This window comes from Xanthomonas protegens, assembly GCF_038442435.1.
GTDB classification, from domain to species: domain Bacteria; phylum Pseudomonadota; class Gammaproteobacteria; order Xanthomonadales; family Xanthomonadaceae; genus Xanthomonas_A; species Xanthomonas_A sontii.
The window spans coordinates 1-55,149 of the sequence record NZ_JAQJCQ010000016.1 but is presented as its reverse complement, the minus strand read 5'-3'; the positions used below and the strand labels follow the sequence as shown (position 1 = coordinate 55,149).

The 55,149-nt window shown below is 67.0% G+C and carries 54 protein-coding genes (1 of these 54 only partly in view); 36 read left to right on the top strand and 18 right to left on the bottom strand.

The features are described 5' to 3' along the window. A protein-coding gene (gene cls, locus PIQ37_RS17060; protein ID WP_267082408.1) for a cardiolipin synthase crosses the window boundary here: on the bottom strand, positions 1–1,396 show its 5' portion. It extends 77 nt beyond the left edge of the window; the window shows 1,396 of its 1,473 coding nt (coding positions 1–1,396); it begins with the start codon at positions 1,394–1,396; its stop codon lies beyond the left edge, outside the window. Positions 1,397–1,799: 403 nt separating this feature from the next. Between cls and PIQ37_RS17055 the strand changes: the two genes are divergently transcribed. After that, a complete protein-coding gene (locus PIQ37_RS17055) occupies positions 1,800–2,885 on the top strand; it encodes a PA0069 family radical SAM protein (protein WP_342074374.1) in 1,086 nt (361 codons plus the stop codon). Between the two features lie 157 nt (positions 2,886–3,042). Here PIQ37_RS17055 and PIQ37_RS17050 read toward each other — a convergent pair whose 3' ends face one another. The 7 genes from PIQ37_RS17050 to PIQ37_RS17020 form a co-directional block, all read right to left on the bottom strand. Then, positions 3,043–3,750, bottom strand: coding sequence for a 2OG-Fe(II) oxygenase (locus PIQ37_RS17050; protein ID WP_017911286.1), 708 nt, complete (start codon positions 3,748–3,750; stop codon positions 3,043–3,045). Between the two features lie 84 nt (positions 3,751–3,834). Then, positions 3,835–4,446, bottom strand: a complete 612-nt coding sequence (locus tag PIQ37_RS17045; RefSeq protein WP_152236791.1) for a flavodoxin family protein — start codon at positions 4,444–4,446, stop codon at positions 3,835–3,837. 195 nt (positions 4,447–4,641) lie between these two features. Beyond that, positions 4,642–4,914: a hypothetical protein gene (locus PIQ37_RS17040; RefSeq protein WP_150410045.1), complete on the bottom strand. Its 273-nt coding sequence runs from the start codon at positions 4,912–4,914 to the stop codon at positions 4,642–4,644. 193 nt (positions 4,915–5,107) lie between these two features. Next, positions 5,108–5,620, bottom strand: coding sequence for a hypothetical protein (locus PIQ37_RS17035; protein ID WP_342074373.1), 513 nt, complete (start codon positions 5,618–5,620; stop codon positions 5,108–5,110). 81 nt (positions 5,621–5,701) lie between these two features. Continuing rightward, a complete protein-coding gene (locus PIQ37_RS17030; protein ID WP_017910080.1) occupies positions 5,702–6,025 on the bottom strand; it encodes a hypothetical protein in 324 nt (107 codons plus the stop codon). Between the two features lie 253 nt (positions 6,026–6,278). Further along, entirely contained in the window at positions 6,279–7,295 is a 1,017-nt protein-coding gene (locus tag PIQ37_RS17025) for a class 1 fructose-bisphosphatase (protein WP_160963685.1), read from the bottom strand. Positions 7,296–7,465: 170 nt separating this feature from the next. Then, the gene (locus tag PIQ37_RS17020; RefSeq protein WP_342074372.1) at positions 7,466–8,668 is read right to left on the bottom strand and encodes an amino acid aminotransferase; all 1,203 of its coding nucleotides are present in this window, start codon (positions 8,666–8,668) and stop codon (positions 7,466–7,468) included. 130 nt (positions 8,669–8,798) lie between these two features. Here PIQ37_RS17020 and PIQ37_RS17015 point away from each other — a divergent pair, with 130 nt between their 5' ends. Beyond that, entirely contained in the window at positions 8,799–10,925 is a 2,127-nt protein-coding gene (locus PIQ37_RS17015; RefSeq protein ID WP_342074371.1) for a TonB-dependent receptor family protein, read from the top strand. A 441-nt stretch (positions 10,926–11,366) separates the two neighbouring features. Beyond that, the gene (locus tag PIQ37_RS17010) at positions 11,367–11,786 is read left to right on the top strand and encodes a hypothetical protein (protein WP_342074370.1); all 420 of its coding nucleotides are present in this window, start codon (positions 11,367–11,369) and stop codon (positions 11,784–11,786) included. A gap of 121 nt (positions 11,787–11,907) precedes the next feature. On the opposite strand, the gene PIQ37_RS17005 is transcribed toward PIQ37_RS17010, so the two are convergent. Continuing rightward, on the bottom strand, positions 11,908–12,672 hold the full coding sequence (locus PIQ37_RS17005; RefSeq protein ID WP_342074369.1) for an SDR family oxidoreductase: 765 nt from the start codon (positions 12,670–12,672) through the stop codon (positions 11,908–11,910). 315 nt (positions 12,673–12,987) lie between these two features. Further along, the gene (locus PIQ37_RS17000) at positions 12,988–14,886 is read right to left on the bottom strand and encodes a sigma-54-dependent Fis family transcriptional regulator (RefSeq protein WP_342074368.1); all 1,899 of its coding nucleotides are present in this window, start codon (positions 14,884–14,886) and stop codon (positions 12,988–12,990) included. A gap of 243 nt (positions 14,887–15,129) precedes the next feature. On the opposite strand from PIQ37_RS17000, the gene adh reads away from it, so the two are divergent. The 3 genes from adh (at position 15,130) to PIQ37_RS16985 (ending at position 18,209) form a co-directional block, all read left to right on the top strand. Beyond that, complete coding sequence (gene adh, locus PIQ37_RS16995) at positions 15,130–16,659, top strand: aldehyde dehydrogenase (protein ID WP_342074367.1); 1,530 nt, start codon at positions 15,130–15,132, stop codon at positions 16,657–16,659. Positions 16,660–16,785: 126 nt separating this feature from the next. Next, positions 16,786–17,814, top strand: a complete 1,029-nt coding sequence (gene adhP / locus PIQ37_RS16990) for an alcohol dehydrogenase AdhP (RefSeq protein ID WP_148828231.1) — start codon at positions 16,786–16,788, stop codon at positions 17,812–17,814. Then, the gene (locus PIQ37_RS16985; protein ID WP_342074366.1) at positions 17,814–18,209 is read left to right on the top strand and encodes a DUF779 domain-containing protein; all 396 of its coding nucleotides are present in this window, start codon (positions 17,814–17,816) and stop codon (positions 18,207–18,209) included. The genes adhP and PIQ37_RS16985 overlap by 1 nt, the downstream gene beginning before the upstream one ends. 131 nt (positions 18,210–18,340) lie before the next feature. Here the strand turns inward: PIQ37_RS16985 and PIQ37_RS16980 are convergent, their stop codons facing one another. Continuing rightward, on the bottom strand, positions 18,341–18,643 hold the full coding sequence (locus tag PIQ37_RS16980) for a hypothetical protein (protein WP_193313880.1): 303 nt from the start codon (positions 18,641–18,643) through the stop codon (positions 18,341–18,343). A gap of 158 nt (positions 18,644–18,801) precedes the next feature. On the opposite strand from PIQ37_RS16980, the gene PIQ37_RS16975 reads away from it, so the two are divergent. Next, positions 18,802–19,197 (top strand): hypothetical protein, encoded by a 396-nt coding sequence (locus tag PIQ37_RS16975; RefSeq protein ID WP_342074365.1) that lies wholly within the window; start codon positions 18,802–18,804, stop codon positions 19,195–19,197. Beyond that, entirely contained in the window at positions 19,197–20,171 is a 975-nt protein-coding gene (ku, locus tag PIQ37_RS16970; protein ID WP_342074364.1) for a non-homologous end joining protein Ku, read from the top strand. The genes PIQ37_RS16975 and ku overlap by 1 nt, the downstream gene beginning before the upstream one ends. A 273-nt stretch (positions 20,172–20,444) precedes the next feature. Here ku and lldD read toward each other — a convergent pair whose 3' ends face one another. The 4 genes from lldD to PIQ37_RS16950 all read right to left on the bottom strand — a co-directional run bounded on the left by lldD (position 20,445) and on the right by PIQ37_RS16950 (position 23,570). Then, a complete protein-coding gene (gene lldD, locus PIQ37_RS16965) occupies positions 20,445–21,605 on the bottom strand; it encodes an FMN-dependent L-lactate dehydrogenase LldD (RefSeq protein ID WP_342074363.1) in 1,161 nt (386 codons plus the stop codon). Positions 21,606–21,618: 13 nt separating this feature from the next. Further along, positions 21,619–22,419, bottom strand: coding sequence for a transcriptional regulator LldR (lldR, locus tag PIQ37_RS16960; protein WP_342074362.1), 801 nt, complete (start codon positions 22,417–22,419; stop codon positions 21,619–21,621). 103 nt (positions 22,420–22,522) lie between these two features. Then, on the bottom strand, positions 22,523–22,978 hold the full coding sequence (locus tag PIQ37_RS16955) for a DUF2214 family protein (protein WP_342074361.1): 456 nt from the start codon (positions 22,976–22,978) through the stop codon (positions 22,523–22,525). A gap of 10 nt (positions 22,979–22,988) precedes the next feature. Further along, complete coding sequence (locus PIQ37_RS16950; RefSeq protein ID WP_342074360.1) at positions 22,989–23,570, bottom strand: methyltransferase family protein; 582 nt, start codon at positions 23,568–23,570, stop codon at positions 22,989–22,991. 224 nt (positions 23,571–23,794) lie between these two features. Between PIQ37_RS16950 and PIQ37_RS16945 the strand changes: the two genes are divergently transcribed. The 3 genes from PIQ37_RS16945 to fabV all read left to right on the top strand — a co-directional run bounded on the left by PIQ37_RS16945 (position 23,795) and on the right by fabV (position 27,240). Next, positions 23,795–24,892, top strand: coding sequence for a sensor histidine kinase (locus PIQ37_RS16945; protein WP_342074359.1), 1,098 nt, complete (start codon positions 23,795–23,797; stop codon positions 24,890–24,892). Next, a complete protein-coding gene (locus PIQ37_RS16940; protein ID WP_295941482.1) occupies positions 24,889–25,521 on the top strand; it encodes a response regulator transcription factor in 633 nt (210 codons plus the stop codon). Before PIQ37_RS16945 ends, PIQ37_RS16940 begins: the two co-directional genes overlap by 4 nt. Before the next feature lie 513 nt (positions 25,522–26,034). After that, positions 26,035–27,240, top strand: coding sequence for an enoyl-ACP reductase FabV (gene fabV, locus PIQ37_RS16935; RefSeq protein WP_342074358.1), 1,206 nt, complete (start codon positions 26,035–26,037; stop codon positions 27,238–27,240). A gap of 326 nt (positions 27,241–27,566) precedes the next feature. Here fabV and PIQ37_RS16930 read toward each other — a convergent pair whose 3' ends face one another. Further along, positions 27,567–28,589: a sugar kinase gene (locus PIQ37_RS16930; RefSeq protein WP_342074357.1), complete on the bottom strand. Its 1,023-nt coding sequence runs from the start codon at positions 28,587–28,589 to the stop codon at positions 27,567–27,569. A gap of 295 nt (positions 28,590–28,884) precedes the next feature. On the opposite strand from PIQ37_RS16930, the gene PIQ37_RS16925 reads away from it, so the two are divergent. The 17 genes from PIQ37_RS16925 (at position 28,885) to PIQ37_RS16850 (ending at position 46,295) form a co-directional block, all read left to right on the top strand. Next, entirely contained in the window at positions 28,885–31,662 is a 2,778-nt protein-coding gene (locus tag PIQ37_RS16925; RefSeq protein ID WP_342074356.1) for a TonB-dependent receptor, read from the top strand. A 271-nt stretch (positions 31,663–31,933) separates the two neighbouring features. Next, on the top strand, positions 31,934–35,758 hold the full coding sequence (locus PIQ37_RS16920; RefSeq protein ID WP_342074355.1) for a LamG-like jellyroll fold domain-containing protein: 3,825 nt from the start codon (positions 31,934–31,936) through the stop codon (positions 35,756–35,758). Between the two features lie 689 nt (positions 35,759–36,447). Continuing rightward, the gene (locus tag PIQ37_RS16915; RefSeq protein ID WP_342074354.1) at positions 36,448–37,167 is read left to right on the top strand and encodes a hypothetical protein; all 720 of its coding nucleotides are present in this window, start codon (positions 36,448–36,450) and stop codon (positions 37,165–37,167) included. 83 nt (positions 37,168–37,250) lie between these two features. Next, entirely contained in the window at positions 37,251–37,547 is a 297-nt protein-coding gene (locus PIQ37_RS16910; RefSeq protein WP_342074353.1) for a hypothetical protein, read from the top strand. A gap of 329 nt (positions 37,548–37,876) precedes the next feature. After that, complete coding sequence (locus PIQ37_RS16905) at positions 37,877–38,692, top strand: LPO_1073/Vpar_1526 family protein (RefSeq protein WP_342074352.1); 816 nt, start codon at positions 37,877–37,879, stop codon at positions 38,690–38,692. A 452-nt stretch (positions 38,693–39,144) separates the two neighbouring features. Beyond that, the gene (locus PIQ37_RS16900) at positions 39,145–39,531 is read left to right on the top strand and encodes a hypothetical protein (protein ID WP_342074351.1); all 387 of its coding nucleotides are present in this window, start codon (positions 39,145–39,147) and stop codon (positions 39,529–39,531) included. 379 nt (positions 39,532–39,910) lie between these two features. Continuing rightward, a complete protein-coding gene (locus tag PIQ37_RS16895; protein ID WP_342074402.1) occupies positions 39,911–40,600 on the top strand; it encodes a DUF1963 domain-containing protein in 690 nt (229 codons plus the stop codon). Between the two features lie 355 nt (positions 40,601–40,955). After that, positions 40,956–41,243, top strand: coding sequence for a barstar family protein (locus PIQ37_RS16890; RefSeq protein WP_342074350.1), 288 nt, complete (start codon positions 40,956–40,958; stop codon positions 41,241–41,243). A gap of 281 nt (positions 41,244–41,524) precedes the next feature. After that, the gene (locus tag PIQ37_RS16885; RefSeq protein WP_342074349.1) at positions 41,525–41,842 is read left to right on the top strand and encodes a hypothetical protein; all 318 of its coding nucleotides are present in this window, start codon (positions 41,525–41,527) and stop codon (positions 41,840–41,842) included. Positions 41,843–41,859: 17 nt separating this feature from the next. Further along, on the top strand, positions 41,860–42,201 hold the full coding sequence (locus PIQ37_RS16880) for a hypothetical protein (RefSeq protein WP_342074348.1): 342 nt from the start codon (positions 41,860–41,862) through the stop codon (positions 42,199–42,201). 85 nt (positions 42,202–42,286) lie between these two features. Further along, positions 42,287–42,748, top strand: coding sequence for an OmpA family protein (locus tag PIQ37_RS16875; protein WP_342074347.1), 462 nt, complete (start codon positions 42,287–42,289; stop codon positions 42,746–42,748). Between the two features lie 128 nt (positions 42,749–42,876). After that, entirely contained in the window at positions 42,877–43,272 is a 396-nt protein-coding gene (locus PIQ37_RS16870) for a hypothetical protein (RefSeq protein ID WP_342074346.1), read from the top strand. Positions 43,273–43,404: 132 nt separating this feature from the next. Next, positions 43,405–43,887 (top strand): hypothetical protein, encoded by a 483-nt coding sequence (locus tag PIQ37_RS16865; RefSeq protein ID WP_342074345.1) that lies wholly within the window; start codon positions 43,405–43,407, stop codon positions 43,885–43,887. A 98-nt stretch (positions 43,888–43,985) separates the two neighbouring features. Continuing rightward, a complete protein-coding gene (locus tag PIQ37_RS16860) occupies positions 43,986–44,384 on the top strand; it encodes an Imm10 family immunity protein (RefSeq protein ID WP_342074344.1) in 399 nt (132 codons plus the stop codon). Positions 44,385–45,037: 653 nt separating this feature from the next. Next, a complete protein-coding gene (locus PIQ37_RS20690) occupies positions 45,038–45,451 on the top strand; it encodes an ankyrin repeat domain-containing protein (protein WP_407136609.1) in 414 nt (137 codons plus the stop codon). Positions 45,452–45,586: 135 nt separating this feature from the next. Then, the gene (locus PIQ37_RS16855) at positions 45,587–45,766 is read left to right on the top strand and encodes a hypothetical protein (RefSeq protein WP_342074343.1); all 180 of its coding nucleotides are present in this window, start codon (positions 45,587–45,589) and stop codon (positions 45,764–45,766) included. Between the two features lie 70 nt (positions 45,767–45,836). After that, positions 45,837–46,295, top strand: a complete 459-nt coding sequence (locus tag PIQ37_RS16850) for a T6SS immunity protein Tdi1 domain-containing protein (RefSeq protein ID WP_342074342.1) — start codon at positions 45,837–45,839, stop codon at positions 46,293–46,295. A gap of 336 nt (positions 46,296–46,631) precedes the next feature. On the opposite strand, the gene PIQ37_RS16845 is transcribed toward PIQ37_RS16850, so the two are convergent. Next, complete coding sequence (locus PIQ37_RS16845) at positions 46,632–47,309, bottom strand: hypothetical protein (protein ID WP_342074341.1); 678 nt, start codon at positions 47,307–47,309, stop codon at positions 46,632–46,634. Between the two features lie 255 nt (positions 47,310–47,564). Here PIQ37_RS16845 and PIQ37_RS16840 point away from each other — a divergent pair, with 255 nt between their 5' ends. The 7 genes from PIQ37_RS16840 to PIQ37_RS16810 all read left to right on the top strand — a co-directional run bounded on the left by PIQ37_RS16840 (position 47,565) and on the right by PIQ37_RS16810 (position 51,361). Beyond that, on the top strand, positions 47,565–47,993 hold the full coding sequence (locus PIQ37_RS16840) for a hypothetical protein (RefSeq protein ID WP_342074340.1): 429 nt from the start codon (positions 47,565–47,567) through the stop codon (positions 47,991–47,993). Between the two features lie 113 nt (positions 47,994–48,106). Beyond that, positions 48,107–48,388, top strand: a complete 282-nt coding sequence (locus tag PIQ37_RS16835; protein ID WP_342074339.1) for a hypothetical protein — start codon at positions 48,107–48,109, stop codon at positions 48,386–48,388. Positions 48,389–48,447: 59 nt separating this feature from the next. Next, a complete protein-coding gene (locus PIQ37_RS16830) occupies positions 48,448–48,900 on the top strand; it encodes a hypothetical protein (RefSeq protein WP_342074337.1) in 453 nt (150 codons plus the stop codon). A 401-nt stretch (positions 48,901–49,301) separates the two neighbouring features. Continuing rightward, positions 49,302–49,694 carry a hypothetical protein gene (locus PIQ37_RS16825; protein WP_342074335.1) on the top strand — a complete coding sequence of 131 codons (393 nt, stop codon included), beginning with the start codon at positions 49,302–49,304 and terminating at the stop codon, positions 49,692–49,694. Between the two features lie 97 nt (positions 49,695–49,791). Next, positions 49,792–50,238, top strand: a complete 447-nt coding sequence (locus PIQ37_RS16820; RefSeq protein WP_342074334.1) for a hypothetical protein — start codon at positions 49,792–49,794, stop codon at positions 50,236–50,238. A 225-nt stretch (positions 50,239–50,463) separates the two neighbouring features. Next, positions 50,464–51,015, top strand: coding sequence for a DUF3828 domain-containing protein (locus PIQ37_RS16815; RefSeq protein WP_342074333.1), 552 nt, complete (start codon positions 50,464–50,466; stop codon positions 51,013–51,015). A gap of 58 nt (positions 51,016–51,073) precedes the next feature. Further along, positions 51,074–51,361, top strand: a complete 288-nt coding sequence (locus PIQ37_RS16810) for a hypothetical protein (protein ID WP_342074332.1) — start codon at positions 51,074–51,076, stop codon at positions 51,359–51,361. A gap of 15 nt (positions 51,362–51,376) precedes the next feature. Here the strand turns inward: PIQ37_RS16810 and PIQ37_RS16805 are convergent, their stop codons facing one another. Continuing rightward, positions 51,377–52,138 (bottom strand): OBAP family protein, encoded by a 762-nt coding sequence (locus PIQ37_RS16805; RefSeq protein ID WP_342074331.1) that lies wholly within the window; start codon positions 52,136–52,138, stop codon positions 51,377–51,379. A 366-nt stretch (positions 52,139–52,504) separates the two neighbouring features. Between PIQ37_RS16805 and PIQ37_RS16800 the strand changes: the two genes are divergently transcribed. Then, on the top strand, positions 52,505–54,883 hold the full coding sequence (locus tag PIQ37_RS16800; RefSeq protein ID WP_342074330.1) for a TonB-dependent receptor: 2,379 nt from the start codon (positions 52,505–52,507) through the stop codon (positions 54,881–54,883). The last annotated feature ends 266 nt before the right edge of the window (positions 54,884–55,149 follow it).

Below are 55,149 nucleotides of genomic sequence, written 5' to 3'. Positions count from 1 at the left end.
GCACGCGCACCGCGTCGGCCATCTCCCCTTCCAGCAGCTCGGCCAGCTGCCGGGTCAGCCCACGGTCGCGGAACAGCGTGGCGACCTCGAAATTGAGCCGGAAACTGCGGTTGTCGAAGTTGGCGCTGCCGACCAGGCACAGGTCCTCGTCGGTGATCAGCGCCTTGGTGTGCAGCATGCGCGGGCCGTACTCGTAGATCCGCACGCCGGCCTGCAGCAGCTCGTCGAAGTACGAGCGCGCGGCCAAGGTCACCAGCCGCGAGTCGCTGCGCTTGGGCACCAGCAGGCGCACGTCCAGGCCACCCAGCGCCGCCGAGGTCAGCGCCATGCGCGCGGCCTCGCCCGGCACGAAGTACGGCGTGACCAGCCACACCCGCCGCTGCGCCTCGTAGATCGCCGCCACCTGCAGGCGATGGATGCTTTCCCACGACGAATCCGGCCCCGACACCAGCACCTGCGCCTGGATGCTGCCGGCGTCGCGGCTGGGCATGTCGCTGGGCCAGATCCGCGCCATGTCGAAGGCGTCGCGGCCCTGGCGGGTGGCGTACAGCCAGTCCTCCACGAACACCAGTTGCAGGCTGCGCACCACGTGGCCCTCGCAGCGCAGGTGCAGGTCGCGGTAGGCGTCGGCGCGCAGCGCCTCGTTCTCCTCGTCGGTGACGTTGATGCCGCCGGTGAAGGCGATGCGGCCGTCGATCACCACGATCTTGCGGTGGGTACGCAGGTTGACCCAGGGCCGCTTGAACTTGAACGGCCGCAGCAACTGGGTGGGATGGAACCAGGCCACCTCGGCGCCGGCCTCCAGCAGCGGCCGCAGGAAGCGCTTGCGCACCTGCGAGGAGCCGACCGCATCCAGCAGCAGCCGCACCCGCACGCCGGCGCGGGCGCGCTCGACCAGTGCGTCGCGGATGCGCGTGCCGGTGCGGTCGGGATTGAAGATGTAGTACTCCAGGTGCACGTGGTGCTGCGCGGCGCCGATGTCGCGCAGGATCGCCTCATAGGTCGCCGCGCCGTCGACCAGCCACTGCACCGCGGTGGCCGAGCTCGGTGCCAGGCCGGTGGTGGCCTGGGCGATCTTGGCCAGCTCGGTGCAGTCGGCGTCGGGTGGGCACACGCTGCTGTAGTGTTCCATGCCCGAGCGCGAGCGGCCGCGGCGCAGGCGCTGCCGTTTCACCTTCTGCGGGCCGAGCAGGTAGTAGATGACGAAGCCCAGGTAGGGCAAGGCGGCCAGCGACAGCACCCAGCTCAGCGTCGCCGCCGGCTCGCGCTTCTGCAGCACGATCCAGCCGCTCAGCCACAGGATGTAGAGCAGGTAGGCGGCGGTCAGGTAGGCGCCGATATGCGGAATACCGGTCAGCCGGTCCCAGGTATTCTGCAGAGTCGCGATCACGAGCATCGGCGGATTCTAGAGGGTGACGCGGAGCTTGCGGCGAAGGCGGTGCCGGCCCGGCACCGCGGCGACCGCCCGGATCGCGTGGGTTTGCTGTCTGGCGCGCTGGCAGCCATCCGCTCTGCGAACCTGCGCTGCACTACGGGTGCATGACAGCAGGCGTTCGCGGCAACCGAGTGACGCCAAGGCGACGGCGTTCGCGTGCGCCCGTGACGAGGGCCCGGTTCGGCGAATATCAGCGTCATCGCCGAAGAGCGACAGGCCGCCGGCCCGCCGTGGAACGTCGATCTGCTGCGCCGCCGTGGGCAACGGGCGGAGGTGAGCCACGCTGACTGCGTGGCCTGAAAGATTCAGCGCCGCCGTCGGTGCAGTCGCATCCGCCGAGACGGTGGCCGCGTAGCCTATGCCGATGAGCACCGCCATCAAGGGCCGCGGCGCCGGCAGCCACCTGCCGGGCCGCTTCGAACGGACCGTCAGCCAGGCCGAGGACGACGGCTGGCACCCCGACGACAGCGAGGAATTCGCCGCCCCGCGCCTGCGCACGCAGGTGAGCGAGGAGACCGCACGCAGCATCATCAGCCGCAACCAGTCGCCGGACGTGGGATTCGCGCAATCGGTGAACCCGTACCGCGGCTGCGAGCACGGCTGCAGCTACTGTTTCGCCCGCCCCAGCCACGCCTATCTGAACCTGTCGCCGGGGCTGGATTTCGAAACGCGCCTGTTCGCCAAGACCAATGCCCCGGAGCTGCTGCGCCGCGAACTGGCCAAGCCCGGCTACGTGCCCAGCCCGATCGCGCTGGGCATCAACACCGACGCCTACCAGCCGATCGAGCGCAAGCTGCAGCTGACCCGCCGCCTGATCGAGGTCTTCGCCGAGACCCGCCACCCGTTCTCGCTGATCACCAAGAACGCGCTGGTCGAGCGCGACCTGGACCTGCTGGCGCCGCTGGCCCGCGACAACCTGGTCAGCGTGCACTTCTCGGTGACCTCGCTGGACCCGCGGCTGTCGGCCAAGCTGGAGCCGCGCGCCTCGGCGCCGCACGCGCGGCTGCGGGCGATGCGGACCCTGCACGAGGCCGGCGTGCCGGTCGGGGTGATGGTGGCGCCGGTGATCCCATGGATCAACGACCACGCGCTGGAGGCGGTGCTGGAGGCGGCCCGCGAGTCCGGCGCCGAGTCTGCCGGCTACGTGCTGCTGCGCCTGCCGCACGAGGTGGCGCCGTTGTTCCGCGACTGGCTGCAGGCGCACCATCCCGACCGCGCTGCGCACGTGATGAGCACGGTGCAGCAGTTGCGCGGCGGCAAGGACTACGACAGCACCTTCGGCAAGCGGATGCGCGGCGAAGGGGTCTACGCCGACCTGCTGTCGCGGCGCTTCGCGCTGGCGCACAAGCGGCTGGGCTATGCCGAGTCCCCGCGCCGGCGCCTGGACTGCAGCCACTTCGTCAAACCGCTGCCGCCGCGCCCGCCGTCGCCGCAGGGCGTGTTGTTTTGAGCGGGGATTCGGGATTGGGGATTCGGGATTCGTAAAAGCGGCTTTCTTGGCAGCTGGTTTGCAGTGGCTGCGTCAGGCCGCCGTTGCGCCGCTCTTGCGAATCCCCAATCCCGAATTCCGAATTCCGAATCCCTGCCCCATTACGAATCCCCAATCCCTACTCCCGGCCGTACAACGCCTGCGCCGACTGAAACAGGATCCAGCTCGTCGCGATGAACTTGTCGCCGCGTTGCGGGCGGTTGCCGCGGTGGGTGTGGGTGAAGGCGGTAGGGGCGATCAGCAGGCTGCCGGCGCGCGGGACGATCTTGCGCTGCTGGAACAGGAACTCGGTCTCGCCCTCGTCGAAATCGTCGTTGAGGTACAGGGTCCACAGCAGGTGCCGGTGCAGGGTCTCGGCACTCGGATCGCGCGGGTACAGTTCGCAGTGCCAGTACGGATAGCCGCCCTCGCCCGCTTCGTACCACTGCAGGTTGATCGCGCCCGGGCGCAGGCAGGTGCGCGCCAGGTTGGACAGCGCGGCGTCGTCGAGCAGGGCGAAGTCGTCGGCGCCGAGCCGGTGCGGCTGGCCGTCGGCGCCGGGCACCTGCAGCATCAGCGGCGAGATCAGCGTCTGCGGGTACTTGCGCAGGTAGCCGAGCAGCCCGCCGAACACGGCCTGCTGCAGCCGCTGTTCCACGTCGCGCCATGGCTCCAGGCCGCTGATGCGCAGGTCGCGGCTGCGCTTGAGCTCGGGGAATACGCCGCTGCCGACCTCGCCGGGCCGCAACTGGGTGCTGCCGCGCAGGCGGCGCAGGATGGCGGCGCAGTCCTCGCGGGACATGGCGCCATCGAACACTTCGATGAAATCGGGATGCAGGTCGGACATCGCGCGACCTTACCAGCGATTTCGCAGGGTTGCAGCCGCGGCACGGCGGCTCCGTGCCACTGGCGCTCCGACGCGGCGGAACGCTCAGGCCAGCGGCGGCGGGTACGGATTGGCCTTGAGCAGGCGCGCCAGGTGCGCGGCGTTGCTGGCGGCGGTCTTGATGGTGTCGGCCAGCACCTTCGGCGTCTGTTTCAGGTCCTGGTAGTCGGTGCTGCCCATCGCCTCGCCGACCCAGTACGGCGGGCTGCCGGCGGCGACGCTGAAACCGAAGTCGGTCAGCCCCTGGTAGAGATCGGCGCTGACCTTGTGCGCGCCATCCTCGTTGCCCACCACCGCGACCATGGCCACGCGGTTGAAGGTCGGATACACGCCGTCGTCGCCGATTTCGCCGAGGAACGCATCCATGCGCTCCAGCACGCGCTGCGCCAGGCTCGAGGGATGACCGACCCAGATCGGCGTGGCCAGCACGAAGATGTCTGCGTCCAGCACGCGCTGGCGCAGCTGCGGCCAGGCATCGCCGTCGCCTTCGTCGGCACGTACGCCGGGGCGCACGTCGAAGTCGGCCACACGCGCCGAATCGCCCTGCACGCCGTGAGCGGCCAGTGCCTGCAGGATCTGATCCAGCAGGCGCTGGGTGGACGAGGGCGCAGTGCCGCGCTTGAGCGAGCAGTTCAGGCCGAAGGCGCGCAGGGACATTGTCCGACTCCGTCAGTAAAACCTCACTGTGGATCGGGCGCGATGGGCCTGACGTCGCGATGGCGTGCAAGGGTCGTGAGCGCTGCGGCACCGCAAACGCGCACCGAGCGCGTCGGGATCAGGCATGTGTCGATAGCGATCCGCCGCCGCGATCGCCCATCGCGCACCGAACTGGCGTGCGTGCGTTGTCGGTGGCTAGGAGCGCCTGGATGACCCGGGCGTGCCGCGGATCGCGATGCCCAGCAGCGCCAGCCACACCGCCAGCGCCAGCAGGGTCGGCAGCTCGAAGCGGCTGGAGTTGTACAGGGTGAAGCTGCGGGCGGCGAAGAACAGCAGCGTCCACAGCGCCAGGTTGACCAGCACGATCCGCCGCCGCCAGCGGTGGCGGGTGAACAGCGCGATGACGGTGGGCATCAGCGCGACCGGCGCGGTGGCGAAGAAGAACAGCACGACGAGGGTCTGGTTCATGGGTTCCTCCCGCCCGGGACGACCAAGTGCATGCGACGACCGCCGGCGGTCAACGCGCTCTGCTGTCGCCGGACGCCGCTACCCTACCGCAGCCAGGGCGTTAGGCAACCGCCGGCACGTCGCCAGCGGCGCAAAGGAGCGGTGTCGCAGCGGACGCACGGTCGTGGGTCATGACGAGCGCCGCTCCCGTGCCTCAGTGCGCCGCACTCGCTGGCCAGACCCGATCGACCAGGTCGCCGATTTCGATCGGCGACTGTTCGCCTTCCGCAGCACGCTGCCAGGCCGCTGGCGAAGGACCTTGGCGCTGGGTCGGCGGCGCGTCCCACAGCGTGACGTTGAGCGCGAACACCACCACACCGCCCTTGGCCTCGAATGGCGGTACCCGCTCCAGGGCGGTGACCAGCGTGTTCGCCAGCGCATCGGGCAGTGCAGGTGTCACATCCAGCCAGACCCGGGACCGGCCGCCTGGGCGGACCGCCACGGCCACGAAGCCGGCGGCCGGTCGGGGCGTGGCGACCGGCGCCAGTTCGCGCGACGCCGTGGCATTCAGCGCTTTCACATATGCCGCCAGGTCTTCGACGCTCTCGGCGCGATCGCGCATCACCGATTCGGGCTGCAGCAGCATGAGGTTCTGCATGCGAAAGGGTTCGGCAGCCGACAGCGTTCCGCTCGACATCATCGCCACCAGCATCAGGCACCAGCGCATCGGAACCTCCCTGTTCGTCTCGATCGGCGCATCCTGCCGCATCGCCGCGCGCCCGGCCAGGGGCGCGGCAAGCGTCGGGGATCAGTACAGCAGATCGACGTAGTGGATCTTCTTCGCGCCGAAACCGCCACAGCCCTCGCTGGTCGTGTACTGCAGCACGACCTGGGTCCTGGACGTGGCGGCGGAGAGGATGGCCGAATACTTTTCCTTGGCGATGGCGTCCGCGGAAAAATCGATCACCCAGCGCCCATCGGACGCGCACTCGTTGTTGGTCGGCTGGTTCTCCAGCCAGACCGAAGCGTAGTTGGATTCGACCACGACGCGGGTGATCTTCCCCTGCTGCGTGGTGTCGGCACAGGCCACACCCGAGACGAGCAGCAGCAACAGCCCGAAGACATGTTTCATTGCATTTCCCCTGTTTGAGTTTTCTGCCGCCATCGGCGCCGTGGCAGTGAGCGCACACCATCGCGTCAAGACCGCCCCAAAGCGACGGCGCCGCTACAGGACGATCCCGCCCAATCGCAATGCGCCGCCTGTAGCGGCCTCCCCCTTGTACCCACCGCGACCATGCCGGCGATGCGGCACCAAGGATACGGCAGCGCTGGCGACAGCCGCCATCGTCCAGGGCCCCGGACGCGCGGCTGCCGTGCCACCGCGCTCAGCCGTGGCGGCTGTCGTGCTCCAGGTGATACCGCACCGCCTCGGCCACTTCGTTCTTCGAGCCCAGGAACACCGGCACGCGCTGGTGCAGCTGTTCCGGCTGCAGGCCAAGGATGCGTGCGCGGCCGGTGCTGGCGGCGCCGCCGGCCTGCTCCACCAGCATGCCCATCGGGTTGGCTTCGTACATCAGCCGCAGCTTGCCGGCCTTGCCCGGATCCTTCTTGTCCCACGGGTAGATGAAGATGCCGCCGCGGGTGAGGATGCGGTGCACGTCGGCGACCATGCTGGCGATCCAGCGCATGTTGAAGTTCTTGCCGCGCACGCCTTCGCTGCCGGCCAGCAGGTCGGCCACGTACTGCTGCATCGGCGCTTCCCAATGGCGTTGGTTGGACATGTTGATCGCGAACTCGGCGGTGTCCTCGGGGATGCGCATGTCGGCCTGTGTCAGCAGGAAGCTGCCCTCCTCGCGCTCCAGGGTGAAGGCGTGGGTGCCGTGGCCCAGGGTCAGCACCAGCATCGTGCTGGGGCCGTAGATGCAGTAGCCGGCGGCGACCTGCGCGGTACCCGGCTGCAGGAAGTGTTCGTCGCCGGGCTTGTCGGTGCCGGGCGGTGCGCGCAGCACCGAGAAGATGGTGCCGACCGAGACGTTGACGTCGATGTTGGAGCTGCCGTCCAGCGGATCGAACAGCAGCAGGAAATCGCCGCTGGGGTACTTGTCGGGCACCGGCTGGCAGTGGTCCATCTCTTCGGAGGCGCAGGCGGCGAGGTGGCCGCCCCAGGCGTTGGCTTCGAGCAGGATGTCGTTGCTGAGCACGTCCAGCTTCTTCTGCGCTTCGCCCTGCACGTTGCCGGTGCCGGCGTCGCCGAGCACGCCGCCGAGGGCGCCCTTGCTGACCGCGATGGAGATGCGCTTGCAGGCGCGGGACACGATCGTGATGAGCTGGCGCAGCTCCGGGCCGATACGCCCGGCATGCTGTTCTTCGATCAGGAAGCGGGTCAGCGACGTTCGCGACATGGGCAGGACGGCCTTGCGTGAGAAGGGGGCCGCCATTGTCGCGGGTTGCGCCGCAGATTTCGATCAACGGTGTTCCGCGACCATGCCGGCGCGGGCCGACACGGCCGCCATGCAGGCGCAAAAAAAGCCGGAAGCGCAGGCGCTTCCGGCTCGATGCGGGACCGTGGGGCTCAGCCCTTGTGCACGGTCGCCACGGCCTGGGTCACGTAGTCCAGGTTCTTCTGGCTCAGCGCGGCCACGCAGATGCGGCCGGTGCCGACCGCGTAGATGCCGAACTCCTCGCGCAGCCGGTCCACCTGCGCCTTGCTCAGGCCCGAGTAGGAGAACATGCCGGCCTGCTGCTGGATGAAGCCGAACTCCGGCGCGCCGAGGGCGGCCAGCTTCTGCACCATGCCGGCGCGCAGGGCGTGGATGCGCTCGCGCATCTCGGTCAGCTCCTGCTCCCACATCGCGCGCAGCTCCGGGCTGTTGAGCACCCCGGCGACCAGCGCGGCGCCGTGCGTGGACGGGCTGGAGTAGATGGTGCGGATGATGCGCTTGACCTGCGACTGCACCGCCTTGCTCTCGGCGGCATTGGCCGAGACCACCGACAGCGCGCCGACGCGCTCGCCGTACAGCGAGAACGACTTGGAGTAGGAACTGGCGACCACGTAGTTGTCGATGCCGACCTCGGCCAGCAGGCGCACCGCGTAGGCGTCGGCGTCGATGCCCTTGTCGAAGCCCTGGTAGGCGATGTCCACGAACGGGAACAGGTTGCGTTCCTTCAGCAGCTCGGCCACGGTGCGCCACTGCGCCTTGCTCAGGTCGGCGCCGGTCGGGTTGTGGCAGCACGCGTGCAGCAGCACCACGCTGCCGGGGGCGAGCTGGCGCAGGTCGGCGAGCATGCCGTCGAAGTTCAGGCCGTGGCTGGCCGGATCGAAGTAGGTGTACTCGACCACGTCGAAGCCGGCGGCACCGAACACCGCGCGGTGGTTCTCCCAGCTCGGGTTGCTGATGGCGATGGTGGAGGTGGACAGCAGCTTCTTCAGCAGGTCCGCGCCCACGCGCAGCGCACCGCTGCCGCCGATGGTCTGCGAGGTGGCGACGCGGCCGGCGGCCAGCAGCGGCGACTCGGCGCCGAACAGCAGCTTCTGCGTGGCCAGGTCGTAGGCCGGCAGGCCGTCGATCGGCAGGTAGCCGCGCGGCCTGGCGTCCTGCGCCAGTTGCTGTTCGATCTGCTGCACCGCGCGCAGCAGCGGGATGCGGCCGTTTTCGTCGTAGTAGATGCCCACGCCCAAGTTGACCTTGGTCGGGCGGGAGTCGGCGTTGTAGGCCTCGGTCAGGCCCAGGATCGGGTCGCCTGGGACCTGTTCCACGTTTGCAAAGAAGGACACGGCGGTACTCGTTCGGTGGCGGAGGTGGGGGCCGGAAGGACCGGAGCCGGCGCGGTCAAACACCTCATCCTAACAAACGCTGCCGCGCTTGGCCGGGTGCGGCCGGGCGGCAGTTGGGCGATGATGGGCCATGTCATCTTCCCTGCCCTCCGCCCTGCTCTGCGGGGCCTGCGCCCTGGCGCTGTCGCCCCTGGTCCACGCCGCTCCCGACGGGTATCCGGCCACCACCTTGCCAGTGCTCCAGGTCCAGGCCGCCCGCGTCGGCGGCGTGGCCGATTTCGACCTGCCGGCGTCGCTGACCACCACCGGCCTGGGCGACAGCGACCGCCTCGGCGTGCAGGCCTCCGAGGCCCTGGCCGGGATACCCGGCCTGCTCGCGCGCGACCGCCAGAACTACGCGCAGGACACCCAGCTGTCGATCCGTGGCTTCGGCGCGCGCTCGGCGTTCGGCGTGCGCGGCGTGCGCCTGCTGCTGGACGGCATCCCGGCGACGATGCCGGACGGCCAGGGCCAGCTGTCCAACTTCAACCTGTTCGGCAGCGAGCGCGTCGAGGTGCTGCGCGGGCCGTTCTCGGCGCTGTACGGCAACTCCTCCGGCGGCGTGGTGCAGCTGTGGAGCGCCGACGGCCAGCCGGACGATCCGTGGCGGTTGCGCAGCGCGATCGGCAGCCACGGCACCGCCGCCCTCAGCGCGCAGGCGCTGGGCCAGCAGGGCGACGTCCACTACAACCTGGCGGCCACCCATTTCAGCACCGACGGCTACCGCGACCACAGCCACGCCCAGCGCACCACCTTCAACGCCAAGATCGGCATCGATTTGGCGCCCGGGCGGCGCCTGGACCTGCTGCTCAACGCGCTGGAGGCACCCGACGCGCAGGATCCGCTCGGCCTGAGCCGGGCCCAGGTCGCCGCCGACCCGCGCCAGGCCACCGCCGCCGCCGCCCAGTTCGATACCCGCAAGTCCACCCGCCAGGTACAGGCCGGCGCGATCTTCACCCAGCAGGTGGACCAGCAGACCTGGCGGCTGATGGGCTACGCCGGGCGCCGCGACGTCACCCAATACCTCTCGGTCCCGGTGGGCGCGCAGAGCAACCCGCTCAATGCCGGCGGCGTGATCGACCTGGACGGCGACTACGGCGGCCTCGACGCGCGCTGGGCCTGGCAGAGCGAACTGGGCGGCCGCCCGTTCCAGTTCACCGTCGGCGCCAATGCCGACCGCCAGCAACAGCACCGCACCGGCTACGAGAACTTCGTCGGCAGCACGCTCGGGGTGAAGGGCCGGCTGCGCCGCGACCAGCAGGACCGGGTGGAGAATGTGGACCAGTTCGCCCAGGCCTGGTGGCAGTTCGCCGAGCGCTGGTCGCTGCTGGCCGGACTGCGCCATAGCCAGGTGCGGTTCCGCTCGAACGATGCCTACATCGTCGGCCGCAATCCCGACGACAGCGGCCGCACCGACTATGCGGCGACCACGCCGGTGGCCGGGCTGGTGTTCCGCGTCACCGACGACCTGCGGCTCTACGCCTCGGCCGGGCGCGGATTCGAGACCCCGACCTTCAACGAACTGGGCTACCGCCGCGACGGCGGCGCCGGCCTGGCGCTGGACCTGGCCGCCGCGCGCAGCCAGAACCTGGAACTGGGCGCGAAGTGGCGCAACGCCGCCGGTGCCAGTTGGGACGCGGCGCTGTTCCGCGCCACCACCGAGGACGAGCTGGCGGTGGCCAGCAACATCAACGGCCGCAGCACCTACCGCAACATCGGCCGCACCCGCCGCCAGGGCGCCGAGACCAGCCTGACCCTGCCGCTGGGCGCCAGCGCGCAACTGCAGGTGGCCTACACCTGGCTGCAGGCGACGGTGCGCCAGGCCTACCTGACCTGCGCCAGCAGCGGCTGCGCGACGCCGACCGCGGTGGTGGCCGCCGGCACGCGCCTGCCCGGCGTGCCGCAACAGCAACTGTTCGCGCGCTGGCAGTGGCAGCCGCGCGCCTGGCAATTCGCGGTGGAGGGCGTGGCCGCCGGCGACACCGTGGTCAACGACCTGGCCAGCGAGGCCGCGCCCGGCTACGCCCTGCTCAACCTGGAAGCGGCGCGACGCTGGCCGACCGCGCACGGCACCCTGCGCACCTTCGCGCGCATCGACAACGCGTTCGATCGCCGCTACATCGGCTCGGTCATCGTCAACGACGGCAATGGCCGTTACTACGAGCCGGGCCCCGACCGCAGCTACACGGTCGGCTTGCAGTGGGACTTGCCGCACTAGCCGCGAACGCCTGCCGGTCGGGCTAGGCTTTCGCTCGCGGCTGCGTGGCGAGGCAGCTGCGCACCTGCTTGGTTCTGGCGACCACTCGGCGACAGCCTGCCGCAGCTGTACGCCGATGGCGGTCGATGCGTCCAACAGCATCTGCACCTGTCGAACTATGGCAAGTGCGAGGCGCAGATGCAGTGCGAGGCGAACGCGATAGCGGCACTGCGGGAGAAGGCGCCTGGCGGCCTCGTGTGAATCATCGGAGGCGATGCCACGCCTGGCTTGAGCGAACGCCAGGTGCCGCGTGTCTACACGCTGCGCCGCGCAGGCAAGTCGTCTACCAAACGCACTGCACCTGTCTACGCGAACCGGCGGCGGACGCTGGCGGCGTTCTTCGCGGCGGCGCTAGCGTAATGCCACCCCCGCAGGCCGCTACGCCCCTCCAGGAGACGCACCATGAGCACATCCGACGACAGCCGCGACAACGCCGGCATCAAGAGCAAACCCGCGCTGGCCGAAGGCGTCAGCGCCACGCCGTACCAAGGCACCTTCACGGTGGTCAATTGCACCGGCCAGACGATCAACAACGTCAGCGTCAAGCACACCTGCGGCAACTACATGGATCCGGCCGCTTCGGCGTCGCTGCCGGCGGGCGGTACGATCGCCTCCGTGCCGCTGCGGGCGCAGACCGGCTCCAGCGACTACTGGAACCTGTCGTTCCAGATGAGCGATGGCAGCTCGCGTAGCCGCAACAGCAAGCAATGCAACTACGTGCAGAGCGATGCGCCGGGGACCTGCATCATCGCGCTGTACGCCAGCAGCTTCAGTGTGCTGACGCCAGTCAGCTCACCGTGCATGAACAACAGCTACGACTGAGCGATGCAGGCCCCGCCGCTGCTGTCGCGACGCCGGCAGCGGCAGGGCATCGCCCGCGGTGGCGAGCGTGCGCCTCGCCATGCAGCGTCCGGGCGCGGCGACATCGCGACCGCCGCCTGCATCAACTGCGCATGATCGATACGCCGCCGTCGACCAGCATCGCGCTGCCGGTCACGAACGCGGCCTCGTCCGAGGCCAGGAACAGTGCGGCCCGCGCCAGCTCGTCCGGCTGCGCCAGGCGCTTGAGCGCATGCAGCTGCGCGACCTGCGCCAGCGCTTCCGGCGTGCCGTTCATCGCCTCCGCCATCGGTGTGTGCGTGCCGCCGGGCAGCAAGGCGTTGACCCGGATCGCCTGCGGTCCGAACTCCGCTGCCAGCGCCTGGGTCAGGCCGATCAGGCCGGCCTTGCTGGCGGCATAGGAGGCGGTGCACGGGAAGCCGACGGTGTGGCCGACGAAGGTCGAGGTGAAGATCAGCGATCCGCCGCCGCGTGCCAGCATCGCCGGAATCTGATGCTTGGCGCCGAAGAATGCGCCGCTGAGATTGGTATCCAGCGCGTCGCGCCAGGCCTGCGCCTGCAGCTGCGTGGTCGGCACCAAGGTGCCCAGGGTGCCGGCATTGTTGAAGCCGATGTCCAGGCCACCGAAGCGCGTGTTCGCCAGCGCCACCAACGCCTGCGCATAGGCCTCCTCGCGGACGTCGCCGGCCAGCCACGCGGCCTGGCCGCCGGCGTCCTCGATCTCAGCGGCGAGCGTCTGCAGCAGCGCGCCGCGGCGCGCGCCGAGCACCACGCAGGCGCCTTCGCGTGCGAACAGATGCGCGGCGGCGTGGCCGATGCCGGAACTGGCGCCGGTGATGAGCGCGATCTTGCCGTGCAAGCGTTGCATGTGAAGCTCCATGGTGGCGAAGGAGCCTGGAGCATCGCCGGCCCCACCGCGCACTGCTCGCCGTGTTCGGACGCGGCAGTCGCGGGCCGATGTGTACCGCCCGAAAGACACGTTGGGTGTGAGAGCGACGGTCAACCGTGACGCGGCGCTCTGCGGGGGCTGTCGCGGCTCGGCAAGAAACGCGGTTGTCCTGTAGGAGCGCCTTTTAGCCGCGACTGGCATGCCCGATCAGGTCACGTCGCGGCTGAAGCCGCTCCTACGAGACGTGCGCCGTCGACGATCGCGCGGCGCAGCCGGAGACAGCGAAACGCGATCTCAGTGCGTCCCCAGCTGCAGCCGTCGGTACAGCGTGCTGCGGCTGATGCCGAGCCGGCGTGCGGCCTGCGAGACGTTGCCGGCGCAGGCGTCCAGCGCCTGGCGCATGGCCTGCAGCGCCAGGCTGTCGAGGTCGGCGGACGGCAGCGGTGGCGGTGCGACGTGGGTACCGCCCTGCTTCGCCGCGTGCACGCCGGGCAGGTAGGCCGGCAAGGCGTCGGTATCGACCAGCGCATCCGCTTCGCTCAACGCCACCAGGGTGCGCAGGCACGCCACCAGCTGGCGCAGATTGCCCGGCCACGCGTAGGCGCCCAGCGTCGCCAGGGCTGTCTCGGTCAGGCGCCTGCCCTGCCCCAGCCGCGCCCACAGCTCGGCGACGAGCGCGCGTCGGTCCGGATGCGCACGCAGCGCCGGAATCTGCACGCAGTGGTGGGCGATGCGGTAGTACAGATCGGGTCGGAAGCGCTGCTCGGCCATCGCCGTGTCCAGGTCGCGGTGGGTGGCGCAGACCAGGGCGAAATCCAGCTTCACCGGCTTGCCGCCGCCCAGCGGCAACAGTTCGCGTTCCTGCAGCACGCGCAGCAGCCGCGGCTGCAGGGCCAGCGGCATGTCGCCGATCTCGTCCAGGAACAGCACGCCGCCATCGGCCTGGCGCAACAGCCCCGGATTGCCGTGCTTGCGCGCGCCGGTGAAGGCGCCGTCCTCGTAGCCGAACAGTTCCGCCTCGATCAGCCCTTCCGGCAGTGCCGCACAATTGACCGCCACGAACGGGCGCCCGGCGCGGGCGCTGCGCCGGTGCAGCTCGCGCGCGAACACTTCCTTGCCGGTGCCGGTCTCGCCCTGCACCAGCACCGGCAGTTGCGCGTCGAGCACGCGCCGCGCGCGTTCCAGCGCCAGCTCCTGTGCCGCATCGAACAGCGGCGCGTCGGACGCTGCCGCCGCCGAAGGCCGCGATGACGCGGTCACGGTGATCGGCGCCTGCTGCGGGCGCCGCCGCGGGCGGTCGTCGGCCGGGCTGTCGATGCGTCCGTGCAGCGCCCGCCCCTGCAGGTCGAACACGCTGCCCTGCTGGCGCAGCCGCGACAGCGGCTCCTCGAACAGCGCTTCGTAGGGCGCGCGGCCGAGCTCGTGGCGCTCCAGCCCGAACAGCCGCAACCCGGCCTGGTTGGCGGCCACCAAGCGGCCGTTTCGGAACGCCAGCAGCGCTTCGCGCGCCGTGCCGAGCAGCGCCGGGTCGTGATGCACGCGCAGCAGTTCGCAGCCGGGAATGCCGTCGTCGAAATAGCGGTGTTCGATGTTGGCCACCGCCATCCGCGCCAGTGCCAGCGCATGCATGTGCTGCACGCTGGCGTCGCCGGAGATGTCGAGCACGCCGGCCAGGGCGCCGTATGGATCGAAGATCGGCACCGCAGCGCAACTGAGGATCTGGTGCGGGGCGAAGTAGTGCTCGCCACCGCGCACTTCCACCGAGCGGCTCTCGACGATGGCGGTGCCGATCGCATTGGTGCCGACCTGGGTTTCGCTCCAGCACGCGCCAGGCATCAGCGCCACCCTGCCCGCCTTGTCGAGGAAGCGCGGGCTGCCTTCGGCGTCGAGGATCCAGCCGGCCTCGTCGGTGAGCAGCACGATGCTGCCGGTGGCCGCGGCGTCGCCGGCCAGGCCTTCCAGCTCGGCGCGTGCCAGCCGCCACAGGCGCTCGTGCGCCTCGCGCAGGGCGCGCAGGCGCGAGGCTTCCAGCGGTTCGATCGCCGGTTTCGCGTCCGCGGCCAGGCCCAGGCGCTGGCAGCGCTGCCACGACTGCAGGATGGTGTCGGGCACCTGCCCGACCGGCGCGCCGCCGCGTTCGAAGAAGGCCCGGCGGGCCTGGCCGAGTTGGTGTTGCGAGGGATGCTGCGCCATGTCCGGCTCCGCTGTCGCAGATTGCGACACCTGGTGATACGGGTGTTCCGATAAACAGCACATCCGCCGGCGCGGCGCAATCGACAGACGTGACGCGACGCAGCAAAACCGCACGGGGTGCGTCGGTATGTCGCGGTGCGACCGCGTGACGCGGCGCAGCACGCAAAACCTGGCATCGGACTTGCGCACATGCCGCTACCGGACGGCCCTGCCCGTCCTTTCCGACCGCCGAAGGAGAACACCATGAACGCCGTCAGCACCGCCAAGCCGCATGCCACCGATCCGCAGTCCATCTTCAAGTCGCGCTACGGCAACTTCATCGGCGGCAAGTGGGTGGAGCCGAAGAGCGGGCAGTACTTCGACAACAGCACGCCGATCACCGGCAAGGTGTTCACCGCGGTGGCGCGCTCCAACGCCGAGGACATCGAGGCGGCGCTGGACGCCGCGCACGCCGCCAAGGACGCCTGGGGCAAGAGCTCCAGCACCGAGCGCAGCAACGTGCTGCTGAAGATCGCCGACCGCATCGAGCAGAACCTGGAGCTGCTGGCCTATGCCGAGACCTGGGACAACGGCAAGCCGGTGCGCGAAACCCTCAATGCCGACGTGCCGTTGTGCGTGGACCACTTCCGCTACTTCGCCGGCGCGGTGCGCGCGCAGGAAGGCGGCATCTCCGAGATCGACCACGACATCATCGCCTACCACTTCCACGAACCGCTCGGCGTGGTCGGGCAGATCATCCCGTGGAACTTCCCGCTGCTGATGGCGTGCTGGAAGCTGGCGCCGGCGCTGGCCGCGGGCAATTGCGTGGTGATGAAGCCGGCCGAGCAGACCCCGGCCTCGATCCTGGTGCTGATGGAGGTGATCGGCGACCTGCTGCCGCCGGGCGTGCTCAACGTGGTCAACGGGTTCGGCCTGGAAGCGGGCAAGCCGCTGGCCAGCAACCCGCGCATCGCCAAGATCGCCTTCACCGGCGAGACCACCACCGGCCGGCTGATCATGCAGTACGCCAGCCAGAACCTGATCCCGGTGACGCTGGAGCTGGGCGGCAAGTCGCCCAACATCTTCTTCGCCGACGTGATGGCCGAGGACGACGATTTCCTCGACAAGGCGGTGGAAGGTTTCGTGCTGTTCGCCTTCAACCAGGGCGAGGTGTGCACCTGTCCGTCGCGCGCGCTGATCCAGGAATCGATCTACGAGCGCTTCATGGAGAAGGTGCTCAAGCGGGTGGCGGCGATCAAGCAGGGCAACCCGCTCGATCCCAACACCATGGTCGGCGCGCAGGCCTCCGGCGAGCAGTTGGAGAAGATCCTGTCCTACATCGATATCGGCAAGCAGGAAGGTGCCGAGGTGCTGATTGGCGGCGAACGCAACGCGCTGGATGGCGAACTGGCCGGCGGCTTCTACGTCAAGCCGACGGTGTTCAAGGGCCACAACAAGATGCGCGTGTTCCAGGAGGAGATCTTCGGCCCGGTGGTGTCGGTGACCACCTTCAAGGACGAGGCGGACGCGCTGGCGATCGCCAACGACACGCTGTACGGGCTCGGCGCCGGCGTGTGGAGCCGCGATGCCGCGCGGCTGTACCGCATGGGCCGCGCGATCCAGGCCGGCCGGGTGTGGACCAACTGCTACCACGCCTATCCGGCGCATGCCGCGTTCGGCGGCTACAAGCAGTCGGGCATCGGCCGCGAGAACCACAAGATGATGCTCGACCACTACCAGCAGACCAAGAACCTGCTGGTCAGCTACTCGCCGAAGGCGCTGGGCTTCTTCTGACCCGCCGGGCAGGGCGGCGGCACGCTGCCGGCGTGCCGTCGTCCGCTCGCGAACTGATCTGGATCAAGGCACTCCGTCGCCGGTCGCGCGATGGTGACAGGACCCGTTTTTCTCAGGAGCGTTGCGATGGACAAGACGATGAAAGCCGCCGTGGTGCGTGAGTTCGGCAAGCCATTGGTGATCGAGGAAGTGACGGTGCCGCGGCCGCAGGCCGGCGACATCCTGGTCAAGATCGAAGCCTGCGGCGTATGCCATACCGACCTGCATGCGGCCGAGGGCGACTGGCCGGTGAAGCCGAACCCGCCGTTCATCCCCGGCCACGAGGGCGTGGGTCATGTGGTGGCGGTCGGCGCCGGCGTGGACCACGTCAGGGAAGGCGATCGCGTCGGCATTCCGTGGCTGTACTCGGCCTGCGGCCATTGCGAGCATTGCCTGGGCGGCTGGGAAACCCTGTGCGAGGCGCAGCAGAACACCGGCTACTCGGTCAACGGCGGCTTCGCCGAATACGCCCTGGCCAATGCCAACTACGTCGGCCACCTGCCGAAGAACATCGGCTTCGTCGAGGTCGCGCCGATCCTGTGCGCCGGCGTCACCGTGTACAAGGGCCTGAAGGTCACCGACACCAAGCCCGGCAACTGGGTGGTGATCTCCGGCATCGGCGGTCTCGGCCACATGGCGGTGCAGTACGCCAAGGCGATGGGCCTGAACGTGGCCGCGGTCGACGTGGACGACGCCAAGCTGGCGCTGGCCACGCGCCTGGGCGCGACGGTGACGGTGAATGCGCGCACCACCGATCCGGTGGCGTACCTGAAGAAGGAAATCGGCGGTGCGCATGGTGCGCTGGTCACTGCGGTGTCGCCGAAGGCGTTCGAGCAGGCCATCGGCATGGTCCGCCGCGGCGGCACCGTCTCGCTCAACGGCTTGCCGCCGGGCCAGTTCCCGCTGGACATCTTCGGCATGGTGCTCAACGGCGTGACCGTGCGCGGCTCGATCGTCGGCACCCGCCTGGACCTGCAGGAATCGCTGGAGTTCGCCGAGCAGGGCAAGGTCGCCGCGACCGTGGCCACCGACACCCTGGACAACGTCAACGACGTGTTCGCGCGCATGCATGCCGGCAAGATCGAAGGCCGCATCGTGCTGGACATGGCCGCCTGATGGACGCGCCCGCGCCCGCCGCCGCGCTGCCGCCGCAGGTGCTGGCGACGCTGCCGGCCCTGCAGCTGATCGCGAAACTGCGGGCGCGGCACGGCGCGCTGCTGTTCCACCAGTCCGGCGGCTGCTGCGACGGTTCCTCGCCGATGTGCTATCCGCAGGACGACTTCATCGTCGGCGACCGCGACGTGCTGCTTGGCGAAATCGGCGAGGCGCCGTTCTACATCAGCCCGTCGCAGTTCGCCTACTGGAAACACACCCAGCTGATCATCGACGTCGTCCCCGGCCGCGGCGGCATGTTCTCGCTGGAGAACGGCGAGGGCGTGCGCTTCCTGGTGCGCTCGCGGTTGTTCAGCGGCAGCGAGTACGCCGCGCTGGAGGCGGCGGGGAAGGTGTAGTGGACTGTAGGAGCGGCTTCAGCCGCGATGGGCGTTCCCGGGAACGCCCATCGCGGCTGAAGCCGCTCCTACATGGCCAGGCATTCGGGATGCCCTGCGCCGCAAGGCCGCATCGACGACGGCGTTGGCGGCTACGACGCCTTCGGCGCCTTCGCCGGCACGAACGGCGACACCGGGTCGCTGGCGGGGAAGGTCTCTTCCAGCGCTTCGTCCTGGTTGGCGTCGGCATGCCGTCCGTGTGCCGTATCCGGAGTGGAGTGCGCCGGCGTGTCCTGCGGGGCAGGGCGGTTCTCGCCGGTGCGCGGTTCGTGTTCGACGATGGTCTCGGGGCGGTCGCCGGCGCCGCGGTCTTCGCGGTCCTGCGTCTGGCGCTTGCCGCGCTGTTCGCCGGGGACAGGCGCGGCCTGGCGCAGCGGATCGGTGGGCGTGGACATGTCCGGTTCCTCCAGGGAATGGCGGAGGTCCAGTTCACCGCCGGCGCGATGAAGCCATTGCGAATCGCGCATCCTCCACGGATCGGTCACGGGTCGCTAACGGCTACAGCGCTACTGCTGCGCGTCCCCCCGCCGCCGTTGCCGCCCGGAGCCCTGCCATGCGCCCCAGCGACCGCCCCGACCCGCTGCTGTTCAACGCCCATCTGGATCCCTTGCCGAGCGCTCCGCCGCCGCGCCGCCGTGGTGCGGCACTGCGCCCGCAGGATGCACCGGACTATCGCCGCTACAGCCTGGCCGACTACCGCCAGCGCCGCGCCCGCCACCGCACGCCGTGGCGCGACCTGTGCCCGGCCTACGCCTTCGCCCTGCAGACCCATGCCCGCGGCTGGCCGCGCGGGCCCGGCGCCGAGACCGAAGACGAACTGGCCGCGCACTGGGACCTGATGCGCGGCGACTCGCGGCTGGACTGGACCCAGGCGCGGCAGGTGATCGAGGACGCCTGGCAGGCGCTGGATCACCTGCCGGCGCAGGCCGCCGGCGTGGAGGCGCACTGATGCCGCGCCCGATCTGGACCGGCACGCTGTCCTTCGGCCTGCTCAACGTGCCGGTGTCGCTGATGTCCGGCGAACGCCAGATCGACCTGCACTTCCGCATGCTCGATGCGCGCGACAAGCGCCCGATCCGCTTCGAGCGGGTCAATGCCGACACCGGCGAGGAAGTGCCGTGGAAGGACATCGTCAAGGCCTACGAGTACAGCAAGGGCAACTACGTAGTGGTGGAGCAGCAGGACATCGCCTCGGCCGCACCGGAAAGCCACGAGACGGTGGAAGTGGAGGCCTTCGTCGACGCCGCCGAGATCGACCTGCGCTATTTCGAGAAACCCTACGTGCTGGTGCCCGGCAAGAAGGCCGAGAAGGGCTACGTGCTGCTGCGCGAGACCCTGCGCAATACCGGCAAGGTCGGCATCGCACGGGTGGTGATCCGCACCCGCGAGTATCTGTCGGCGGTAATGCCGCTGCAGGATGCGCTGGTGCTGATCCTGCTGCGCTACCCGCAGGAGCTGGTCGACCTGGACGACTACACGCTGCCCAGCGGCAAGGCCGCCGACTACCGGATCAGCGCCAAGGAAACCGAGATGGCGGCGCAGCTGATCGACTCGATGTCCGGGCGCTGGGATCCCGATTCCTACCACGACGAATTCCGCGAGCGGCTGCACGCGGTGATCCAGAAACGGATCAAGGCGCAGGAGGGCACCACCCAGGTCGACGAGGACGCCGAGGCGCCGCAGCGCGAGGACGCCACCACCAACGTGGTCGACTTCATGTCGCTGCTGCAGAAGAGCCTGGACGCCAAGAAGCGCACGCCGGCCAGGCAGGAGGAGCGCGTGCCGGTACGCAAGACCGCGAAGAAGGCGGCCAAGCCGGCCAAGGCCGCGGCCGGCAAGGCGAAGAAAGCCACACGCGCCAAACCGGCGGCCAAGGCCAAGCCGGCCGCGCGCAAGGCGCCGGCGCGGCGCAAGGCGGGCTAGGGCAGGCGGGGTGCGGCGGCGCGAGGGCGTGCCGCTGGTCCCGAGGACGCCGCATCAGGACCGGCAGATGCGCCGCAGGCGTGCAGTGCGGGGCGGTTGACCGGTGTCCAGCTCATGCCGCCCGGCCTCGGTGGTGCGCCGGCCCAGTCAACACGAACGACCGCGATTGCGAGGGTGTCGTTGCTCGGTCGTTTTTGGCGTCCACGTCCTCGCTTCCTCGCGACAGGCACGCGCGATCGCCGTGCAGCGTGCGCGCGGATGGCCCGACCCGTCCTACGGCGAGACCATCCCCTCGCGCGTCACCTGCGCCAACGACTCGCGCGAAATCGCCGCGATCGATTTGGCGCCGGTCAGGGTCATCGCCACCTGCATCTCCTTCTCGATCAGGCTCAGCAGATGCTCCACGCCGGCCTGGCCGGCGGCGGCCAGCGCGTAGACGAAGGCGCGGCCGAGCAGCACGGTGTCGGCGCCCAGCGCCAGCATGCGCACCACGTCCAGGCCGTTGCGCACGCCGGAGTCGGCCAGGATCTTCAGCTCGCCCTTCACCGCATCGGCGATCGCCGGCAACGCCCGCGCGCTGGACAGCACGCCGTCGAGCTGGCGCCCGCCATGGTTGGAAACGACGATGCCGTCGGCGCCGAACCGCACCGCATCGCGCGCGTCGTCCGGATCGAGGATGCCCTTGATCACCATCGGCCCGGTCCAGAACTCGCGGATCCACTCCAGGTCCTTCCACGAGATCGACGGATCGAAGTTGGCGCCGAGCCAGCCGATGTAGTCGGCCAGCTCGGTGGGATGGCCGCGGTAGGTGGAGATGTTGCCGAGGTCGTGCGGGCGCCCGCGCAGGCCCACGTCCCAGGCCCAGCGCGGATGGGTGACGGCCTGCAGCATGCGCCGCAGCGGCGCGTTGGGGCCGCTCATGCCCGAATGCGCGTCGCGGTAGCGCGCGCCCGGCACCGGCATGTCCACGGTGAACACCAAGGTGGTGACGCCCGCGGCCTTGGCCCGCTCCAGCGCGTTGCGCATGAAACCGCGGTCCTTGAGCACGTACAACTGGAACCACATCGGCCGGTCGATCGCCGGCGCCACTTCCTCGATCGGGCACACCGACACCGTGGACAGGGTGAACGGAACGCCCTTGGCCGCCGCCGCCCTGGCCGCCTGCACCTCGCCGCGGCGCGCGTACATGCCGGTCAGGCCCACCGGCCCCAGTGCCACCGGCAGGGCCAGGCGTTCGCCGAACAGCTCGGTGCGCAGGTCCAGCGCCGACATGTCGCGCAGCACGCGCTGGCGCAGGGCGATGTCGCTCAGGTCGGACACGTTGCGGCGCAGGGTGTGCTCGGCATAGGCGCCGCCGTCGATGTAGTGGAACAGGAACGGCGGCAGCTGGCGCTGCGCGGCGGCACGGTAGTCGGTGGAGGCGGAAATGATCATGGGGGCTGGGCGGTCAGGGAGAGGAGGGGAGGCGCGAGGCACGGGCGCGGCGCGCATCGTCCTCGTCGAGGGTGCGCAGCGCGCCGTGCACGAATTCCAGGTGGGTGTGCGCGGCGGCGCGGGCGCGTTCGGGGTCGCCGGCCAGGATCGCGTCGCGCAGGGCGCGGTGCTGGGCGAGCAGGGCGGAGAAGATGCGCGGCGACTCGAAAAGCTGTTGCCGGCTTTGCGAGATGTTGGCCTGCAGCAGGTCGAACAGCCCGCGCATCACCTGCAGCAGCACCCGGTTGTGGGTGGCCTCGGCGATGGCCAGGTGGAAATCGGCGTCGGCGTGCGCCTGCGCCGCCGCATCGGCCTGCGCATGGGTCTGCAGGAGGGCCTCGTAGGCCGCCTCGATGCGCGCGCGGTCGTCGTCGGTGGCGCGCAGCGCCGCATGCCAGGCGGTGGCGCCTTCCAGCGCATGGCGCGCTTCCAGCACGTCGAAGCGGTACTCCGGGTCGGCGTGCAGCAACGGCAGGAACGGCTGCAGCGGCGCCACCACCTGGTCTTCCGGAGTCGGTGGCCGCTGCACGTAGGTGCCGCCGCCCACCCGGGCCCGCAGCAGCCCCTGGCTGGCGAGCTGGGCGATGGCCTCGCGCAGCACCGGGCGCGAGACGCCCAGCTCCGCTGCCAGGGTCCGCTCGGCGGGCAGGCGCGCGTCGACCGCTAGGCCGCGTTGCGCGATCAGCGTGCGTAGCTGCGCGGCGACCCGGTCGCTGAGTCGGGCGGGTGACTCGCCGGCAGTGGCGGTAGCGGCAGCTTTAAGACTATTGGTCATACCAATAAACTGGCGGAGCGCGAATGGTGTGGCCATTAGGCGCCTGGTATCACGCCGCGTCAATGGTTTCAGCGATGCGCGCTACCAAAATTGGTAATACCAATCAGGTCATGCCGTAACGTGCCATCGCCGCAGCCAGTACCACCAGCACCGCCAACAGGCCCAGTTCCACCCCGATCAACCGCTGCAGCGTGCGCACCTGTGCCGTGTCCGGCGCCCACGTCGGCTGCAGCAGCGCCTGCCGGCGCCAGCGCAGCAGGCGCAGCGTCGGCACCAGCGAGATCAGGCCGATCGCCGCGAAGGTCCCGAGCTTGGCCCAGAACCAGGGGTTGTGCAGGTAGTAGACCGCGCCCTTGAGCCCGTAGCGCACGCGCAGGCCGCCGACCACCAGGATCAGCAGCGCGGCCAGCCCGTAGTCGGCGTCGGCGCGGACCAGCCGCGCCAGTTGGCGGTGGTCCGGCGGCGCACGCAGCAGGGTCCATTCCGCCACCAGCGTGGCGATCAGCAGCAGCATCGCCAGGTGGTGCAGGCTGGCCAGGATCAGGTCGCGCAGCGCCATCGCGGCGGCCTCACCACACCCACGGCAGCAGCCGCCAGCTGTGCGCGGCGTAGTCCGGATACTCCTCGGGGAAGGCCTGGGTCAGCATCGCTTCCTCGACCCGGATGCGGCGCAGGAACGCCCAGGTCACCGGCAGCACGATTGCCAGCAGCGACAGCACGTTGCCCATGCCCAGCGCCAGCCCGTAGAACGCCAGCAGCGCGCCGGTGTAGGAGGGATGCCGCAGATAGCGGTACGGCCCGTGGCGGACCAGGCGGTGGCCTTCCTGGATGGTCACGTCGACGGTGAACCAGCGCGCCAGCACCCGGATCGACCACACGCGCAGCGCCAGCCCGCCGGCCAGCAGCGCGCAGGCCAACCAGCGCAGTGGCTCGCGCAGGTGCGGCGCATAGCGCCACACGCCGAGCAGCGACAGCAGCGCGCCCAGCGCCACCGCGCCGTACAGCACGCGCCACAGCAGGCGCAGCGTGCCCTGGTCGCGCGCACCGCCATCGGCGGCGCGACGGCGGCGGCTGAGCAGCATCTCGTACGCGCCCCAGCCAAGGCCGAGCAGCATGAACAGCAGATCCGGATGGCGCAGGGTCAGGAGCATGACGGTGTTCCTCGTGGCGGCGTGCACCACGCATTGCGTGGCAGGGTGGATGAACCGGGCCCGTCCTGCGTGCCGATCGTCCGGCACCCGGCAGGGCATGGACGCAGTGTGGCGCCATCGGGGTGGCGCGGCAGTGGCCGCTGGTCATGCCGTCCGCCTGCCGGAAGTCACTTTCTGCGCCTGCCCCATTGCCGCGGCGTCGGCACGCGGTCAGCATCCGTGCCATGCAACGATTCCTGCACGACCTGATCGAACCCAAGCGCCTGGCCGGGCTGCTGACCGTGGCCACCGTGCTGTGGTCGTTCCAGTTCGCGCCGCATGCGCTGGTCGCCTGGCGCTGGACCGCGGCGGCGCTGTTCCTGCTGCCGCTGCTCGGCGCGCACTATCTGCCCGGACGCTGGCGCGATGTCGCACTGTGGGTCGAGGCAGCCGCGGCGATGGCCCTGGTCTGGCTGGAGCCGCATGTCGGCACGGCGCCGGTGCTGCTGGTGGTGGTGGTCGCACAGGTGGCGCTGCAGTGGCCGCCGCGGCCCGTGCTGGTGCTGGCGCTGCTGGCCAACCTGGGTACGTTTCTGGCGCTGTCCGCCGCCGGGATCAGGCATCCGCTGCTGACCACGCTGATCTACGCCGGCTTCCATGCCTTCGCCGGCCTCAGCGCGCACTACGCGCGTACTGCCGAGCTGGCGCGCGAGGCGCTGGCGCGGGTCAACGCCGACCTGCTGGCCACCCGCGCGCTGCTCGCCGACAGCACCCGCGATGCCGAGCGCCTGCGCCTGGCGCGCGAACTGCACGACGTCGCCGGGCACAAGCTCACCGCCATGCGTATCCAGTTGCGCCTGTTGCTGGCCGATCCGGCGCTGGCGCAACGCGCGGAGGTGGCGACGGTGGAGCGGCTGTCCGGCGAACTGCTGGCCGACATCCGCGCGGTGGTGCAGTCGCTGCGCGACGACCGCGGCGTGGACCTGGAGACCGCGCTGTGCGCCCTGGCCGCACCGTTCCCGCGGCCGCAACTGCAGCTGCAGATCGACCCGGCGCTGCGCATCACCGATCCGCATCTGGCCGAGACCCTGCTGCGGCTGGTGCAGGAAGCGCTGACCAACGCCGCCCGGCATGCCGACGCGGCACATGTGCGGGTGCGCCTGGGCCAGGAGCGGCAGCAGCTGTGCCTGGACATCGAGGACGACGGCCACCGCGCCGAGCGCATCCGCGAGGGCAACGGCATTGCCGGCATGCGCGAGCGCCTGGCGGCGCTGCACGGGTGCCTGGAACTGGGCCGCACGCCGCTCGGCGGCATGCAGCTGAGCGCGAGGCTGCCGCTGTGAGCGCGCTGCGGATCGCCCTGGCCGACGACCAGGTGCTGGTGCGTGCGGGCCTGCGCGCGCTGCTGCAGACCCAGGGCATCGTCGTCGCCTGCGAGGCCGACGACGGCCAGGCGCTGCTCGACGTGGTGGCGGCCACGCCGGTGGACGTGGTGCTCAGCGACATCCGCATGCCCGGCATGGACGGCATCCAGGCGCTGCAGCAGCTGCGCGCGCGCGGCGACCGCACGCCGGTGCTGCTGCTCACCACCTTCGACGAATCCGATCTGCTGCTGCGCGCCACCGCGGCCGGCGCGCAGGGCTTCCTGCTCAAGGACGCCGCGCCCGAGGACCTGCGCGAGGCGATCGCGCGCGTGGCCGCCGGCGAGACCCTGCTGCAGCCGGTCAGCACCGACCCGGTGCGCGCGCGCTACCGCTACCGCGACGAGGACGCCCCGTGCGACACCTTCAACGAACGCGAAGTGGCGATCCTGCGCCTGCTCGCCGGCGGCTACTCCAACAAGGAGATCGCGCGCAGCCTGTTCCTGGCCGAGGGCACGGTGAAGAACTACGTCTCCACCATCCTCGACAAGCTCGGCACCCGCGACCGCACCCGCGCCGTGCTCAAGGCGATCACCTTGCGCATCATCTGAGCGCGCACCAGCGGCAGCGCCGCGGCGGCCACCGGCAGCGCGTCGGGACTGAAGTCCCTCCCACACCATCGATCCGACACGGCGGATTGCTGAATGCCGTAGGAGCGGCTTCAGGGCACCTCCAACAACGACGAAGGCTGCTTGCAGGAGCGGCTTGAGCCGCGACGGGTGTTACCCGGAATGCCCATCGCGGCTGAAGCCGCTCCTACAATCGAGACAAGACATCACGCAGAGCCGCCCAATAACGCGTTATTCGAGGTGCCCTTCAGCCGCGACAACCGACGCCGCGGTGCAAGGGATGCCGATGAGCCCTGTTCCCATAGCGCCAGCACGACATCCGCCGCCGCGACGCCGCCCCATGTGGGAGCGGCTTCAGCCGCGACGCGACCCATCCGAACGCGCGCGCCCACCCACACCGAACTCCATACCCCGCCGTGTGCTGCCGCCGGGACTTCTGCACACCCGCCGCAGACATTAAGATGCCGCGGGCATTGTGCCGACGAGGAATTCACGTTGATCATCCATCCGAAAGTCCGCGGTTTCATCTGCACCACCACGCACCCGCTCGGCTGCGAGCGCAACGTGCTCGAGCAGATCGCCGCCACGCGCGCGCGCGGCGTGCGCCACGATGGGCCAAAGAACGTGCTGGTGATCGGCGCGTCCAGCGGCTACGGCCTGGCCTCGCGCATCACCGCCGCATTCGGCTTCGGCGCCGCCACCCTCGGCGTGTTCTTCGAAAAGCCCGGCAGCGAGAAGAAGGCCGGCACCGCCGGCTGGTACAACGCCGCCGCCTTCGACAAGCAGGCCAAGGCCGCCGGCCTGTACAGCAAGTCGATCAACGGCGACGCCTTCTCCGACCAGGCGCGCGCGAAGGTCATCGAACTGATCAAGCAGGACATGGGCGGCCAGGTCGACCTGGTGGTGTATTCGCTGGCCTCGCCGGTGCGCAAGCTGCCGAGCACCGGCGAAGTGAAGCGCTCGGCGCTCAAGCCGATCGGCCAAACCTACACCGCCACCGCCATCGACACCAACAAGGACGCCATCATCGAGGCCTCGATCGAGCCGGCCACCGAACAGGAGATCGAGGACACCGTCACCGTGATGGGCGGCCAGGACTGGGAACTGTGGATCGATGCGCTGGATGCCGCCGGCGTGCTCGCCCCGGGCGCGCGCACCGTCGCCTTCAGCTACATCGGCACCGAGATCACCTGGCCGATCTACTGGCACGGCGCACTCGGCAAGGCCAAGGTCGACCTCGACCAGACCGCGCAGCGCCTGCACGCGCGCCTGCAGCAGCACGGCGGCGCGGCCAACGTGGCGGTGCTGAAATCGGTGGTGACCCAGGCCAGCGCGGCGATCCCGGTGATGCCGCTGTACATCTCCATGGTCTACAAGATCATGAAGGAAAAGGGCCTGCACGAAGGCACCATCGAACAGGCCGACCGCCTGTTCCGCGAGCGCCTGTACCGCGAGGACGGCCAGCCGGCCGCCACCGACGACGAGAACCGCCTGCGCCTGGACGACTGGGAACTGCGCGACGACGTGCAGGACGCCTGCAAGGCGCTGTGGCCGCAGGTGACCACCGAGAACCTGTTCCAGCTCACCGACTACGCCGGCTACAAGCACGAGTTCCTCAAGCTGTTCGGCTTCGAGCGCAAGGACGTGGACTACGACGCCGAGGTCGACCCGGACGTCAAGTTCGATTGCGTGGAGCTCTGAGGAGCCGGGATTGGGGAGTGGGGATTCGAGAGTCGTTTTGATCCTGAATCCCGAAAAGAACATGCGGCCGGCAGCGATGTCGGCCGTTTTCTTTTGCACCACGCATCGCCAACGTTCGATGCATGTCGCGGCTGAAGCCGCTCCTACGAGAGCACACGCTGCACCCGTAGGAGCGGCTTCAGCCGCGACACGCGAAGCCGTGGTGCCGGAATTGCCAGCACACCCCCACGACTAAAACCCCGCCACACCGCAACGCCGATCCGCACGCAAACCCCGCAGCGCCAGCGCCTTCACGATTCCCCAATCCCCATTCCCCACTCCCGGCCTCACCGCCTCACATCGAACCGCGTCGCCCCCACGCATGCCTGCACCTCGGCCTCGCTCAGCGCCAGCACGTCGCCCGGCAGCGTGTGCTTGAGGCAGCCGGCGGCCAGGCCGAAACGGATCGTGGCGGTGTCGTCCCAACCCTGGCTCAAGCCGTGCAGCACCCCGGCGGCGAAGGCGTCGCCGCCGCCGATGCGGTCGACGATGCCGCTCAGCTCCTCGGCCGGCGCCTGCGCGACGCCGCCGTCGCGGCGCAGCAGCATCGCCCCCAGGCTGTGCCGGTCGACGCTGTGCGCCACGCGCTGGGTGCAGGCCATCGCCTGCAGCTGCGGGAATGCGGCGAAGGCGTCGCGCGCGCCGGCGTCCACCCGCGCCTGCACGCTGTCCTGCGGGTAGCGGTGGCCCAGCACCACCTCCAGGTCGCGGTAGTCGGCGAACAGCACGTCCGCCTGGGCCAACAGCTGGCGCAGGATGCCCGGCGCATCGCCGTTCCAGGCCTCCCACAGCTTGGGGCGGTAGTTGCCGTCGAACGACACCCGCACCCCGGCCGCGCGTGCCGCCTGTGCCGCCGCCAGCGCCGCGGCCGCGCCGCGTTCGCCCAGCGCCGGCGTCACCCCGGACAGGTGCAGCCACTGCGCGCCGTGCAGCAGCGCCGGCCAGTCGTGCCGGTCGCCCGCGTCCAGCGCGAAGGCCGAGCCGGCGCGGTCGTAGGTGACCTCGCTGGGGCGGTGCCCGGCGCCGGTGCTGAGGAAGTACAGGCCCATGCGCCCGGGCACGAAGCGCACTCCGCTGGTGTCCACGCCATGCCGGCGCAGTTCGCCGGCCGCGGCCTGGCCCAGCGGGTTGTCCGGCAGCACGCTGACCACCGAGACGGCATGGCCGAAATGCGCCAGCGCCACGCCCACGTTGGCCTCGGCACCGCCCACCTGCACCTCCAGCCGCGGGGTCTGCAGCAGCCGCTCGTGGCCGGGCGCGCCCAGGCGCAGCAACAGTTCGCCGAAGCAGACGATGCGGGAAACGGTCATGGCAGGCGGGTCCGGCAGCCGAAGGGACGCCAAGCATGCCGCGAAATGCAAACGCCGACCAGAAAAAGTGACTAGCGGTGTCATTTTTGTGCGTCAGCAGGCGCTTCGGCACTGGCCGACGTCGCGATCCTGCGCTATCTCATTGACTGCAAAGACCCTTGGGTCGCCGGGCACTCTGTTGCGCTGCAAGATGCCGGGATGTTTCGCAACTGTTAACGTTGGTTTTGACCAGCGGTGTCATTCGCGACAACGCCCGTAGTTCCACGCCGTCATGTAACCCTTGGGAGGGGAGGACATGCAATCACGTACCGAACGCCGGAAGACACCGGTTACCTTGCTCGCGCTGTCGATCGGCCTGGCCCTGCAGGCCGGTGCCCTGCAGGCACAGGACGCGCCGGCGGCCGCGCCGCCCGCCGCGGCCTCGGCCGATGCCACCACCGAGCTCGACACCGTCGTCGTCACCGGTTACCGCGCCAGCGTGGAGAAGGCGCTGGACATCAAGCGCGCCGAAAAGGGCATGGTCGACGCCATCGTCGCCGAGGATGTGGGCAAGTTCCCGGACACCAACCTGGCCGAATCGCTGCAGCGCATCCCCGGCGTGGTCATCACCCGCGACGCCGGCGAAGGCCGCAACATCTCCGTGCGCGGCCTCGGCCCGGATTTCACCCGCGTGCGCATCAACGGCATGGAAGCGCTGACCACGGTCGGTGCCAGCGACCAGAGCGGCGGCACCAACCGCGGCCGCGGCTTCGACTTCAACGTGTTCGCCTCGGACCTGTTCACCCAGATGGTGGTGCGCAAGACCGCCTCGGCCGACGTCGAGGAAGGCTCGCTGGGCGCCACGGTCGACCTGCGCACCGCACGGCCGTTCGACTACGACGGCTTCACCTTCGCCGCCAACGGCCAGGCCACCTACAACGGCATGTCGCAGAAGGCCGATCCGCGCATCGCCGCGCTGGTCGCCAACACCTGGGCCGACGGCACCTTCGGCGCGCTGATGTCGGTGGCCTACTCCGAGCGCCAGGTGCTCGAGGAAGGCAGCGGCACCACGCGCTGGGCCAACGGCCCGAGCAACAACGGCTACAGCCCCACCTCGCCGTTCGCCGCCGCCAACAGCGCCAACGTGTTCAGCCCGCGCATCCCGCGCTACACGCAGATGGAGCACGAGCAGAACCGCCTGGGCGTGACCGGCTCGCTGCAGTGGAAGCCCAACGACAGCACCGAGTTCTCGCTGGACGGCCTGTACTCGAAGATCGACGCCAAGCGCGACGAGCACTACATCGAGGCGATCAGCTTCAGCCGTGGCCGCTCGCAGAACGGCAAGCCGGACATGATCGTGCGCGACGGCTACGTCGACCCGGCCTCCGGTGCGCTGCTGTACGGCCGCTTCGACAACACCGACATCCGCTCGGAGAACCGCCACGACGAGTGGAACACGGTCTTCAAGCAGCTCACCCTCAACGGCGAGCACCGCTTCAGCGACACCTTCAAGATCACCGGCGAGATCGGCACCTCCAGTTCCAAGCACCGGAACCCGATCCAGACCACGGTGATCATGGACAAGAACAACGTCGCCGGCTACAGCTACGACTACCGCAACAGCTACACCTCGCCGGTGTTCAACTACGGCATCGACCCGACCGCCGCCAACGGCTGGACCCTGGCCGAAGTGCGCATGCGTCCGCAGTCGGCCAACAACAGCTTCGACACCGGCTCGCTGAACTTCGAGTGGAACCTGGGCACCAACTTCACCCTCAAGGGCGGCGTGCTGGCCAAGAACTACGGCTTCGACACCAAGGAGTTCCGCCGCGCGTCCGAGACCAGCGTGCCGACCTTCGCCACCGGCAACCGCATCGTGCCGACCGACCTGGTCGCGCTCGCGGGGCTCAAGGGCATCGAGGGCACGCCGTCGAACTGGGCAGTGCCCGACCTCAACGGCATCGCCGATGCGCTGGGCATCTACAGCGGCACCGGCACCTGGACGCTGACCGAGCGCGCGGTCAACACCCGCAGCGTGGAAGAGAAGGACCGCGGCGCCTGGTTGATGGGCGACTTCGCCTTCGACATCGGCGCGATCCCGTTCTCCGGCAACATCGGCGTGCGCTACGTGAAGACCAACCAGTCGTCCACCGGCTACGCCCTGGTCGGCTCGAACCTGATCAACACCACGGTCGAGCGCGACTACCACGACACCCTGCCGTCGTTGAACCTGGTCGCCGAGATCACCCCGGACTTCCTGGTCCGCTTCGGTGCCGCCAAGGTGATGACGCGGCCGGGCCTGGGCAGCCTGACCCCGGGCGTGACGGTCGCCGTCGCCGGCGGTGCGCGCACGGTCAGCGGTGGCAATCCGAACCTGGATCCGATCCGCGCCAAGACCGCCGACCTCGGCTTCGAGTGGTACCTGCAGGAAGGCGCGATGCTCGGCCTGGCGCTGTTCTACAAGGACATCGACAGCTTCGTGCAGACCGCGCGCACGATCGCCCCGTACTCCAGCAGCGGCCTGCCGGTCAGCCTGCTCGACGGCACTGGCGCGGCGGCCAGCGACGACTTCGTCTTCAGCGTGCCGCTCAACACCCCGGGCGGCAAGTTGAAGGGCGCCGAGTTCAACTACATCCAGCCCTTCAGCTTCCTGCCGGGCAAGTGGGCCAACTTCGGCACCCAGCTCAACTACACCTACGTGCAGTCGAAGATCCAGTACGTCACCGGTACCGGCGCGCTGTCGTTCAACACCGACCTCACCGGCCTGTCGAAGAACTCGTACAACGCCACGCTGTTCTACGAAGGCGAGCGCTTCAGCGGCCGCGTGTCGCTGACCCACCGCGACGGCTACCTGACCCAGGTGCCGGCCACGGAAACCGGCTTCGACATGCACGGCATGCGCGGCACCAATGTCGTGGACGCCAAGCTGACCTACAAGATCGACGAGAAGATCGACATCAGCCTGGAAGGGTCGAACCTGACCAACGTGCCGTACTACGAGTGGGTGCAGACCAGCGCCACCGGCGCGCAGCTGCCGCTGACCTACAGCGAGACCGGCCGCCAGTACGCGATCGGGGTGCGTTACAAGTTCTGAAGACTGCGTTCGCCGGTGCCGCGCTGCGGCATCGGCAACGCCCCGCTGCCCGCATACTCGCGGGCCGGGGAGGGAGATCGACGCGCGCCGCCAGGGTGCGCGCCGATCGCAAAGGAGCGAGATGAAACAGGCAATTCGCAGTGGCGCCGTCGCCGACCACATCGTCGCGGCTGAAGCCGCTCCTACGCGCGCACCGGCTCCTCGTAGGAGCGGCTTCAGCCGCGACAGCTGGCCTCGGTCTGCTACTGCACTCCCCGTGCGCCTGCGCGGCATGCTCCACAGTCTCGCCCTGCTCTGTGCCCTCGCACTCCCCACCATCGCCGCCGCCGCCCCCCCCGAACTGCTGTTCCGCGTCTCCGCCGACCACGGCCTGGACGCCGACGTCGCCAAGGGCGATGCCACACCCAACTTCCGCGACAAGATCGCCCTGGTGCCGACCGGCGTCTCCGGCCAGGCCATCGAATGGGCCGACGACGGCGTGCTGTCCTGGAACGCCCCCGGCAACATCTACACCCAGCGCGGCACGCTGTCGTTCTTCTGGCGCTCGCGCTATCCGGTGGGCGAAGCGCCGTTCGTGATCTTCCGCGTCGGCTACGCCGACCACACCAGCTGGGACATGGCCTGGCTGCGCATCGACTGGAACGGCCACGGCTTCGATGCCTTCGTCACCGACGCCAACCTGGCCCGCACCCGCGTCTCCTTCACGCTGGACAAGTTCCCCGCGCCCAGCGCCTGGACCCACCTGGCCTTCGCCTGGGACGAGACCCGCGGCGTGCGCCTGTACGTGGACGGCAAGGAAGCCGCGCGCGTGGACTGCACGCAGGCCTGCGCCGACGGCGGCTCGCTCGACTTCGACGCCGCGCTCGACCAGCTCGGCCTGGCCGCACGCGTGCTGGCGCCGCACCAAGTGCAGAGCCGCTACAACTTCCTGCGCGGCAGCGATTTCGACGAGATCCGCGTCTACGACCGAATGCTCGACGCCGCCGGCGTCGCCGCGCTGGCCCGGCAGCAGGAACCGCGCAGCGCCGAGGCGGTGCCCGACAGCGCCGCGCGCAACGCCTGGCTGCACCGCTTCGGCTGGGACCACGGCCGCGCACCGCCGGCGCTGGATGCCCCGTCCACGCGCATCCGCAAGGTCGAATTCGCCGACGCCAAGGACCTGAAGGAGTGGATGTGGAAGGCGACCGACGGCATCGCCGAGACCACCTGGCCTGGCGTGTACAACCGCTCGCGCCTGCCCGGCCGCAACGACTACTTCCAATTGCCCGACTGGAACGTCTACGTCGAAGGCGGCAAGGCGCTGGACTTGGCCCTGCCCGACGAACCGTTCAACCGCATCGAACTGCGCGGTGCCGCCTACGGCCAGGCCACCTATGCCGCCGATGGCGCGACGCCCACGCCGCTGTTCTCGCGCGCCCAAGGCACCGTGCGCAGCGTCGACCAGTTCGAGCGCCGCCGCGGCGGCCACCTGCGCTTCACCAACGTCGCCCAGGAAACCCCGATCCAGGAGATCTGGGCCTACGACGTCGGCGCCGGCGCCGAGCCGGCCAACCCCAGCGCCACGCTGCGCTACACCGTGCGCAGCGACATCGCCCCGGACTACGCCAACCTCGCCGCGCTGCGCGCCTACATCGCCGGGCGCTACCCGCCGGACGAGCGCAGCACCGTGGTCGCGCTGCCGACCAAGGCGCCGTCGCGCAAGCGAGCCGACGAAAAGACCGCGCTGCCGCCGCTGCCCATCGTCCACGTGCTCATCCCCTCCAACCTCGGCGACGCGCCGGCCGCGCAGCCGCTGATGCGTAGTTGGTCCTACGGCTGGGAGAACATGCACGACGGCCTGGACGGCATCGCCATCGACCTGCCGGCCCTGCAGCTGCCGGCCACGCACAACGGCCTGATCCCGCTCAATATCCGCGTCAAGGATCCCATCTGGCCCGGCCGCGACATGCTCGACGTGTCGGTCTCGGTCGCGCCCGGGCAGGCGCGCACGCTGTGGCTGGACCTGCGCGACCGCATCCTGACCGACGACAGCCTGATGCTCAGCATCGCCTCGGCCGCGCCCGGCTTCGACGCGCGCGCGCTGGATGGCGCGCAACTGCGCCTGCTGTTCAAGCCGCGCGACCAAGCCAAGGCCGAGCACATCGCCGACCGCTTCACCCAGGTCAAGGACAACTGGGGCTTCCTGGTCGAGGAGCACACCACCTCCAAGCGCCAGCGCCTGTACGCGCGCCTGGATGCGGATATCCACGACCTGCTGCGGGTAGACCCGGACAACGCGCTGGGCCGCCAGTACTGGGCCGACATCAGCTACGGCAACCAGGGCCCGCTGCCGGTGCAGTTGCCGCAGCCGCCCAAGGGCGTGCCGGGCTGGGCGTTCTGGCAGCTGGAAGACCTCAAGGCCACGCGCCGCTACATCAACTGGTGGATCGACGAGCGCCAGGTCGACTACGGCGACTTCGGCGGCGGCATCTCCGACGATTCCGACCTCACCCAGCAATGGCCCGGCGTCGCCCTGATGGGCGTGGATCCGGACAAGCTCACCGCCTCGCTCACCGCCCTGTCCGACGCCAACTACCGCAACGGCATGTTCACCGACGGCCTCTCCACCATCGAGACCGACGAACTGCATTCCTACGAGGACGGCATCAACATCAACAGCGAAATGCTCTACCTCAACTGGGGCGACCCGCTGACGGTGGAGCGGCTGATGCGCACGGTGAAGGCGTTCGACCGCATCATCCAGGTCAACCCGCAGGGTCACTTGCTGTTCGCCAGCAACTGGTTCGGCGGGCGCAAGGTCTACCGCGAACCGAACTGGCAGTGGCAGAAGCCCTACTCGTTCCCGATCCTGCACCCGGCGCTGCTGCTGGGCGGCTACAACGCCGACCCCAACAGCCGCCGCATCGTCACTGGCTTGGCCGACGGCTACCTGGCCCACGCCTACACCGACGCCAAGGGCCAATGGGCGCTGCCCAACGAGATCAACTGGGCCACCGGCAAGACACGCGGCGGCAGCCTGTTCGACGGCAGCGGCGGCCCCGATACCCTGCACACCTTCTGGGCCGCCTACCGCTGGACCGGCGATGCGCGCTATCTGAAGGCGCTCGACTACCGCGTCGCCAAGGCCGGCCCCGGCGGCCTGTCCCTGCTCAACGAGAATTTCCTCGACGTGCTCGGCAAGCGCGACAGCTGGGGCGCCAGCCTGGCCAAGGCGGCGGTCGACGCCGACCCCGACGACGCCCCGGACTTCGCCCACCACGTCGCCTGGGAACAGAGCGGCGATACGCGCTGGCTGGAAACCCTGTACCGCGCCGAGACCCGCGACAAGCTGCAGACCTTCTACATGAACACCGAAGGCCACTGGTGGAGCGACCGCGTCGAATCGCCAACCGTGAACCTGCAGCGCGCCCGCCTCGGCGGCGTCGCCCTCAAGCGCAACCAGACCTACCCCGGCCACACCGTCAGCTGGCGCTTCGCCGATCCGGAAGGCGCAGTGCAGGTGGCGCTGCTGCTGCCGAAGCCGCGGCAGGATCGCTTTACCGTTATCGCCTACAACACCAGCGGCAAGGTGCAGCGGGCGCAGATGACGGGGTGGAATGTCGCCGCTGGGCAGTGGCGGATGCGTGCGGGTGTGGATCGCGATGGCGATGGGAAGATCGACGGCAAGGCGGCCACGCGTGAGTTCGCGTTCGAGAAGAGCGGGGCGGTGGATGTGGAATTCCCGGCCGGCAAGACGGTGGTGACGGAGTTCGAGTTGGTCACGCCGGCTGCGGTGCCGGTCGAGCTACGGCCGGATCTGGGGATTGGCCGTGGGGATGTGCGGGTGGCTGGCGATGTCATCGAGGTGACTGTGCATAGCCTGGGGCATGTAGATGCGCCGGCGGGGTTTGTGGTGTTGGAGGATGCGCGGGGTCGGGAATTGGCGCGGGCGGCGTTTGCTGCGTTGGAGGCGCCGCGGGATTTGGAGCCCAGGATCGCGAACGTTCGGCTGGCGGTGCCGGCAGGCGCAAGTATCTACGGTGGCCGGTTGCGGGTAGTCACCGAGAGCGAGGTGGACGAGGTGACGCAGCGCAATAACGCGATGGAGTTGCCCTGATCCAACTGGGCGTAAGCCAACAGCCCTCTCTTCGATAACGGGAGGCGCCGTCGCAAGGAAGCGACTTCGGGACAGAATTTACATTTGTCTCCACGCGTCGCTTCGCGTCGTGCTACAACAGAATCGTTCATCTGGGAGGGGGACTCCCATCTGACCTTATTGAACGGTTGCACGTGCCTGCGGTGTGCGGCGCACACCTCAGTACGCGTCAGGAAAGCTAGAACTCGACATTTCTCAGGGGGAATCGATGTTCACCAGAGTTTCGCTCATCACGGCGCTGGCTGGATTCGCCATGTGCTTGGCCGCCGCATCCGCGGACGCTCGAGTCCGCGCATCCGGCGCACATCACACATCCAGTCACGGCGGTCACTACTTGTCGGGCCACGGCTCTTCCCATAAGGGCGGCAGCTACCGTAGTCCAAGCACCAAAAATCAATATCGTCGGCATAAGCCTTAGTTTTTATAAGTTACTAACTTGGTGGCGCGAACAGACACTTTGGTAGAGCAAATGGCGTCAGTTTGTTCTCTTCCTGTGCCCAGCATCTTAGAAACTGCACTCTGATCCCGGTTCTTTGGTCTTTTGCATCATTGGGCTTTTGCTCCTTCGGGCAGCGGCCTAACAATTCGTTCAAGCCGAACTGGTTTCGCCAGTCGGCTTAATTCACACGTTGTGCCGCAAGGAGGCATCGATGCTCGCGCCACTGAACGTAATCTCGGAACTTTCAAACTGTGCCGAGTGGGCTGATCGACTTGTTCGCGCAGACCTTATGCATGGTATCGTCGTCAGTGAGAACGATTACACGTCCAATTTTACTAGCGCCCTGCGTAGGGAAATCAACAGCCGCGCAATCCCAGGAGTTTCCGCGCACTCACAAGTGTTGACCCCTCGTATAGAACGTAAGACCGGCACGGACGGCTGCATCATTTTCCGAAACAAGAGCCACTTCAAAGTGGGGCTCTTCGAGGCGAAGTGGCCCCGGCTAAGTACGCACACGAATTGCTGGGATTCCCTGCAGAAGAGCACTGCGAAGTCGCATTTCGACTCCCAAATATCGAGACAGCACTACCTCAACAACTTCGCTGTTTGGGAGATGTTTTACTCAGAAGAGCCTTACGGGGCGAACACGCTGTTTCCAATATTCGGTTCGGCGTGCGTGTGGCATGCCGACGCATTCGCCGTTTCGTCGGGGCGGGGTCAGACGGCTCCTTGGGACGATGTTGAGCTCACCGCCCTGTTAGGAAATAGCATGAGGAGCATCGGCGACATCGTCCGGGACATTTGTATGTGCAACCAAGGCGTTCCCCTGCCAGCAGAAGGAATGCAGGACCAGCTTCGAGAACTCGGGATCAAGGGAAAGGTACTTGTTATTGATCTGGCTGACTCTCGAGATGAATCGCCAGCGGCATAACAATTCGTCCAAGCCGACGCCGTTTAGCGGCGCGGATTAACACGGATTTTGGCCATTTGCAATCTCACGAAAAGGAACCGATCATGAAATTCACCTTAGTTCGCAACATCTATTTCAATTCGCAGAGCACCGGCCTCGTAAGCAAGTATGTCGCGAAGGACGTCGAGTCAGAAGTCTCCCCACAGGTAGGGTTTGAATTTGAAGATTCCGCTTGGCACAGAGATGATCCAATCAGGGCCGAATCGATTAGCATTGATTCAGATACAGGGAAGTGCACCGTGACCCTTAACTCTCGGGAGCTTGGCGCAGCATCGGATGTTGAAAAGCTCTTTAAAGTTGCAGTGCAGTTGCACGGGTGGAAAGATTGGCTTTCTAGGTAATTCATGGCTAACACTGTGGTCAAAGCCGCTCCCTCCGGCGCTGGACGCTGCGCGATAAAGCTCCGCACAGCGCCTTTTACCTAAAACGTTAGCCATTGCAAGGAAATATGATCGCCGAGTCTCAAAAAAGGGGTCAGAATGCACTTTCCCTGCTTTAGCCTCTAGAAGAGTACTATGACCCAGTTCCCCAATAATGTATATTAGTCCCGCTTTAAGCCTTGCAAGAAGCCATTGGAGTGGTTCGGAAGGCATGGGCCAAGACCTAACAAATCATTAAAGTCGAACCCGCTTCGCGGGCCAGCATTGTTCCATAATAAAGGTCGCTATCTATGGCGGATCCGTTGTCACTTGTAGCTTTAGGAGCCGCAGTCGGCGGCGCAGCTGGCAAGTTTGTAGAAAAAGCTTGGGACTCCGGTGAAAAGTGGATTACGACCTATTTCTTAGATCATCGGCCAAAAGCCGCTGAGGAAGCGCACAAGAACACGTCGGAGTTCTTGGTTCACTTAGCAAACAGAGTTAAGCAACTCGAAGAGTCTGGCGGCGTCACGGCAGAGCAGATCGAAAACGCACAAGAGCAACCAGATTTTGCCGTCGCACTGCAGAAGGCGATGCTAACCGCAGCGCAAACGTCCGATGGCGAAACTCACGAAATCCTTGCCAGGATGCTATCCGAACGAATGAGGGAGCCGCCTCAAAGCGTTAAGGCGATGGCAACAAAAATGGCTTTGGATATTATAGGCTATCTAACCCCTCGCCAACTCAAGTTGCTAGCCTTCATTGCTGACCTCATGCATATCGGGCCGCAGCAACCTCTTGCTGCTGATGCTTTTGCTAGTTGGTTTGAGCAACGCATGGAGCCATACAAGGACCTAACTTTTAGTCCTCTGGACTTGTCCCACCTCGAGTCATTGTCCTGTCTGAAAAACTTGCCGATCGTTTCCAAGGACTTAAGTCTTGTAATGAATAAAAAAAATTATGGGGTTTTTGATCCTGAGATGATGAACTTGCCGATCGCACGACATGTGCAGGATCTTTGGCAAAAGGGCATTCAGTCAGTTGATCTAACAACGGTGGGGCAGCTGGTCGGCGTCTTTGCTTCTGACTCCCTGACGGGCACGAACACGAACTTCGGTGACTGGACGTGAAAAACAGGGGTCAGAGTGCACTTTTCTTGTGTGTGACATCTTTAAAAGTTAACTCTGACCCCTGTTTCCCGCTGGAATACATCAGCACCACTAGCCGCGCTGGTGAAAATGTGCTAATCACAAAGGCCTCGGTAATGCGCGGGACCTGCAGCTACATCAACTTCGATTCGATGTGATCCGTCAGAAAATGGAGTAAAAAAGGTCAGAGCGCACTTTTGTGCGCGACACCATTGAAATTGTGCTTTGACCCAGTTCCACCAGTTCCAATTTTGTCTCCCCGCCATCGGATCGCCCCGTTCCGTCGCCGGCTTCGTTGCTCCACTGCGCTCATTGCCTTCCGTCTCGCTCATACCCAGCGGCTAGCCCTCGGGCAAGCCCTAAGACCACGATCTGTGGCATGCTCGCCTCTCAGCGGCACGGCTTAATTCAAGCATTAGCTGTTTGAGGGAACTATGTCGATCTCCATCTATTACACAGCCGAGCGGCGCAAGCTTCTGTCGCCCGAAGAGCTCGCAGCGATAGCTTCCATTACCGAGAGGTACTCCGTTGACTCGGCAATTGAAGCACTCATTGCAGGTGGCACCGGACTCAATTGGGAATCTTTCCATTACGCCACCAACCCGAAGCCAGGGAAACTGTTCCGAGCCGTGCCGGTGTTCCAGGGCGCAACAAAGTTGCCGGGCAATACGGAGAACGCAACTTGGGAGGGCGTGCAGCATTGGTGCGCCTGCCTGTCTGATCTCAGGCGTGTGGTCAGGGCAGCAACTTGGCGCGTGGCCGTCGAGGATCATGAAATCGTCTGGAACGAACAGGGACAGGCATATGATCCCTCGGTCTAGCCAAACAGCTAAGAATTCGTCAAAGCAGATGCCGCTCCGCGGCGCGGCTTGATCCAGGCCTTAGTTCTGTGGGCCAGCCTCATCCTCACATTGACGTTGAGCAAGAGCTCGCCCACGTCATCCGGTCGTTGGGTGGCCGCGTGCTTGGGGACGAACACGGTTCGACCCTACCTTTTAAAAACAGTGACTATTACTTTCCGGGACTTGCAAAACAGGGGTCAGAGTGCACTTTTCTTGGAAAGTCCACTCTGACCCCGGTTCTGATCCATGCGCCGAGCGGCCGGCGCCAATCCAAGCGCCTTCCGCGCTGGCGCCACTTGGCTATGACCATCGCGACATGTTCCGACCTGGATTGGATGCAGAAGAGGCACACGTGACGATGAAGCTCGACGATCTCAAAACCCAACTCGCCCGCACGGGTGTCATCCTGGAGATCGGCGGATTCCGGCCGCCCGACGATCCACTGGCGAGTTGGTTCGGTCGCGTGAACGTCTGCGCGCCGGGCGAGGCATGGCCGGAGACGGCGGGACGGCCGATGCACGCGCTATGTCAGATCAACGTCAGCGACCTGCCGCTGCGGCCGGCCCGCCTCGCGGATATCGCACTGATTGCGGTGTTCATCGGTCCCGATACGCTCCCGGTCGATACGCCCAACGGGAAAGGGTGGTGTCTGCGGGCCTACAAGCGGCTCGATGGACTGGTCCCGCTGGCGCCACGTCACACCGATTCGCCCATCAGCGCATTTCCGATGCGGCCGCATGTCTTCCATGACGACTACCCGTGCTGGGAGGATGCGCCGATGGATCTGCCGGCAGACATCGAAGCGCGCTACCACGATCTCTTCCGGAACCTGGATGGCTTCAAGCTGGGAGGATGGCCGACGTTGATCCAGGCCGAGATCTTCTGGGCGCCGTTCAAGCGCCATCCCGCGTCGCCGGAATTCGTCTTCCAGATCGACTCCACGGACAAGGGCCGCTGGATGTGGGGCGACGGCGGCGTCGGCTACTTCGGCCGCGGAACCGCGCCCGGCAAGGAGGACGAGTGGGCGCTTGCGTGGCAGTGCTACTAGCGACGCCCGGCGGAGAAGGCAGCGGCAACAAGTACGCAGTTGAGCGGGAAAACAGGGGTCAAAGTACACTTCGCATGCGCGACGATTTTAAAGTTCGTTCTGACCCCAGTTATACTCAATGGCGTAGCGCTTGTCCTTCAAGATTTTCCAGATGCGGACAATGGTGGCGGGACTAGCAGGGGCTAGACGAGTCACTGGCGATGTACAATGCTAGTTACGCCTACGGCGGTGCACATCGTCTGCAAGACTTCCAAGATCTCATTTTCAGAGCTGCAGCATGACTCCGGCGCCTAACAACTCATTCAAACCGACGCCACTTCGTGGCGTGGCTTAATCTAGATATCAAGCAAATCTCATGGCACGCGTCCCTGTGGTTCGAATTGAGCTTGGAAACGTAACGTCCGCGAAGGATCTGCATGCCCTTCTCATGGAGTCGCTCGGCTTCCCTAGCTGGTATGGCCGCAATTGGAATGCATTTTGGGACGCCATCACCGGTCTGGTAGAAATGCCTGAGCAACTAGTTCTAGACGGCTGGCAGCAGTTTTCATTGTGCATGCCCACGGATGCGCAACTGATGTGCAAGTGCCTCGAGGACATGTCCGATATGTATCCCCTTCTTTCTTCAACAGTCGTGTATACCTAACATCCCGTTCAAGGTGCACGCACTGTCGCGCGTCGCTTGGAAAAATACGGGTCAGAGTTCACTTTGTTGTGTGCGGCACTTTTGGAAGTTCGCGGACGATCGTGCGCTTGCGTGACAATGCCATTAGCGACGTCCGGCGGAGAAGGCTGCGGGACCAGGTGCGCAGTTGATCGAGTGATGCATCAAGCGAAGTCCTAGCCAGACTGCGCGCTATTGTGCGCAGTGCGCCGACAGGTCTACTCTGATCCAGCTGTCTGGTCGATCACATTAGGGGGTGTGATATGAAGTGCGGGCTGCTGTCTTTGGTCCTGCTGGCGGGTCTTGTGGCATGTCACTCCGCGCCGTCGCCGCGGCCGGCCATCGCACATGGCGATGGCGCGTCGCCGGACCGTCCTGTCGATCTGTCCGCGGCGCATAGCGAAGGCGCCGGCATCGCTGCGCAACGCAGATGGCTCGATCAGCACTACCCCGGCGCGCGCATCAAATCGCAGTCGCTATTGTTTGAGCCGTCGGCCATGGACCTCATCACGATCGTGCTGCCCTCCGGCGAGGAGCGCGAGGTCTACTTCGACATTTCGTCCTACTTTGGGAAGTGGTGAGCGGCGCGATGCATGTCATGCAGGCATCTGTGATCGGATTCCTCACGCTGGTTGCGTGTGCCGGAGCGGCCTTCGTCGTGGCGTTCGTCTTCCCATCCCGCCTGGCGTTGTGGCTGTTCCTGTTTACGTCGACCATGACGTTCCTCTGTCTGCTTTGCGTCGACTGGTTCCTGCGGGATGGATTGGGACCGGACGCGATCACATCGCAGGGAATGGAGGCGGCCTTGCGTGCCGCCGGCTGTGCCTGGATTCCCGCGTTGTGCTGGGGGCTCCTCAACGGCTCGGCCTGTCTCGTCTATCGATGGAGACGCAGGAAATGTGGAGAAAGTGCCGCGCTGTGCGACATGCGATCCGGATGAAGCGTAGCCGACTAGCTAGTCGTACCATCGTTGCTGAGTTGCGAAGCGGATCGCGCCGCCAATCGATTCAATAAGGAGATGACACATGCAAGCGACCCGCGCTGCCGCACTGAAGATCTTGACGCTCTTCGCCGCCGTGCTAGTGGCATGTCCGGCACAGTCGATGTCGCTTGACTGGCGACCGGTCAACTTCCGACAAGGACATCCGCTTGTAGGGGAGAACCTTGAGGACTCCATGGATAACGCGAGTGGACTTCAACTCGAGAATCTACAAGTGAATGTCTCGATCATGAAGGAGTATCCGAACGTCGCCTATGACTTGATGGGGAGAGCGAACGCAACTGAGTGCAGCCCTGCATCGTGCATGATGCTGTCGGCACGTCGCGCCGAATTGGTCTATGACTATCTGCTGGAGCAGGGCATTCCCGCTTGCCAGATCAAGACCATCGTCGCCGCCAGCACCAGCAGTCCGATTGCGCGACCGCAGGATGATGCGCCCCCTGACAGGGCAGTGCACCTGTTGGTCACGCTCGGCAAGACGTGCTGATGCAATGAGAGAGATCCCTGTAGGGATAAGCTGGACCGTTGACGCACGCTAGTTCGCCCGTCTTGAACCCCGGTCGGCGAGGCAAGGCAACTCCTACCCCATCGCAGATCGACCTAGGCACCCACGGCATGAAGCGACGTATGCATGCGCTTGGAGCAGCGACCATCCTGGCGTGTGTCGCAGGGTTCATGCTCTTCGGCTATTCGCCGACGCCTTGTGCCTGCGAAGCGCCGTGGCAGCTGGTGTATGCCGCGTCCGGTTTGCCGTTCGACCGTCCCTATCGGACCTATGATGCGGAGCAGCTGCAACGTGGCCTTGACCGCCATCTTGCAGGATCGACTGTCGAAGGTTCGAGCGACTACTTCTTCGACGCCTGCCAGGAAACGGCACCCCGGCGGCTGCGATGCGTCATCGCCACCGAAGAATCGCTGCTGCGAAAGTCTGGCTATGTGATCGAGATGGACACGGACGCGGATGGACGACTCGAACGCACCCATGTGACGACTTACTCGGCGTGGCGCTAGCCGTTGCTACGCGAGGAAAGAAATCGCATGCAGAGATGATTCGTGTCATCTCGGAATTTCTTGTGTCCGATGACTTGAGAACCGCTACGACAAGGTTATGCAACAATGCGCCTAAGCCGCTGGAGAGAAAGTATGAAAAAGCATCTCGTCGTACTGCTGCTGATCCTGGGCCTGGCCTGCAGCGCGCCCGCGCTCACCCAATCCTCCAAGTCCCCATTGCTCGGCAAATGGGTGCTCGATGTCGCAAGCATGCCGGTGCCGCCCGACAAGCGGCCGAAAAGCGCCACGCTCACCTACAGCGATGTGGGCAAGGGCAAGTGGCAGACGAATGCCGACATCGTCGGTGGCGATGGGCATGACATCCATGCCGTCGCCATTTATCCGCTAGACGGAACCGCAGTCCCAAGCAAAGGCTACCCGACGGTCGACACCACGGCCGTATGGCTGCCGGCGCCGAACGTGATGGTCGCCGCCTTCTACTTGAAGGGAATGCCACGCACGACACGCACTTACACCGTCGCCCCTGACGGCAAGACGATGACCGAAACCGTGGTCTGGTTGAACATCAACGGCGAGCCGGCGATCACGATGAACCGCTTCAACCGCGCTGAATAGCCTATGCGGAAAATACGGCTCAGAGCACGCTTTCTTGGGAGTTCGCTCTTGGCCTCTTCTAATCTGTGGAATATGGCGAATGAGGAGCGAGCATCGGCATGTCGTCATTCGTACTTCAAGCGAGCAGCATCGCTGTAGAACACCCAGAGGGGGAGTGCCATCTGGTCGGCTTCGCCGACCAAGTGCTCGATACCACGACCTATCTCCTGCTCCAGCGCGCATTCTCGTTCGACGAGCAGGACGTGGCGTTGAGCATGGACACCTATCATGTCGAATGGTGCGGCCAGGAAACCTCGGGCTACGGCGGCGTCTCCCAGTTTCTGCTCAGCCCTGGCCACGCGCGGATTACATTCGTTCCAGATTCGCCGGTGGCACTGGCTGGTTTGGGGATTCTCACGATCGTGTTCCAGTTGACACCGCCGGAGTACCTGACATTGCAGGCTGCCCTTCGTTGCATATTCGCGGGAAGCGATTGCCTCTTGGTGACCGATGCTTAAAGTGTCGTATCCGACCCATACTCGCTCGCGGGCTTGATCCTTCGGCATTAACGGCAAAGGAGGGCTAGATGCTACTTGCCCTTGTCACTGCGCTTTTCCTGGCCGCGTCCTCGGCCGTGGCCAGCAGTACGATGTGGGCGTTCTAAGCGCCGCCCGGCGCACCAGTGCCGGATCTGGAATTTCTTGGCTACGACAAGATTGGTGGGATCCTCATTCAAGACAAGAATGGGCCACGCATTCTTCCGCAAGGTTCCTACAAAGTCGTTGCGTTGGATCAGAGCGCTAGCAGGATTGACCTGACCTACGCCAATCCAGGCGATCCCTCGCTTCCACCGAGCTTCAGGCTAAGGGGAGCTGGGCCGGACACGACCTTGACCGTGCGCGGCAAGACGTACAAGGGCAAACTAAGTTGCGGGGCATGGTGAGCCATGCGCGACCACCTGGTAGTCAACCAGCGCTGTGCCGCTGAGCTGAAGGCTGGGACTGGCGCCTCTACTGAACCAAGAGCGTGTTGGCGGCCTGTGCAAACTGGGCGGTCGTTTGGAGAAGTCGTAGCGTATTGATTGGAGTCATGTGGTTCCGTCCTATAGACTGGAATTCATTCAAACCAACTACAATTCGCGCGGATCGACTCAAAAGAGGCAACTTGCAATATGAAAAGGGTCTCTCTACTCGCCGTGTTGGCGCTCAGCGTGTTGCCACCCGCCGTCGATGCCAAAGACCTCTTCGCCAAAGATCGCTGCAAAGCCGCGTACGAGTATCACTTCCTCAATAGGGCCGTGGCGTTCGAGGATTGGACAGGAGTAGAACTTTTGCTTGAAGGAGGCGCGGACCCAAACGGTCGTGGCTATGCGCAGATCACAGAGTGCGTTCGCCTTCCAGGTGAGTTCAGCTCCCCACTCGCACTGGCAGTGAGGAACGGGAACGCCGACCTCGTTCGCTTGCTACTGAAATATGGGGCAGATCCTAATCTTCTGGAAGGAGAGTCGGTGACCCCAACGGGAATTGCACGCGGCATGGCTTCCCCGGCCATCCTGCAACTGCTGCTTGAGCATGGCGGAAGATAGGCACAGTACCTTGTTCGTGCGAGATCGCATCCACCTGCCGCTAACGGACCCATGACCACATTCCAATTCCAACCCCGCTGGAAAGAAGAACTCGTCTGCACCGGCCCGGAAGGCGAGTTTGTACTGGATTTCCCGATGGGCGTGCCTACGGTCTACGTGCCCACCGAGCATGCCTGGGCGCAGAGTGCACCTGCATGGGCGTGCGACCTGTGGCCGGTGTTCAAGGCCGAGTTGGAGGCCTGGTGCCAGGCGCGCGACGTGCAGTTCTTCCTGGACGGATCGGCCAAGTGCTACGGAGCCACTGCCAAGGCCTAGGTGAACACGCTGACAGCAGGCGGATGCGCGTGGCTTGGTATCCTGGCGCGCCATCGCCGCAAGGTCTCCAATGAGCCAGAGTACAGAGCGCGCTGACGCGACGAACGTCCCACTGTATTACCTGATCACGCCGGAATCGCACGAGGTGCTCGGCCCGTGGGCGGACGCGTTCCCGGCGTATACCGCCGTGGTCGGCTATTCGAGTCTCGGTCTCTTCTTTCTGCATGATCCGGCCAGCCAGGATTACGCGGTGCTGCATCCGTTCAAGGCCGCCGGCAAGTCGTATGGCGCACATGCCTCCACCGCGGCGTTCGAGGCGGCCATCCTGCGCGATCCGGGTTTCGAGGCGTATGTGTTGCGCGGCGACCATGTACGGGCGATCGCGGCGCGTCTTGGCCCGTTGAAGCCCGGGCAGATCTATATCCCGCAACCGTATCCGACGCTGGGCGGAACGGAAGCGCCCGAGACGTACGACAAGGGCGATGTGTGGGTCTTTGCGGACCTGGTCGCGCAAAGCGTGGGGTTGTGACGTGAACCCGAGCGATTTTGCAAGGCATGGCTGATGGGGATGTCGCACGCAAGTCGTCGATCGGCACGTGCGTTGTGCCTGCTTGCAGGCGCGCTGCTTGGTGTTGCCGCGTTCTGCGTGGGCGTTGACCCTGCGTCTCCGGTACGGTCGGGCGCGTGCGTGCTGCTTGCGATCGGCGCCAGCGTCCATGTGGTCTCTGCGTTCCTGGGCAGCGACGCCTGGCGGAGTCGCTTGATAGGGCTATGGCCGGGCATCTGAAGGTACGCTTTCAACAACCCGGGCGGCACGACGTCGCCGCCCGGATCACATGCACCGCGAAAGCCGCAGACGCTCGCCTCAGTGCTTCGCCGCCTTGCGCCGGTACACGCCATTGAAGCTGACGTTGGCGCCACCGCACTCCAGGTTGTCCGAGGCCACCAGCAGGTCGCCGACCAGCTGCAGGCGGACCTTGCAGTCGTCCTGGCTGAGTTCCAGACGATTGCCTTCCGGAAAGCCGCGCGCGGTCACGGCACCAAGGTGCGGCCCACCAGGCGCCTGATCTGGGGTCGGGTTGGCGCTGGGCCAGTAGGCATCGCCGTTGGCGGTGATGGTGCCGTCGCCGTTGGCGATCAGCTGCAGTTCGTTGTCGCCGTCGTGCCACTGGCCGACCCAGGCCTGCGGCTTCGGCGCGGCCGTCGCCGGCAGCGGCTGCACACTCGACACCGCCATCCAGCCGGCGCTGCCGCCGACCTTGTTGGGGTAGAACGCGCAGACGAAGCCGCCCTGGCGCTGCGCCAGGATCACGGTGTCGTCCTTGACCACATAGGCGCGCTGCCGGCACGCGGCCTCGCCCTTGGCCGGGCAGCCGTCGTCGTCGTTGAGCAGGTACAGGCGCGGCACCGCGACCTTGGCGAGCGAGAACCCGGCCGTACTCATGGGGAAGCCGCCGTTGCGGCACATCGCCTTGTCCTCGTCCGGCGCCGCGTAGGCCAGTGCGGGAACCGCCAACAAGGCGAGCAGCCAGGTCTTGTGCATCACAGTCGCTCCAGAGGTGGGGCAATAGTGTGGTGCATGCCGGGTGAACCGGTGGCGAGCGAATCGGCAGGCGAGGATCTCGTGCCGTCCGCCGGACACCGCTGCTGTGCTGCGTGGCGTGGCCTCCGTAACCCATGCGCGCCGGCCAGCCGCCGCGACACCGAAGAACACCTCGACCTGTAAGGTGGCTGCCATCAGGCGCGCCGCGGGGATACCCTTGCCGCGGTCCAGATTTCAGAGGGCGATGGAATCGCAGTGAAGTACCGGGCGGGCGATGTCTTCGCGGTCCCGTTGGATGCGGGGACGTACACGCTCTGCCAAGTACTGTGGGCGCCGCAGGGCGACTATCGCAAGGTGGTCGGCTTCTGTGTGCTGGAACAGCAGGCATCGGAACCGACGCTTGGCGCGTCGCCGGCACAGCCGCTGCCGGTGCGCGATGGCGACAAGGACATCCGATTGCTGTTTACCGGCACCCAGAAACTCAGGAGCGGCGAATGGCAGATCGTCGGCCACGCGCCGCTGCCCCAAGACGCCAGGGAGTTGCTGACCTTCCACATCGCCGGCGCCCTGCAAGAAGGCAGCACCTTCGTTCGGATGCTGTCGGTGGACGAGTACGCGCGCTATCCGTCGATGTCGGTGCTCGGATTCGAGCTGGTGCAGCGGCTGCTGAGCGAGAGCCGCTGATCGAGGGCGCCGGCCGTTGACGGCCAGTGCCCGCTCGGCGAGCATCGCATAGAGCCTCGGCGCAGCGGCGTGGCCAACGCCGCACATCACTTCTGTCTGGATCAGGTGACACCATGCCCGCAAGCCTGTTGACCGAGGTGGTCCTGCGCCCGCTGGTCGAGATCGTCCTCTACGGTCTGTGCTATGTCGTCGGCATGCTCGTGGTGCCGGCGTTCTCGTTCGGCTACTACAGCGTGGAACCGTGGAGCAGCAAACGGCGCAGCAAATCCGGCAAGCGCAGCGCCTATCTGGCCCCACGCGTGGTCTCGGCCGACGCGGCGGCCTTCTGGGGCGGGTTTTCCCTGGTGGGCTTTGGGTTGTTGGGCTATGCGCTGTGGAGCGCGGCGGGCGCTTAACCTCGAAGCGGCTGCACCGCGCTACGCTCCCTGGCCTTGGACTGCAAAGGATTGCACCGATGCCACATTCCGGCACCTGCTTCATCACCCGACACACGCTGTCGGCGCTGCGCGATCAGATTCACCAAAGGCCCGAACTGGTGATGGCGCTCGAAGGCTTGATCGAGGTGGAAGAGGAGCACTTTCCTGATCCACCGATCTACGCTGCGCTGTCGCATCTGGCGCAATGCACGGCATGCCAGGCCTGGAGCGCGCTCTGGCTGGAGGCGCAGTTTCCCGAGAGCGGCGCGTGGCGCGAGCGCGTCGCTCGCTACTGCTGCTTCAGCATGTTCGAGGCAGTGACCAAGCCGGGCAGGGTGGTGCGGATCGGATTCGAGTTGTTCCGTGGCGAGGATCCGACCTGGTATCTCAATGACGCGATCTGCGTGCAGTTCTGTCCCTGGTGTGGGCAACGTCTGCCCGATCGCCCGTTCGAGCCGGATCTGCAGCCGGAGCCGGAGCCAACACCATGACGCGGTGCCGCCGCCGCGTCGCGGCCGTTTCAGTGCAACCGCGACAACCGCCGCCCGCCCTGTGGATGGCGTGGCGCTGCGATCGGTCTCAGGGCGTCTCTGGGCGCGCGTGCTGTCTACGACGGATGCGATGAGTTGTCATGCGGGCATGCTGCAATGGATCTGGCCGGTTGCGGCACCAGGGTGTCCGGCGCTGGTCGCTGGGTGCTGCGAGTGCCGTCTCTGCGTGCCGCAGGCGCCTGCGTAGGCCGCACGAGCTACATGACGTGCCGCACCGCTGTCCACCTGGACCGCCGCGCGTGCGTTACCCTCCGGGACCGCCCATCCGCGCCTGCGCGCCATGACGCAGCCGCGGCGATGCGCGCGTCCGCCCCCCGATCGTTCGAGAGTCAAGCTGCCGCATGCATCCTGTCATCCATTTCCGCTCCCGCCTGCTCGAGGTGAGCGCCGAGCCGGAGAATCCCATCAATCCGATCCGCGGCAGCTCGCTGCTGGACTGGCTGCGCGTGCGTGTGGGCGACGCCATGGTCCTGTCCGAACCGGACCCGGAGGACTGGGGCTGGGCGTCCGAAGCGGAATGCCAGGGGCGCACCTACCTGGTCGGTGCCTACGCCGAGGAAGAGGTCGATGGCAACCATACCTGGATGCTGCAGATCGACAAGGAGCGCTCGTTCTGGGAGCGGCTGCTCGGCCGCCATGCGATGCGCGACGACGATCCGTGCTTTGCGCGGCTGCATGCGCTGATCGCGGCGGAACCGCGGTTCACCGACGTGGTGGTCGAACGCGAATCCTGACCGCCAATACGGCTGCCCGGCGCGATGGCGCGGACTGCAGCACACGCGCCATCGCGCTTGGGTATGCTCGGCGGCCCCTCTCCATCCGCGTGCCACCATGCCGATCCGTACCCTGTCGCTGTTCCCGTTGCTGCTGATCGGCACCTCGCCCGAGCTGATGGCGGCGCCCAAGCATTGCCTGCCGTATGGACCGACTCAGGTCACCCTGTCCGGGACTCTCGCGCCGTCGCCCACCGACGCCGCCGTGCCTACTGCCCCGCACACGCATGCGCATCCGGACGCCGCTGCCGGTGCGGCAGCGACCCAGGAAGAGATACTGATCCTGCCGCAGCCGCTGTGCGTGGCGGCGTCGGCGGATGGTCGCCAGCCGCGGCACGAGCAGGTGCGCCAGCTGCGGCTGGCGGTCACCGCGGACCAAGCCGCACACCTGCGCGAAGAAGGCGTCGGCCAGGTGGTGCGGGTGACCGGAACCCTGGCGCATGCGCCGACCACGCCGGATGCACCGCCGCTGCGTTTGAGCGTGCTCGGGGTGGACAGCGACTGAAGGATGCCCTGGCGACGCGCTTTCGCTGCGATTGAGCGGCATGTGTCGTGGCCTTGTAGGAGCGGCTTCAGCCGCGACGGGCATTCCCGGTAAAGCCTGTCGCGGCTGAAGCCGCCCCTACGTGGTTGGCGTCCCGGTGAGATCGGATGTCTCCTGTTACCTAGGCATCTGGTTGCTGCGGCCACGCCGGCCGCTGGCGCACGAGGCAGCGCTCGCATTGACGGCGTGCAGTGGCTGACCGAGGATCGCCGTGCCGCGCCTGGCGGCTCAAGGTGTTGGCAATCCATGAGGGCAATGCGTTTTCTGTGTGCGATGAGTCTGTGGCTGAGCGCGTTCGCCGCCATCGCGGGCGAGTCGCCGGCGCGCGCGGTTCAGACGTTCTACGCCTGGGCGATCGCGCCCCAGCGCGCCGATGGCGACGTTGCGCAGGTGCGGCATCTGCTGGGGCGGGAACTGTTCGCGGCGCTGGAGGCGCAGCGCGCCTACGAGGCGGCCTGCGCCAAACTTGTGCCTGCAGACGTCAAGCCGCACATGCTCGACCAGAGCCCCTTCTTCCTGTGGCCGGACCAACCGACGGCGTTGGTCTCGACGACCGCACAGGCCAAGGGCGACACCGCGCGGGTACGCGCCCGCCTGGCCGTCGACGGCCTGCAGTGGACGGACACGGTGGTGCTCGGCCGCCAGGACGGTCGCTGGGTGATTCTGGACATCGCCTGGCAGGAAGGAACGCTCACCCGACGCCTGGCCGACTTTGCGGCGCAGCGCTGCACGCAATGACGCCGCCGGCGTAGACGAGGGAAGCACAATGGATGACGTCGGCAGCCGTACCGCGTTATTGCTGAGCCTGCAGCGCGCCCTGCTTGGTGAGGTGCACCAGCAACTGCGGCAGGCCTCGATCGAGGCCGACCAGGCGCGCCGCGTGGTCCGGTTGCGCTTCGAATACGACGGCCCGCCGATGGAAGCGCCGCGCGAAAGCTGCTCGTGCGCCGCCACCGAAGTGATCGCGGACTTTCCGGCGCGCTGGGACCTCGAAGAAGTGCATGTCGCCGTGCCGATGCCGACGCCGCTGCAGCCCCTGCAGCACGTGGCATACCGTCGCGCAGAACCTGACGCTTCGGCCTGAATGGCACGGCGGGTTCTATCGTTCCCGAGTGCCCGCCTCCACCACCCCGGGAATCGGCGTCGCCGCGGGAAACGCGTCGCGCAGCAGGTCCACGCCCTGCTGTGGCTTGGCCAGCGGCGTCAGGTCCTGGCGGTCGGCGCGCAGTTCGGCGCTGCGGTGCGGGGCGATGGCGTCGCGGCGGGCCTGCAGGTCCGGCTGCAGTTCGCCGTCGCGGTTGAACGACCAGGCCAGCATGGGTTCGCCCAGCGGCAAGGTATCGCCGGGCTTCGCGCCGTCGCGCGAATGCCAGGTGTGCCAGGTCTTGCCGTAGCTGTTGAGCTTGCTGCGCATCAGCGCCTTCTCCGCGGTGAGCGGCAGGCCGGGCGCGGACAACTGCCCGGACAGGATCTCGCCGTTGTGCGGATGCCAATAGCGGCGCTCCTCCGGCGGCAGTCGCTGGAAAAAATGCTCGGAAATGATGTACTCCACGCCGGTGAGGTTGGCTTGCGCGGTGTCGCCGTCGAACAGGGCGCACTGGGCGAACTCTTCGTTGACCTGGCGGCAGAAGTGGTGGGCTTCCATCTGCTGGTGCGGGTGGTCGCGCATCGGGTGGAAGCCGATCAGGTGGATGTCCATCACCGCGGCGGGGCCACTGTCCTGCAGTGCCTTGGCGCCGGCTTCCAGGACCCGGGTCTTGGCGCTCTCGGCCGCGCCGGGCGGTTGCGTGGCGGGTTCGGTGCGATCGCGGCCACAGGCGGCCAACGTCAGCAACAGGGGAGCGAACAGGATGCGGCGCATGCGGTGTCTCCAAAGGCGGCGCGGCGGCGTGGGCCGCATGGCCCGGACGCGTGGCGCACGACAAGGGGCAGCATCGGCTGCGCTGCGTCGATCGACTGTGGCCGGGGTGTGTGCACGGCGTGGTGCCGCGCAGACCCGACCCGCCGGCGACGCGATGCATGAGGTCCCGCGGATGTCCGCTGCGAGGGCGTGGCGTGACGTGATGCGGTCACGCACTGTCGTGCCGTGGCCGCCACGCCGTCATTGCAATGGCGGTGCAACACAGACGACATATCGTGCCGCGCTGCGCCACAGTCTGGCGCATGCCGTCGCGGGCTGCTGCGCAAGCCGAACGGACTCGATTTTGCGCGCTCACAAGGATCCGACATGCTGCATCCCCCTCTCTCCCCGCGGCCGCTGACCGCGCGCGCCGCGCCGGCCCGTACCCGCCTGGCGCAGGCCTGCGCCGCCCTGGTGCTGGCCTCGGTCGCCGCCGCCGCCGCCGCGCAGGACAGCGCGCCGTCGCTGGCCGGCAGCGAGACCCGCCCGGCCAATGTCGCCGGCAATGGCGATGCGGCGACCTCGCTGGATACCATCATCGTCACCGCCGAGCACCGCGAGCAGAACCTGCAGGACGTGCCGGTATCGGTGGGCGTGGTGCAGGGCGAGGCGATGCGCGACTTCACCGCCGGTGGTGACGACACCCTGCTGGCGCTGTCCGGCCGCGTGCCCAGCTTCTACGCCGAAACCACCACCGGCCGCATCTTCCCGCGCTTCTACATCCGCGGCCTGGGCAATATCGACTTCTACCTCGGCGCCTCGCAGCCGGTGTCGATCATCCAGGACGACGTGGTGCTGGAGCACGTGGTGCTGAAGTCCAACCCGGTCTACGACGTGGACCAGGTGGAAGTGCTGCGCGGCCCGCAGGGCTCGCTGTTCGGCCGCAACACCACCGCGGGCATCGTCAAGTTCGACAGCATCAAGCCCAGCGACGACTACACCGGCCGCGTCACCGCCAGCTACGGCAGCTACAACACGGTTTCGGTCGACGGCGGCATCGGCGGCCCGATCAACGATGTGCTGTCGTTCCGCGTGTCCACGCTGTACCAGCACCGCGACGACTGGGTGGACAACACCTACACCGGTCCCAGCGCCGACGGCACGGTCACCCCGAAGAAGGACGCGATGGGCGGCTACGACGACCGCAACGCGCGCCTGCAGCTGCTGCTGAAGCCGAGCGAAAACTTCTCGTTGCTGGGTGCGTTCCATACCCGCGACTACGACGGCACCTCCACCCTGTTCCTGCGCGGCGCGCTGCGCAAGGGCTCGAACAAGGTCGACGTGCCGCGCGACCAGGTGGCCTACGACGAAGCCCACGACAACCCGCAGGCGTACAAGACCCATGGTGCCTCGCTGAAGGCGATCTACGACTTCGGCGGCGTCTCGCTGACCTCGATCAGCGCCTACGAGACCACCTCCGGCTACAGCCGCGGCGACACCGACGGCGGCGCCGCGGCCAACTTCCCGGTCAACGGCGTGCCAAACGGCTACGGCCAGTCGATGGGCCAGGTGCGCGACCTCGACCAGTACACCCAGGAACTGCGCCTGGCCAGCGAAGGCGACGCCCCGCTGCAGTGGCAGGCCGGCGCGTTCTACTTCGACGGCAAGGACACCACCGACTTCTACCAGCGCGCCTACTTCCTGCAGACCGCCGCGCGCAATCCCAACAACTGGGTGCGCCTGCACAACAGCAACACCTCCTGGGCCGGCTTCGGCCAGCTGACCTACAAGGTCACCGACGCGCTGACCCTGACCGCCGGCGTGCGCCAGACCCGCGACAGCAAGGAGACCAAGCTGCTCAAGACCGCCGACACCGCGGCCGGCGTGGTCACCTACAAGGGCCGCCGCGACGTGCGCCTGGCCGACACCCAGCCGAGCTGGGACCTGAGCGCGATGTACGAGATCAACCCGAACGTCAACGTGTACGCGAAGGTCGCCCGCGGCTTCCGCGGCCCGACCATCCAGGGCCGTTCGGCGGTGTTCAACTCCGACTTTACCACCGCCGACTCGGAAACCATCCTGTCGTGGGAAGCCGGCATCAAGAGCAACCTGTTCGACAACCGCCTGCGCCTGAACGTCACCGGCTTCACCTACACGGTCGACGACATCCAGCTCAACGGCAACGACTCCAACGGCAACGGCGTGCTGTTCAACGCCGACAAGGCCAAGGCCTACGGCATGGAAGCGGACCTGGACTGGCGCCCGATCCCCAACCTGTCGCTGACCGCCGGCCTGAGCCTGCTGCACAGCGAGATCCAGGACAAGCGCGTGTATGCGCAGGTGTGCGGCCTGAACGGCGTGGTGGTGTGCACGGTGAAGGACCCGACCATCCGCATCGGCAACAACACCTTCGCACAGATCGACGGCAACCCGCTGCCGAACGCGCCCAAGTACAACGTCAACCTGGCTGCGCGCTACGACATCCCGGTCAACGACGGCGGCGCGTTCTTCGTCGCCACCGACTGGAACAAGCAGGGCTACACCAGCTTCGTGCTGTACGACTCCACCGAGTTCACCTCCAACGGCAACTTCGAGGGCGGCCTCAAGCTGGGCTACACCGGCGACTACGGCGCATGGGAAGTGGCCGCGTTCGCCCGCAACATCACCAACGAGAAGAACCTCAAGGGCGTGATCGAGAACTACATGGCGGCCGTCTACAACGAACCGCGCATCGTCGGCGTCTCGTTCAACCTGCACTGGCACTGATCGCAGCACGTCATAGCACCACACCGGCAGCACACGCCGGCACCAGCGGGCGGGAGGGCGACAGTCCTCCCGCCCGTTTGCGTTTTCGCAGCAGTAAGTTGCGGTTAGCTCTGACCATAGCCATAGCCTTCTCGCTTCTCGCTTCTCGCTTCTCGCTTCTCGCTTGCGGCTGTGGCTGTTGCTTCTGATTTACCGGGTTCCCTTCCGAAGCGGCGGCCATCGCGGGGAAAAACCCGAAGGGCGGCGTACATGGATGTACGCCGTCC

Bases quoted from the DNA above. Each gene is read 5' to 3' on its own strand.
- adhP (WP_148828231.1), top strand. From the start codon at position 16,786: ATGGACAAGACGATGAAAGCCGCCGTGGTGCGTGAGTTCGGCAAGCCA.
- PIQ37_RS17045 (WP_152236791.1), bottom strand. From the start codon at position 4,446: ATGTCCCTGCGCGCCTTCGGCCTGAACTGCTCGCTCAAGCGCGGCACT.
- PIQ37_RS16885 (WP_342074349.1), top strand. From the start codon at position 41,525: ATGAAGTGCGGGCTGCTGTCTTTGGTCCTGCTGGCGGGTCTTGTGGCA.
- PIQ37_RS16830 (WP_342074337.1), top strand. From the start codon at position 48,448: ATGCCACATTCCGGCACCTGCTTCATCACCCGACACACGCTGTCGGCG.
- PIQ37_RS17035 (WP_342074373.1), bottom strand. From the start codon at position 5,620: ATGCGCTGGTGCCTGATGCTGGTGGCGATGATGTCGAGCGGAACGCTG.
- PIQ37_RS16855 (WP_342074343.1), top strand. From the start codon at position 45,587: ATGGGCGTGCCTACGGTCTACGTGCCCACCGAGCATGCCTGGGCGCAG.
- PIQ37_RS17005 (WP_342074369.1), bottom strand. From the start codon at position 12,672: ATGCAACGCTTGCACGGCAAGATCGCGCTCATCACCGGCGCCAGTTCC.
- PIQ37_RS16865 (WP_342074345.1), top strand. From the start codon at position 43,405: ATGAAAAAGCATCTCGTCGTACTGCTGCTGATCCTGGGCCTGGCCTGC.
- PIQ37_RS16875 (WP_342074347.1), top strand. From the start codon at position 42,287: ATGCAAGCGACCCGCGCTGCCGCACTGAAGATCTTGACGCTCTTCGCC.
- PIQ37_RS16950 (WP_342074360.1), bottom strand. From the start codon at position 23,570: ATGCTCCTGACCCTGCGCCATCCGGATCTGCTGTTCATGCTGCTCGGC.
- PIQ37_RS16905 (WP_342074352.1), top strand. From the start codon at position 37,877: ATGGCGGATCCGTTGTCACTTGTAGCTTTAGGAGCCGCAGTCGGCGGC.
- PIQ37_RS16920 (WP_342074355.1), top strand. From the start codon at position 31,934: ATGCTCCACAGTCTCGCCCTGCTCTGTGCCCTCGCACTCCCCACCATC.
- ku (WP_342074364.1), top strand. From the start codon at position 19,197: ATGCCGCGCCCGATCTGGACCGGCACGCTGTCCTTCGGCCTGCTCAAC.
- PIQ37_RS16860 (WP_342074344.1), top strand. From the start codon at position 43,986: ATGTCGTCATTCGTACTTCAAGCGAGCAGCATCGCTGTAGAACACCCA.
- lldR (WP_342074362.1), bottom strand. From the start codon at position 22,419: ATGACCAATAGTCTTAAAGCTGCCGCTACCGCCACTGCCGGCGAGTCA.
- lldD (WP_342074363.1), bottom strand. From the start codon at position 21,605: ATGATCATTTCCGCCTCCACCGACTACCGTGCCGCCGCGCAGCGCCAG.
- PIQ37_RS17040 (WP_150410045.1), bottom strand. From the start codon at position 4,914: ATGAACCAGACCCTCGTCGTGCTGTTCTTCTTCGCCACCGCGCCGGTC.
- PIQ37_RS16835 (WP_342074339.1), top strand. From the start codon at position 48,107: ATGCCCGCAAGCCTGTTGACCGAGGTGGTCCTGCGCCCGCTGGTCGAG.
- PIQ37_RS17055 (WP_342074374.1), top strand. From the start codon at position 1,800: ATGAGCACCGCCATCAAGGGCCGCGGCGCCGGCAGCCACCTGCCGGGC.
- PIQ37_RS16915 (WP_342074354.1), top strand. From the start codon at position 36,448: ATGCTCGCGCCACTGAACGTAATCTCGGAACTTTCAAACTGTGCCGAG.
- PIQ37_RS16850 (WP_342074342.1), top strand. From the start codon at position 45,837: ATGAGCCAGAGTACAGAGCGCGCTGACGCGACGAACGTCCCACTGTAT.
- adh (WP_342074367.1), top strand. From the start codon at position 15,130: ATGAACGCCGTCAGCACCGCCAAGCCGCATGCCACCGATCCGCAGTCC.
- PIQ37_RS17030 (WP_017910080.1), bottom strand. From the start codon at position 6,025: ATGAAACATGTCTTCGGGCTGTTGCTGCTGCTCGTCTCGGGTGTGGCC.
- PIQ37_RS16890 (WP_342074350.1), top strand. From the start codon at position 40,956: ATGGCACGCGTCCCTGTGGTTCGAATTGAGCTTGGAAACGTAACGTCC.
- PIQ37_RS16820 (WP_342074334.1), top strand. From the start codon at position 49,792: ATGCCGATCCGTACCCTGTCGCTGTTCCCGTTGCTGCTGATCGGCACC.
- PIQ37_RS16900 (WP_342074351.1), top strand. From the start codon at position 39,145: ATGTCGATCTCCATCTATTACACAGCCGAGCGGCGCAAGCTTCTGTCG.
- PIQ37_RS16925 (WP_342074356.1), top strand. From the start codon at position 28,885: ATGCAATCACGTACCGAACGCCGGAAGACACCGGTTACCTTGCTCGCG.
- PIQ37_RS16975 (WP_342074365.1), top strand. From the start codon at position 18,802: ATGCGCCCCAGCGACCGCCCCGACCCGCTGCTGTTCAACGCCCATCTG.
- PIQ37_RS16805 (WP_342074331.1), bottom strand. From the start codon at position 52,138: ATGCGCCGCATCCTGTTCGCTCCCCTGTTGCTGACGTTGGCCGCCTGT.
- PIQ37_RS16980 (WP_193313880.1), bottom strand. From the start codon at position 18,643: ATGTCCACGCCCACCGATCCGCTGCGCCAGGCCGCGCCTGTCCCCGGC.
- PIQ37_RS16985 (WP_342074366.1), top strand. From the start codon at position 17,814: ATGGACGCGCCCGCGCCCGCCGCCGCGCTGCCGCCGCAGGTGCTGGCG.
- PIQ37_RS16845 (WP_342074341.1), bottom strand. From the start codon at position 47,309: ATGCACAAGACCTGGCTGCTCGCCTTGTTGGCGGTTCCCGCACTGGCC.
- PIQ37_RS17000 (WP_342074368.1), bottom strand. From the start codon at position 14,886: ATGGCGCAGCATCCCTCGCAACACCAACTCGGCCAGGCCCGCCGGGCC.
- PIQ37_RS16930 (WP_342074357.1), bottom strand. From the start codon at position 28,589: ATGACCGTTTCCCGCATCGTCTGCTTCGGCGAACTGTTGCTGCGCCTG.
- PIQ37_RS16870 (WP_342074346.1), top strand. From the start codon at position 42,877: ATGAAGCGACGTATGCATGCGCTTGGAGCAGCGACCATCCTGGCGTGT.
- PIQ37_RS16955 (WP_342074361.1), bottom strand. From the start codon at position 22,978: ATGGCGCTGCGCGACCTGATCCTGGCCAGCCTGCACCACCTGGCGATG.
- PIQ37_RS16825 (WP_342074335.1), top strand. From the start codon at position 49,302: ATGCATCCTGTCATCCATTTCCGCTCCCGCCTGCTCGAGGTGAGCGCC.
- PIQ37_RS17015 (WP_342074371.1), top strand. From the start codon at position 8,799: ATGTCATCTTCCCTGCCCTCCGCCCTGCTCTGCGGGGCCTGCGCCCTG.
- PIQ37_RS17025 (WP_160963685.1), bottom strand. From the start codon at position 7,295: ATGTCGCGAACGTCGCTGACCCGCTTCCTGATCGAAGAACAGCATGCC.
- PIQ37_RS16945 (WP_342074359.1), top strand. From the start codon at position 23,795: ATGCAACGATTCCTGCACGACCTGATCGAACCCAAGCGCCTGGCCGGG.
- PIQ37_RS16880 (WP_342074348.1), top strand. From the start codon at position 41,860: ATGCAGGCATCTGTGATCGGATTCCTCACGCTGGTTGCGTGTGCCGGA.
- PIQ37_RS16910 (WP_342074353.1), top strand. From the start codon at position 37,251: ATGAAATTCACCTTAGTTCGCAACATCTATTTCAATTCGCAGAGCACC.
- PIQ37_RS16800 (WP_342074330.1), top strand. From the start codon at position 52,505: ATGCTGCATCCCCCTCTCTCCCCGCGGCCGCTGACCGCGCGCGCCGCG.
- PIQ37_RS20690 (WP_407136609.1), top strand. From the start codon at position 45,038: ATGAAAAGGGTCTCTCTACTCGCCGTGTTGGCGCTCAGCGTGTTGCCA.
- PIQ37_RS16895 (WP_342074402.1), top strand. From the start codon at position 39,911: ATGAAGCTCGACGATCTCAAAACCCAACTCGCCCGCACGGGTGTCATC.
- PIQ37_RS17010 (WP_342074370.1), top strand. From the start codon at position 11,367: ATGAGCACATCCGACGACAGCCGCGACAACGCCGGCATCAAGAGCAAA.
- PIQ37_RS17050 (WP_017911286.1), bottom strand. From the start codon at position 3,750: ATGTCCGACCTGCATCCCGATTTCATCGAAGTGTTCGATGGCGCCATG.